Below are 54,680 nucleotides of genomic sequence, written 5' to 3'. Positions count from 1 at the left end.
GCGGATTCCCACAGGCAACACCGCCAGCTATGCGCCAGGCACGCGAATCCGCAATTTCACCTACCAGGGCTCGGACACGGTCCTGCACTTTGGCAATGATCTGGAGATCGCCGATGACCTGTGGCTGACCACGGGGCTGGCGGCCATCTACACCCGGCGCGAAAGCGCGGTGACCTACCCCGAGGGCGGCGGCAAGACCAGCCTCGGCGATTGGGACTACGCGCCGCGCCTGGGCCTGCGCTACCAACTGACACCGAATGTGCAGCTGTTTGGCAACCTCAGCCGCTCGGTGGAAGCTCCGCACCCCTGGTCGTTGATCTACAGCTCGAACCTGCGCTTCCCGGCTGGCAGCGGCGTCGCCACGGGCGCCCAGCGCGATCCGATCAAGCTGCGCAACCAGACCGCCACCACCCTGGAACTCGGCGGCCGTGGCGACAGTGGCCTGGGGCAGTGGAGCCTGGCCTGGTACTACGCCCAGGTGCGCCACGAACTGCTCTCGGTATTGCCGGACCCCAGCGCCACCACGCCCTACGAACTCAACGCCAGCCCCACGGTGCACCAGGGCGTGGAGGCCAGCCTGCAGAGTGAGCTGTGGTCGCAGCCGGGCGTCGGCCGCTTGAGCCTGCGCCAGGCCTACACCTTCAGCGACTTCCACTACCGCGACGATTCGCGCTTTGGCGACAACCGCCTGCCGGGCCTGCCGATGCACTATTACCAGGGCGAGTTGCGTTATGACTGGCCCCTGGGTTTCTTCGCCGCCGTCAACACCCAACTGGTGTCCAAGGTGGCGGTGGATTACGCCAACAGTTACTACGCCGATCCTTACGCGCTGTTCGGCGCCACCCTGGGCTACAACGCGCCAAAGAACGATTGGCAGACCTGGGTCGATGTGCGCAACCTGACTGACAAACGCTACGCCGCCACCGTGACTCCGGGCTACGACGACAAGGGGCTGGACGCGGCGCGCTCGACGCCGGGAGAGGGTTTGGGGGTGTACCTGGGCGTGTCCTGGAGCCTGCGCTGAGAGTTGGGCGCCCAGAGCAAAAAAGTGCCCGCAGCAGCGGGCACTCTGTTCCTGCCTGGCAGCGTCAGCCCAGGCAGACGCGGCTTACCACTGACCCGAGAAGACGCAGGTCAGGGCTTCGATGGCGCTGAATTTCCACAACGAATCGCCGCAGTCGCTGGCGAAGGCGTGGGCGTTGGAGGCCGTGAGCGCCAGGGCGATGGCCGAGGCGTAGACGATTTTCTTGAGTGACATGGGAAAGCTCCTTGTTATGAATCCGCACGTTCTTGTGAGCGCCATCCTGAAGGGGGTGGTGGTGCGGACTATAAGCTCGCCCTGGGCCAGGGACCATTAGCCCGAGTGTGCTAATGGCCCATTCCCATTATTGCGTCTGGCGCTGACTCAGTTACGAAAATACAGCTCGTCCAGCTGCCGCCGGCGGATCACCAGGTACTCCTCCCAGACCTTGGGAAAGTCCTCGTCCCGGGTGAAGGGAAAGGTCAGGTAGACGGTGCGACCGATGACACTGATGTACTCCCGCACTCGCTTGTACGCCGGTTGCTCCAGCAGCGAAATGTATTCGTCATAGGCGTAGTGGTAGTGGGAAATCGTCACCCGGTGGGGCGCGATCATGCCGCGGGAAAAGTCGATCACCCAACCGTGACTCATACCGTTGCCCAGGTACCCGTAGACCCCGTCCTCGGACAGGCTGATGTGATTTCGTGCCTGCTCGCCATCCTCGTCGTTGACCAGCACGATCTGGGTTTCGAAATAGCGGATGGCCTGTTGCTCGGGGCCGCGTAGGTGCAGGTTCCAGCTGATGGCGCCCATGCGGAATTCACCTTGTTCGGCAAATTCGGCAATCCAGCCGTTGGCGAGGGTAATGCGGTGTGTGGTCATGGTCAGTGGTCCGGCTCGGGCGGTGCATGGGGGAAGGGCGCTAGTGGCGTGGCGCGGGGATTGTAACCACCAGGCTGGGTGCATGGCTTTATATCAGGGGAGAAAATGGAGCGCTGCAAACAATGCTTCTATAGTGTTTTTGCAGCATAAAAAAAGCTGAAAACAAACCCCCAACGGTTGCCGATAGCAAAGAGTCTCTCCTTTAGCAGGATGCGCCCATGTTCAATACTCGTTTGAAAATGCAGTTGCAGTCTCTTCAGTCGGAGCTTTCAGTGGCTCGACAGTTGCTCAACGGGATTGAGACTTGCCTTGTGCGTGCGGTCCTTGACGCCCACTACAACGTTATAGATGCCAATGAAGGCTTTCTGAACATGTTGGGGTGTGGCGCCAACCAAGTGCTGAACAAACCGCTCGACAATTTCATTCCGCAGTATGTGCGGCAGATGGATTGTTATCGTCGTTTGCTCGACAGCGTGAACAACCACGACGCGGTTATCGATACTTACCGTTTTCAGCGTCCCGATGGCGGACTGTCGTGGTTTCGTGGCCTCTGGCAGCCGATTGTCAATCAACAGGGGCAATTGGAAAGTATCCATGCCTTTGGTTCGAACATCACCGAGACCGTTGACACTTCGGCGGAGAATTCGGCGTTCATTCAAGCGCTGCTGCGCTCCACCGCGGTGATCGAGTTCGATCTTCAAGGCCATATCCTGCAAGCAAACGAGCAGTTTCTGCGCTCAATGGGCTATGAACTTGGGCAAATCAAAGGCAAGCACCACAGCATGTTCTGTGACCCAGCCGATGCCGCGTCCAGTCATTACAAGGAGTTCTGGGCGACCCTCAATCGCGGTGAATTCGTGGCTGACCGTTTCAAGCGCGTCGATGCCCATGGTCGAGTCGTTTGGCTGGAAGCGACCTACAACCCGGTGCACAACGCACAGGGCGTCCTTTACAAGGTGGTCAAGTTCGCCACGGTCATTACCGAGCAAGTGGCTCGCGAGCAGCAGGTGAACGAGGCGGCGACCATCGCGTTCGAGATCTCCCAACAAACCGACATCAGCGCTCGCCGAGGCGCCGATGTGGTGCAGAACACCGTGCAAACGATGCGCATGATCTCGGATGAAATGCAGGCGGCATCCGCCGGGATTGAAGCCTTGGGCAAGCAATCACTGCTGATCAGCTCGATTGTCCAGACCATTGGCGGCATTGCCCAACAGACCAACTTGCTTGCGCTCAACGCAGCAATCGAGGCGGCGCGGGCCGGTGAGCAGGGTCGGGGGTTTGCCGTGGTCGCCGATGAAGTGAGGCAGTTGGCGGGGCGCACCAGTGCCGCTACCGAAGAAATCGTCAGCGTTGTACAGCAGAACCAGAGTCTGGCGGATGCAGCCGTAAGCGGCATGGCCAACAGTCGCGGGCAGGCTGAAGAAGGCCTGGCACTTGCCAACGAGGCCGGCTCGGTGATTCTCGAAATCCAGGAGGGTGCGCGCCAGGTTGTGGGGGCCGTGGGGCGTTTCGCCAATCAGCTGAAATAGCCTGCGCAGCATAACGTTGCGCGCCCCTGGCGGTGCATCGCTGTGGTGCGTTGTCAGGCTGGTAAAGGCCCGGGGCGCCTCATGGGCGCCCCGGGCCTTTGCGCTTAGCGAGCGGGTGACAAGGCCGGCGTGCGTGGTGGAATCAGGCGCTTGCTGCCGGTGGATTCGAAGGCCGACGCCAGGCGCAGCAGGCTCGAGTCGTCATAGGCGCGGCCGGCGAAGGTCAGGCCGACCGGCATGCCGATGTCTGCCATCACGCCCATCGGCACGGTCACCGTGGGCACGCCCAGGTGGCGGATCGCAAGGTTGCCGTTGGCCACCCACACGCCATTGCTCCAGGCGATGTCCGCCGACTCGGGATTGATGTCGGCATCGGCCGGGCCAACGTCGGCCACGGTGGGGAACAGCACGGCGTCCAGCCCCAGGCGATCCATCCACTCTTCCAGATCGATGCGCCGGGTCTGCTCCAGGCCGCGCAGGCCGTCGGCCAGGGAGGCGATCTGGTCCCAGGTCTTGAGCCCGCGCTTGGCCATGGTCACGTACTGGTCCATGCCGGCGGCCAGGTCGTCTTCGCGGTTGGGCAGGGTGCCGGGGTCGTGGGGGAAGATCTGCGGCCCGTCGACATCCGCCAGGCGGTTGAGCTTGGGGTCGTCGTTGGCCCGCAGGAAGTCGTCGAAGGCCCAGCCCGACAGTTCCCACAATTCGTCATGCAGGAACTCCTTGCTGACCAGGCCGCGGTTGTACACGGTCGGTGCCCCGGGGCGGTCGCCTTCGCAGTTGGACACCAGCGGGAAATCCACTTCCAGGACTTCGGCGCCGGCGGCTTCCAGGGCGCGACGCGCCTGTTCCCAGAGGCTGATCACCGAGGGCCGGGTGTGGATGCGCTGGCCGGTGGGGCCGCCGATGCCGGGCTTGTCGCTGGTGCCGGCTTCCGGGTCGGCATTGATGTACATGCGCGGCACGCCAAAGCGTTTGCCCTTGAGCGCCGCGGCATCGGCCGCCAGTTGCGGGTAGGACGCAGGGCGCACCGAGCTCACGCTGGGAATCGGCACCCAGGGCTGCAGGCGCCACAGGTCGCCGCGGGTGTCCGGGTCTTCGGCCACCACCACATCCAGCACTTGCAGCAGGTCGGCCATGGTCCGGGCGAAGGGCACCACCACGTCCATGGTCGGGGTCAGCGGCCAGTTGCCGCGCACCGAAATCACCCCACGCGATGGTGTGTAGGCGCACAGACCATTGTTGGAGGCCGGGCCACGACCGCTGGACCAGGTTTCCTCGGCCAGGCCGAAGGCGGCGAAGCTGGCGGCGGTGGCCGTGCCGGCGCCATTGGAGGAGCCCGAGGCAAAGGGCGCGGTCAGGTAAGCGGCGTTGTAGGGGCTTTCCGCGCGGCCATACACCCCGCGCTGCATGCCGCCGTTGGCCATGGGCGGCATGTTGGTCTTGCCCAGGCAGATGGCTCCGGCAGCCCGCAGGCGCTCAATGGTGAAGGCATCGCGGTAGGCCACCAGCTCGGCGAAGGCCGGGCTGCCCGATGCAGCCGTCAGGCCCTTGACCAGATAGCTGTCCTTGGCGGTGTAGGGAATGCCGTCCAGTGGGCCTAGGGTCTGGCCCTTGGCGCGACGCTCATCGGACGCTTCGGCTTCCTTCAGGGCTTCAGGGTTGCGCACCACCACGGCGTTGAGGGCGGTGGCGGTATCGGGGCCATCGTAGGCGTCGATCCGCGCCAGATAGGCCTGGACCAGTTCCACGGCGGTGGTCCGGCCCGATTCCAGGGCGGCGCGCAGGTCGGCAATGGACACTTCGGTGACTTCGATCATGGGGCTACCGCCGTTGGCTGGTGGGTGAGGAGGTCAAGAGGGCGCAACGGAGCGCGGGTGTTCGGGTAATGGCTGTGCATGGTGATTCTCGTGGTACGGCTGGGCACGACAAGGGGTGCAAGGGAAAACTGTGGGCCTTTTTAGCATCTAGTGCGGGGCAGAGGAACCGTTGAACTCGCCCAGGTAGTCCAGCGTCGGCGTGCTTTGCGGCGGGCGCTGATTGGGCCCGGAGGCAACCGATCGCTGGTCGCCATCAATCGACTCGCTGCCGACGATGATGAAGTGGCTGTAATGCGCCTTGATCCGCGAGCGCAGCCGCTGTTGCTCGGCATCACTGCGGATCAGCGATTCCAGGTATTGCGGGCAGTCGTCTTTGCCGATCAGCTCGACGAAATCGGCGTCCATGTAGTAGCCCAATTCCTGCCTGAGGCGCCAGCTGGGATTGCGCGCTTCCCAGGCGCTGAATTCGGCGTCGCTGGCATCCGCCGCAGGTTCGGGCTCCCACTGTTCGAAGGCGAACCGTTCAGCCTCGGCCTGGCTGGGGAAGTGGGCGGCGAACAGGTGAAAGGCGAAGTAGGCCTCGGCGGCTTCGAGCAGGGCCAGGTTGGCGGACTCGGCCTGTTCCTGGGGCTGGGCCGGATCGACCGTTGCATCCTCTTCATGGGGCGCCTGGAGTGTGTCAGTGGCCGACGGTGCTGGCTTTTCGAGAGGGTCGAACAAGGTGCTGAAGACGCTCATGGACGGTCCTTGCGATCAGTGATGCGGGCGGTTGGGGGGCAACCCTGGCCTGAGGTGGCGCATTGTGCCGGGTTGGGGCGGGTCTGAACACCACGGGCCGTGCGCCACTGGACGCCTGGTCATTTTATCGATTGCCAATCGGAGCAACCCGGGTAGACTGCGCGGCTCTAACACCTGACGCCTTTATAGCCAAACAGTGCAGGCGTTTCGACGATGTTCGACGGATGATTATCCATGTGACTAGGGCGCACGGACGTGAATGATCCATAGCCGGCAGGCAGTTGGCGCAACATCGAAATCCACTGTCTGCTTGCTCATCCGGACTTTTTTACATGCCTACCCGGCCCAAGCCCAAGCTTAATCTTCGTGTGCTGATTCTGGTCTTCGTACTGTTTGCAGCATTAGCCACCCTGGCCAACAGCTTCTGGGTCATGTTCAAGATCCAGAAGCAGGAACTCATCGAAAACGCCCTGCAAGTCAACCAGGCCTATGCCGCGCGGATCGCCTCCGGTGTGGAGCAGGTGCTCAGTTCCGATCAGGAACGCTTGAAGTATGCCGCCGCTGTCCTGGGCGGGGACTTTGACGACTCGCAACGACTGGTCGGCGAAGCCCGGCGCTTGCTGGGGCAGGACAACAGCTTCAACTCGGTACTGATCACGAATGCGACCGGCACCATCATCGCCTCAATGCCCGAGCACCTGAATCTCAATGGCCAGTCCCTGCAAGACCAGACACCGCTCAGGCTGCGTCAACCGATCATCAGCAAGGCCTTCAAGTCCATTGCCGGCAATCTGCTGGTTTTTGTATCCCAGCCGGTGTTTGACGGTAAAGGGCGGTACTTGGGGCTGGTCGGCGGCAGCATCCGACTTGAACAGAAGAACGCCCTTCAAGACTTGATGGACCGGCAGGTACGTGAAGATGGCGCCCATGTCTATCTGGTGGACAGTAATCGGCGGGTTCTCTATCACCCCTATCCCGAGCAAATCGGCCAGATCGTTGCCGAGGACCCGATCGTCGATGCGGCCTTGAGCCAGGGCGGGGGTTCATTGCAGGCGCTGGATGCCCAGGGCGTGGAAATGCTCGCGGGTTTCACCCATGTGCCCAGCAGCGGTTGGGGGGTGATCGCCCAGCAGCCCCTCGGCAACATCCAGGCCACGCTGCAGGTAACCATGTCCAAAGTCGCCAAGGGCATACTGCCGCTGGCGTTGTTCGGCCTGGTGCTGATCTGGTGGTTGGGGACCAGGATTTCGGCGCCGCTGTCGCGGCTGGCCGAGAGTGCCAAGCGCCTGGACAGCCCTGAGAGCTATGAGCGCATCAGCGCGATCCCGGCGCAGTATTCTGAAAGTTGGCAGATTCGTCGGGCGCTGCTGCTGGGCACCAGCCTGCTCCAGGAAAAGATCGGCCGGCTTAACCAGCAGGCGCAAAGTGATGCGCTGACCGGGCTGGCCAACCGGCGGGCGATGCAGGACACCCTGGCGCACTGGCAACAGGCCAATCAGCCGTTCGCCATTGTTTCCATGGACATCGATCACTTCAAACGGGTGAACGACACCTTCGGCCATGGCGTGGGGGATGAAACCCTGAGAGCGATTGCCGACCTGATGAAGCAAAACTCGCGCACTGACGACCTGCCGTGCCGGGTGGGCGGCGAGGAGTTTGTCCTGCTCTTGCCGAACAGTTCGCTACGGGCTGCAACCGATGTCGCAGAGCGCCTGCGAGCCTCGATCGCCGCGGCGCAGATCGATACCGTCGGGCACATTACGGTTTCGTTGGGCGTCAGCGTGTGGCAGCCGGGAAGTGGTTCGATCACCGCTGCGTTGGAAAAGGCCGACCAGTTGTTGTATCAGGCCAAGCAGAAGGGACGTAATTGCGTGGTAGCCGAACAGCGCTCGCTAGCCGTCAGTTGAACACGGCGGCTGCCGTCGGCTTGCTTGCACAGCGGCCAGTACCGGAAAATCCACCCGGTCCGATACCCAGCAGAGGCAAGCCGCATGCATTACCCGAAACAACTCAGCCCGGAGTTTTCCGGGGCGTTGCGCACCTTCAGTTTCTGGGTCGCCAACGGCACCCTCGGCTACCCGCTGCTGGAAGGCGTCGACTATCGCAGTTGCCTGAGCGAAGAGCCGAGCATGCTGGAGATGGCCTACGCGATTTTTGCCAATGTGCTGGAGCTGGACGAAGAGGGCGTACCGGTGAATGCCAAGTACGCCGAGTACCGGGCGGCGCAATACATTCGCCAGTATTGCGATCCGGGCTACACCGTCGTGCCGGCATTCGAGGAATGGGAGCAGGAGCTGTACGGCCCGCCCAAGCGAGAAGACCGCAAGCCCTGGCCGCCGGGGATGCGCAATGGCTAACGCGTCGCTGTCGGAGCGAGCAAACGCGCTCCTCAGGTATCTGCTGGTGTGATCAGCCAGGGGGCGTCTGGCTAGTTGTGGGAGCGAGCTTGCTCGCGATGGCCGTCAACGAAAACGCCGCGTTCACTGGGTGAACGCGGCGTTTTTGAGTGCTTCGCGAGCAAGCTCGCTCCTACGGGTACAGGCAGAGGCGGGCGCTGTGTCAGCGGTTGGCTGCGCTCCACTTGGCCCGTGCCGCGTGCAGCTTCTTGTAGCTGTCGATCAGCCGCAGGTGACGGTCCAGGCCTTCGAGCTGCAGGTTGGTCGGGGTCAGGCCGTAGAAGCGCACGCTGCCTTGCACCGAGCCGATCACCGCGTCCATCCGTTCGTTGCCGAACATGCGGCGCAGATTGGCTTCGTAGTCGCCCAGCTCCAGTTCGTCGTCCAGCTCCACTTCCAGCACCGCGTTCAAGGCCTGATAGAACAGCCCTCGCTCGACGGTGTTGTCGTTGTATTGCAGGAACATCTCCACCAGTTCCTTGGCCGGGTCGAACTGCCCCAGGGCCACGTGGAGCAGCAGCTTGAGTTCGAGGATGGTCAACTGGCCCCAGGCGGTGTTGTCGTCGAACTCGATGCCGATCAGGGTGGTGATGTCGGTGTAGTCGTCCAGCTCGCTTTCTTCCAGGCGCTCCAGCAGTGAGCGCAAACCGTCTTCGTCCAGGCTGTGCAGGTTGAGGATGTCTTCACGGAAGAACAGCGCCTTGTTGGTGTTGTCCCAGATCAGGTCGTCCACCGGGTAGATTTCCGAATAGTCCGGCACCAGGATGCGGCAGGCGGTGGCCCCCAGGTGCTGGTACACCGCCATGTAGACTTCCTTGCCCAAGCCTTCGAGGATGCCGAACAGGGTCGCGGCTTCCTCGGCGCTGGCTTTTTCCCTTTCACTGAAGCCGCTCTGGCTGGTGAAGTCCCACTCGACGAATTCGAAGTCCGCCTTGGCACTGAAGAAACGCCACGACACCACGCCGCTGGAATCGATGAAGTGCTCGACGAAGTTGTTCGGCTCCATCAGCGCCTGGCTTTCAAAGGTCGGTTGCGGCAGGTCGTTCAAGCCTTCGAAGCTGCGGCCCTGGAGCAGTTCGGTGAGGCTGCGCTCCAGCGCCACCTCGAAGCTCGGGTGAGCACCGAACGAAGCAAACACGCCGCCGGTGCGCGGGTTCATCAGGGTCACGCACATCACCGGGAACTCACCGCCCATGGACGCGTCCTTGACCAGCACCGGGAAGCCTTGCTCTTCCAGGCCCTGGATGCCCGCCAGAATGCTCGGGTACTTGGCCAGCACTTCCTGGGGCACGTCCGGCAGGGCCAGCTCGCCTTCGAGGATCTGGCGCTTGACCGCCCGCTCGAAGATCTCCGACAGGCACTGCACCTGGGCTTCGGCCAGGGTGTTGCCGGCGCTCATGCCGTTGCTCAGGTACAGGTTCTCGATCAGGTTGGAGGGGAAGTACACCACCTCACCGTCGGACTGGCGCACATAGGGCAGGCAGCAGATGCCGCGCTCGATGTTGCCCGAGTTGGTGTCGTACAGGTGGGAGCCGCGCAGCTCGCCATCGGGGTTGTAGATGGCCAGGCAGTGTTCGTCGAGGATCTCCTTGGGCAACTCGTCCTTGCGCCCCGGCTGGAACCAGCGCTCGTCCGGGTAATGCACGAACTCGGCGTTGGCGATTTCCTCGCCCCAGAACTGGTCGTTGTAGAAGAAGTTGCAGTTCAGGCGCTCGATGAACTCGCCCAGGGCCGACGCCAGGGCGCTTTCCTTGGTCGCGCCCTTGCCGTTGGTGAAGCACATCGGCGACTGCGCATCGCGGATATGCAGCGACCAGACGTTGGGCACGATATTGCGCCACGAAGCGATTTCGATCTTCATCCCCAGACCCGCGAGAATCCCGGACATGTTGGCGATGGTCTGCTCCAGGGGCAGGTCCTTGCCGGCAATGTAGGTGCCTGCGCTGGCGCCCGATTGCGGCATCAACAGCGCCTGGGCATCGGCGTCGAGGTTTTCCACTTCTTCGATGATGAACTCGGGGCCGGTCTGCACCACCTTCTTCACGGTGCAACGGTCGATGGAACGCAGGATGCCCTGGCGGTCCTTGTCGGAGATGTCCGCCGGCAGTTCGACCTGGATCTTGAAGATCTGGTTGTAGCGGTTTTCCGGATCGACAATGTTGTTCTGCGACAGGCGGATATTGTCGGTGGGGATGTTGCGGGTCTGGCAGTACAGCTTGACGAAGTACGCCGCGCACAGCGCCGAAGAAGCCAGGAAATAGTCGAACGGACCCGGCGCCGAACCATCGCCTTTGTAGCGGATCGGTTGGTCGGCCACCACCGTGAAGTCGTCGAACTTGGCTTCAAGTCGAAGGTTGTCGAGAAAGTTGACCTTGATTTCCATGGGGGGGCACCGGCATCACAAAGCAAAAAATGGCGGGCATTATCCGGGATTTTGCGCGCCAGTGGGGCGGTTTTTGGGCCGGCGCGTACCCACGGGCGCCAAGCGGTGGCCTTGATCCGATGAACAGGGCGTTTGGCGGATGTTAATCTGCGCCTCCCGGACAAACGGTGGGCCAGTGGATGCAGAGGATGTTGAGTGAAGCCGAGCTTTACAAGGTGCTGGAAGCGATCGAAAGCGACGCCTGCCATGACCTGAATCGTCTGTATGACGGGATGCAGATAGACCGGTGTGCTCTTTTCAATCAAGTCGCCATGGCGGTGGCCCGGCTCTTTATCGAGGGGCGGCGCGACTTTCATTACGGTGATGCGGTCATGAATACCTTGTTCAGTGACATGGTTGATCTGTCCTTGAACGCTGACATGCCCGAGCCGGCCTTTTCCATCTACCTCGCGTTTGATGCCGGAGAGTATCGTCACCCGGGGGATGGGCAGGATGAGTTGCCTTGGGAAAAGTGGACGCGGCCGGCGCTTGAACGGATTCTGCACGAAGCCGATGAGGGGGCGTCGGCCGAGGTTTAGCCGGCCTGGGTTGTCGCCAGAAAAGCCGACGGACCTACGGCTCCAGCATCAAGCGGCGCCAAAGGATCTGTGGCGGCGCAACAGCATCCGCCGGCACTTGCGGTGCAGGTTTGTCCGGCGCCTGCGCTGGCGTTGCCTCGTCGGGCTCAGGGGCTGTCGTCGATTCAGTCGGGTCATCGGTAGGCGCTGTGGTCATTTGATCTTGATCACCACCTTGCCCTTGGCTCGTCCCTGCTCGACGTACTGCAAGGCCTCTGCCGTCGATTCGAAACTGAAGCTGCGGTCAACCACGGGCTTGATGATGCCGGCCTCGATCAGCGCGGTGATCTGTTGCAGCTGGGCGCCATCGGCCCGCATGAACACAAAGGCGTAGCGGACATCCCGCTGGCGCGCCTTGCGCCGGATACCGAAGCTCAAGAGGCGCATGACCTGCTGCAACGGCCAGGCCAGCCCTTGCTCCTGGGCGAACTGCAACGTGGGTGGCCCGGAGATGGAAATCAGCTGGCCACCGGGCTTGAGCACCTGGAGTGATTTCTTCAGCACGTCGTCGCCGAGGCTGTTGAGCACCACGTCGTAGCCGTGCAGGACGTCTTCGAAGTGCTGCTGCGTGTAGTCGATCACCTGATCGGCCCCCAGCGCTTTGACCCATTGGACATTCCCCGTGCTGGTGGTGGTCGCGACAAAGGCGCCAAGGTGCTTGGCAAGTTGGATGGCCAGGGTGCCGACGCCGCCTGAGCCTGCATGGATCAGCACTTTCTGGCCTTTTTTCAGTTGCGCGGTTTCCACCAGCACTTGCCAGGCAGTCAGGGCCACCAGGGGAATGGACGCGGCTTGCGCCATGTCGATGTTGGCCGGCTTGAGAGCGACCGCGTCCTGATGCACAGCGATCCATTGGGCAAAGGTGCCGATCCGCGTTTGCGGCGGGCGAGCATAAACGGCATCGCCGGGTTTGAAACGCCGCACTTGCGGGCCGACTTCGACCACGACCCCTGCCAGGTCATTGCCCAATATCAGCGGCAATTTATAAGGCAGGATCAGCTTGAATTCGCCCTGGCGGATTTTCGAATCCAGCAGGTTGACGCTGCTGGCATGAACCTCGATCAATACATCGTGGGGCCCCACCTCGGGCGTGGGGACTTCGCTCAGGCGTCCGCTGTTCTTGCCGTAGCGATCAATTGAAAATGCCTTCATGGGGGTGCGGCTCTGTTGGGTTGGCGTCAGTAGGGGGTGTTCTGTTGCGGTTGCGGCCAGGTGCTGTCAGTCATCAAGGAACGTCAATACCCGGGTCACGAAGTCCGTGTGGTGCTGGAAAATGCTGCCGTGGCCGGCGTCCTCATACAGCACAAGCTGCGCATGGGGGATGCGCTCAGCCAGGGCGCGCGAGTTGACGCTGGGCACCATGAGGTCGCTGTCGCCGTTGACCACCAGCGTCGGCGTTTTCAGGTGTTGCAGATCGTGCGGCGTCTGTTTGCCCCATGCCGTGATGGCCTGCAACTGCCGCAGGAAAGCCCCCGGCGTCGGGCCCTTGTCGCGATTTTTTCGGCGTGCTTTGAGCCGTTGCAGATACGCCGAGGCGGCTCGGCGACCATTGTCCGTCGACGTGAAGAACAGGTAGACCTTGGGATCGCGCAAGGTCAGCAAGCCTTTGAGCATCAAGGGCCAGGTCACCGAGCCGACCTTGTCGATACCGCTGCCGCCGGCCGGTCCGGTGCCGGTGAGAATCAAGCGGCGCACCAATTCGGGGGCCTTGAGGGCGATGTCCTGAGCAACGAAGCCGCCGAGTGAAAAGCCCAGTACATCGACGCTCTTGAACCCCAGGGCCTGGATCAACTCAATGGCGTCTTGCGCCATTTCGCCGATCGTCAGGGGGGCGACGCCACCCGAGCCGCCGATGCCGCGATAGTCGGTGGTGATGACTCGTCGGGTCTGTGCCAGCCCATCGATGATGGCCGGGTCGAAGTTGTCCAGCACCGCGCCCCAATGATTGAACAGCACCAGGGGCACGCCGCCCGCGGGACCGGTATCGCGATAGGCGAAGGGAATGCCCCTGACCGTGATCGACTGGTTCGCCGCGTTGATGAACGACGTCTGCAAAGCCGGGGGGAGAGTTGTCTGTGTTGGGTTCATTGCTACTCCGAACAGCGGACCGGATTCGTCGCAGTACCTGCCGCGAATCCGCCGCGAAAGCTCGCTACCTGAAGATCACTGTTGGGACTGGTAACGCTGGGCAACCTCGGACTGGCGGACCTGCCCGAGCAGGGCCTGACGCGCGTTCTGCAGATCATCCCAGCGCTCAGCCTGTTGCAGCGGCGGTATGGTCACCGCTTCGCGCCGATCAAAGCCGACCAGTGCGGCGTCCACCAGATCGCCCACTTCCATGATTTCGTCCAGGGTGTTGATGTCGATGCCGGAGCGGTCCCAGATTTCCGTGCGGGTGGCCGCCGGTAGCACGGCTTGCACGTACACGCCCAGGGGCGACAGCTCCAGGCTCAGGCCCTGGGACAGGAACAACACGAAGGCCTTGGTGGCGCCATAGACCGACATGCCGAATTCCGGTGCCAGGCTCACCACCGAACCGATGTTGATGATCGCGCCGGCGCCTGCTTCGGCCAGACGCGGGGCGATGGCCCTGGACAGGCGCACCAGCGCCGTGGTGTTGAGGGCCACCAGTTGCGCCATGTGATCAGCGTTTTGCTCGGTGAAGCGGCCGGACAGCGCGGCGCCGGCGTTGTTGACCAGGATGCCGATCCGGGCGTCGTCGCGCAGGCGGGCTTCCACCGCCGTCAGATCGCCGGGCTGGGTCAGGTCCGCGACCATGACATCAATGGCGACCTGGTGTTCGTCTCGTAGCTTGGCGGCCAGTGCGTCCAGGCGCGCCTGATCGCGGGCGACCAGCACCAGGTCGTGGCCGCGTTGTGCAAAGCGCTCGGCGTAGGTGGCGCCAATGCCGCTGGAGGCGCCGGTGATGAGAACGGTAGGGCGAGTGTTCATGGGGGGATCTCTCTTTCAGGAAAGGGACAGACAGTTGGTGTGAGCGGGTAGGGCTCAGTTGGCGCGGGTGCCCGACTCGGCCAAGGTCGGGTAGTCGATATAGCCCGTCGCGCCGCCGCCATAGAGCGTGGCGGGATTGAAGGCGGACAGCGGCGCACCGCTTTGCAGGCGCTCCACCAGATCCGGGTTAGCAATGAACGGGCGACCGAAGGCGATCAGATCGGCCTGGTCTTCGGCGAGCCGCGAGGTCGCCAGCTCCAGGTCATAGCCGTTGTTGGCGATGTAGGTGTTTTTGAAGCGCTGGCGCAGGGCGGCGAAATCCAATGGCGCCACGTCACGCGGGCCACCGGTCGCGCCTTCGACCATGTGCAGGTAAACCACGCCGAGGGCGTCGAGTTGATCGACGAGGTAATCGAATTGCGCCTGCGCATTGCTGCTGGAGACACCGTTGGCCGGCGACACCGGCGACAAGCGCACCCCGGTGCGATCCGCGCCGATTTCATTGATCACGGCTGCGGTGACTTCGAGCAACAGGCGCGCACGGTTTTCAATCGAGCCGCCGTAAGCATCGCTGCGCACGTTGGCGCTGTCCTTGAGGAACTGATCCAGCAAGTAGCCGTTCGCGCCGTGAATTTCCACGCCGTCAAACCCGGCGGCAATGGCGTTTGCCGCGGCCTGGCGGAAGTCGGTGACTATCCCCGGCAGTTCGCTGATGTCCAGTGCGCGCGGCGCGCTGGCGTCTTCAAAGTGGTTATTGACGAACACCTGGGTGGCCGCGCGCAACGCGGAAGGAGCCACGGGGGCGGCGCCGTTTTCTTGCAGGTCAACGTGGGACACGCGGCCGACATGCCACAGTTGCGCAAAGATCTTTGCGCCCTTGGCGTGCACGGCGTCGGTCACGGTGCGCCAGCCCTCAATCTGCGCCTGGGTGTAGATCCCGGGGGTGTCCTGATAGCCCTGGCCCTGTTGGGAAATCTGCGTGGCTTCGCTGATCAGCAAGCCGGCGCTAGCGCGTTGGCTGTAATAGGTGGCGGCGAATTCGCTGGGAACAGAGCCTGCGCCGGCGCGGTTGCGGGTCAGTGGCGCGAGGACGATGCGGTTCGACAGCGCGAGGGCGCCGAGGGTGTAAGGGGTGAACAGGTTCTGATCGGTCATCTGGTGTCTCTTGCGTGCCCGTGGGTGGAGGTCGGTGGTGCGTGCAATTAGGATGATGATCGAAATCTAAGCTGTCAACGGTTTTGATTATGGTCGACATCTATGTATGATCGGCCCCATGATTTTCCGATGCATAGGAGGTATTGCAGGTGAGAGTGAGCAAGGCCCAGGCGCAGGCCAATCGAGAGCACATCGTTGAAACGGCTTCTGAGTTGTTCCGTGAGCGCGGCTTCGACGGTGTAGGTGTGTCGGACCTCATGGCAGCGGCCGGTTTCACCCACGGAGGTTTCTACAAGCATTTCGGTTCGAAGGCCGATCTCATGGCCGAGGCCTCGGCCTGCAGCCTTGCCAAGTCGCTGGCTGGCCTGCAAGCGCTCGATGTGCCTGGCTTCATCGACGTCTATGTGACCCGAGAACACCGCGACGAACGTGGCGGCGGTTGCACCATGGCCGCATTGGGTGGCGACGCGGCGCGTCAATCGGATGATGTGAAAGCGAGGTTTGCCGAAGGGATCGAGCACACCCTGAAAACCCTGGGGGACAAATACCCGACCCGGCCGGATGCCGCACCGGGTGAGGGCAGGCAGAAAATGATCGACCTGCTGTCGCGTGCGGTCGGTGCGATTATTTTGTCCCGTGCCTGCCCGGATGATTCAGCGCTGGCGGATGAGATTCTTGAGGTGTGCCGCGCTGAGATGTTTGCTTCGTTGCCGGTTGATAAAGACCATCCGGCGTGAAGGGCGACGATTCAAGCCGATAGTGGTGTGGCGCACCAGCACCCGCAGCAGCCCCGGCGGTGGACTCACCCGCGCGAACGGTTAACGGCTGAACCATTGAGGCTGCTGTGCTCTGCTTGCTCTTAGAGCTTCATGCCCACCGCCAGTCGGTTAAAGGCATTCATCAAGGACACGGCCAACGTCAGATCGGAAATTTCGACGTCACTGAAGTGCGCTTTCAGGGGATCGTACAGCGCGTCGGGTGCGCCCTTGTCGTGAACGTAGGTGAGGGTCTCGGTCCAGGCCAGGGCGGCGCGCTCGCGGTCGTTGAACAGTTCGCTGACGCGCCAGCCGGCGAGGCAATCCAGCTTTTCCTGGGCGACTCCACATTCACGCAGGGTCTGCGAGTGCTTGCCCAGGCAGAACGAGCAGCCGTTGATCTGCGACACGCGCAAAAACACCAGTTCCACCAGGGGCAAGCCCAGGGGGCTGGCGACCAGGGCGGTGTTGGTGGCGAGCAGGCCTTGATAGGCAGCCGGCGACAAAGTGGCAAAGGGCAGTCTGAGTTGGCTCATGGTGAAACTCCGATAGGGAAAAAAGTGATCAGGCACATACGAGAGGGTTGAACAGGGGCTGCAAGGACAGTGCGCTGCGGGCCTCGTCGAGGGTTGCACGGACGGCCTCTTCACCGAACACCAAGCCCTGCAGATAGGTGAACTGCAGGTCGAACAGGCCGAGGGTGTTCAAAACCTGGCGCAGGTAAGGCGTCAGAAAGTCCGGTTGGCGTGCCCGTTCGCCCTGGTGAAAACCGCCGGAACTGACCAGGACATGCACCGGGCGGTCCTTCAATAGCCCGACCTTGCCCTCCGGGCCGGAGCTGAAGGTCCGGTGAATGCGCAGCACATAGTCGATCCACAGCTTGAGCGCGGCCGGCAGGGTGAAGTTGTGCATGGGCGTGGCAATCAGCAGCACATCGCAGCGTTCCAGCTCACGAATCAGCTCTTCGGATACCTCGAACAGTGGTGCGTCGAAGGGCGTGACTGTGGTCAGGGCGTGGGCGTAGTCCATGCCCAGCGGCGGCAACGGATTGGCCCCCAGATCGCGCTCGACCCGTTCCAGGTGCGGATAGCGTTGGCGCAGGGCGCTCACCAGTTCCAGTGCCAGCTGGTGGCCATGGGAAACCTGGCCACGGGGACTGGCGTTGATCAGCAGCAGGTTGTTCATGCCGGCTCCCCACCCTGAAGTCGCTGGGTGAAGTGCATGCCACGGGCCAGCAACCCCTGACGGAAATAGAAGCGTTGGGCCAGGGGCATATGCAGGCCGGTATCCAGGACCAAGTGCTCGCATTGACGCTGCACGGCCTCATCCCGCACCGCGCTCAACAGCCGCGCTCCCAAGCCGCTGCGCTGAAGCTCCGGGCTCACGACCAGGTCATCGACGTAGATGAAACGCCCGTAGAGCAGGTTTTCCAGCTCGCGGTAACCCGCCAGGCCGACGATGCGCTCAGCGTCCCACGCGGCGAGCAAGCGGTAGCCCTGCTCGGTTTGCCGGGCCACTTGGGCGACATAGGCCGCCGGGCTGGTGAGGTGCGGGCGCAAGACACGCATCAAGTCGAAACTGGCCGCCAGGGCCGCTTCGCTGTCGAGGTGTTGAAGGGGGTAGGGCATGGTCGTCATCCGCTGCAAAAAGATGACCCACTGTAGAAGGTCAATGGCTTAAGCTACAGGGCCAAAAAATGCATAAATGACTAGGCCATGATCCTTCCTTTCGAATTGGACCGCAGCCAGACGGCGCCGATCTATCGCCAGCTTTACCAGCGGTTTCGCGAGTCGATTGCCGATGGCCGCCTGCGTCCGGGGGACCGAGTGCCGGCGGTGCGCGCCCTGGCGGCGGAGCTGAACCTGGCGCGGGGCACCGTGGAAGCGGCCTACCAGCTGCTCATAGGCGAGGGCTACCTGACTGCTCGCGGGGCCGCCGGGACCATTGTCACCCCGCAACTGGCGCCGGTTTGCGCGCCCGTGCAGCGCGTCCCAGTGGCTGCAACGACCTACCAGGCCACCCACGCCGGCACCTCGCCCCTGGCACTGCAAATGGGCCTGCCAGCGCTGGACGCTTTTCCGCGCAAACTCTGGACGCGACTGGCGGGCCGGCAACTGCGACAGACGGGCTTGGAAGGTCTCGTCTACCCGGACGCGCAGGGCTATGCACCGTTGCGCGCAGCCATCGCGTCCTACCTGGGGATTTCCCGGGGGATCACCTGTCATCCGCAGCAGATTTTCGTCTGCGCCGGCTACCGCGCCTGCCTCGACCTGATCAGCCACACGCTGATGGGCCCGGGCGCCACCTGCTGGCTGGAAGAGCCCGGCTACTTCATGGCCAGGAACGCGCTGCTGGAAGCCGGCGCACAGTTGGTGCCGGTGCCCGTGGACGATCAGGGCCTGGACGTCGCCCAAGGCATCGCCCGCGCCCCAGAGGCCGGCTTTGCCGTGGTCACCCCGACCCATCAGAGCCCGCTGGGGATGTCGCTGTCCCTGCCGCGGCGCCTGGCCCTGTTGGACTGGGCCAACCGCCAAGGCAGCTGGATCATCGAGGACGACTACGACAGCGAATACCGCTACCAAGGCAAACCCTTGCCCGCCCTCAAGAGCCTCGACCAGCAGGGCCGCGTGCTCTACACCGGCACCTTCAGCAAAGTCCTGTTTCCAGGGCTGCGCCTGGCCTACCTGGTGGTGCCCGCCGAACAGACCCCAGCGTTCGCCCGCCAGGCGGATCGTCTGCACAATCACTGCCCGCATCTACTTCAAGCGACCGTCACCGCCTTCCTCAACGAGGGTCACTTCGCACGGCATCTAAATAAAATGCGCGGCCTCTACGCGCGACGCCGTCAATGGCTGATCGATGCGTTGCATCAACAGTTTGCCGAGGGTTTACAGATAAACCCTCAAGCAGGCGGCATGCACTTGGTCGCCGGTCTTGGGCAAGGGAATGATGTCGAGCTCGCCCAGCGCGCCCGGGCGGTGGGCATCGCGGTTGAGCCGCTGTCACAGTGGTACCTGGAAGCCCAGTCCAGGCAGGGTCTGGGGATGGGCTTCACCAACGTTGCCAGTGCCGAACAGGCATCGACGCTGGCGCTGCGCTTGGCGCAAGTCATCCAGTGAAGAAGGGAGCTGATTGTTACTGGCGCGAAATGGCCCGCAGCAAGGTTTGAGTCGCAACAGTCCCGCCGGGACCACTTCGCGATGCAGCACTTTTTTCTGAGCTTGAAAATGGAACGCATGTGGCGGTGTGGTTATACCAACCCTGCCGAAGCAAGCAGCGACATCGCTGAAGGAGGTGTCTGTTTGCCGCGGCGTTGCTGCGTATCGCAAGGTTGGATGTTCTGGTATAGAAACACTCCACTCAAGCCAAGGACGACGACTGTGCAGATACGCAAGATGACTCACGAAGACCTGCCGAGCGCCGCTGCCCTTTGCCTGGAAGCGTTCATGCTGGCGGTTGCGCCTTCGCTGTCAGCGCAGGGCGTGGAAACCTTCGCCAAGGTAGCGGCAAAGGAGGCGTTTGCCGAACGAATGGCGAGTGACAACCTGATGCTGGTTTGTGTCGCAGAGGGAACCCTGGTCGGACTGATCGAGCTCAAGGAAGGACGCCATGTGGCGATGCTGTTCGTTGCGCCGCTGTGGCAGCGTCGCGGCGTTGGCAAACGCTTGGTGAACGCAGCTCTGGAGCAGGCCAGAGCCGATGTGGTAACCGTCAGAGCGTCTCTGTCCTCAGTGGCAGCTTACGAAGGTTACGGTTTCGCCTTGGCTGGGGAGGAGGGCGAGTTTGCCGGGCTGATTTATCAGCCGATGGAGAAGCGGCTGCAGTCCTTCAATACTGGCAAAAACCGACTAGAACCAGCCTCTGAGTTTTAAGCGCTTGCTTAAGCAATCTCGTGTTTCTGATCGGCAACAACGGAGAATCTATGCCAGCAGAAGTAAGTCAAAAGAATGGACTGACGCTGACCATCCTGTCGTGTCCAAGCGGCCGGCCACGCTGTGTTCTGGTTCGGCTCACCGGCACTGCGCTGCACGCAGAAATAGCCTCGGAAAAGACCTCAGCCGGAGATGTGCAGCAACCGATGGACGAGTTCTTCAGGTCGCTAGCGCAACTTGAAGAGGGCACTGCTCAAGATTGGCTTTCTGAAGGCCAGGATCTGGCCTTTTCTGCCAGCAGAGATCCATTGTTTCCAGGGTTGGTTTTTTTACGCATCTACTTAGGCTCAACTTCAGATGACGACTGTGATTGGCAGATCAATGGGTCGTTGTTACTCACCCCGACCCAAGTCGCTCTGTTTGCCGAAAAGTTGAAGCAGATTTAACCGATCGGCTTTTCTATTCGATTCATAACCGGCCTCAGCCACCATCCATCGTCTGCTCTGGCAATGCCCTTTCTCCAAGCGTCATTCCACGTAGCGCAGCCAAAGGTGTGTCCGCTCGCGGATCGCCTGGACGACCGCTGAAATCACCGCTTGCCGGTTCTCATCAGGGGTGTTGTAGAGCGCACAAAAATCCTTCGCCACGGCGTTGGCGACGTGCAGGTCGGCAGGCGCTGCACGCAGGAAACCGAGGTAAGACGCGCCAACCCCCATCAATTCATAACCGTGGGCCTGGGCAAAATGGCGCGCTAGCGCATAGTTTTGCGCGGGGCCCAGGTCGCAACTGAAATAGCCGTTGGGAAACGCAGCCAGTGCCTGGCAGGCATGCTCGACCGGAACCAGGAGCGCCGAGAGAGGCTGGTCGAGCAGTGAAACCGGATTGTCCTGATAGTCCATCCATTCCTGCAGGGCGGGCTGGTCAAGGGTCAGGCCGTGGGCGCAAGCATCTTCGAACGAGCTGCCGGCCACCAGCTCGGTGAAGTTGCGCAAGCAGATTGCGAACTCGGCTTTGGTGGTGGAATAGCCCAGGTATTCGCCCTGTTCGAAGCATTCGGCAGGTAACTGGGCAATGTCCTGTTCCGAGGCCTCGTCCAGTCCCAGGTTGTTACGGGCATGCCCGCAGGTGTAGCGAGCCTGGGGCAGATCATCCAGCGAGAAGAGGGGCCTGAAGCCTGGGTGGTTGCCGGCGATCTGGCGGTAGGCGTCGATCAGCTCATCCAGGCTGGAAATGGCGCTCAGGCTGTACTCATCGCAGGTGCCGGCAGCGGGGTTGCCAGGCATTGCGTTGCCGCGAAATTGCATATCCATCGAAGTGCTCCCTGCTTAGGGTTGATGTTCAGGTCAATGATTCAGCTTTTCTGCGCGCCAGCGCACCACCTGCCAGCACCGCCGGCATGATGGCCAGGCAGCAGCTGATATGCACCCAGCTTATTTGGCTCAAGGAGAAGATCCCCACGGGAACGCCCCACACCAACAAAATGATGACCCCGACCCAGATGGCGGGACGCAAGGAGCGGGTCGCGTGGGTCCGGGTGCTGACAAATCCCCCCAGCCCTGCCATGAGGGCCCAGCTCAGCACCGTCAGCCATTGAACGCTATGCAGGCTGACCAGTTGATTGTGCTGTTGTTTCCAACCCGGTTCGCCAAGGGCAACGAACGCAGGCGGGAGAAACTGTGAAATCACCAGCCCGAAAACAGGCAGCACCAGGGCGCAGGAGAGCAGGCCGAAGAGAATGGCTTTAAACATGGGGTGTTCGACATCCGTGTTGAGAGGGGCTTGGAGGGTGTTGCTGATGGGATGCGGGGTTCGTGAGGCATCCAGGCTATGCAGTGGTTTGCTTACGGTTTCCCGGCAGGGATCGTCATCGAGATCGATAGCGTCAAGAGAGAACATCCTGTTTTGGCATGAAGAATCGAGCGAAGAGTTCGGATTGCGACTTGATGTTCAGCTTGGCGTAAATGTTGCGACGGTGAACCTTTATCGTCTCTGCCGAGAGGGAAAGTTTGCCAGCGATCTCCTTGTTGGAAAAGCCACTGAGCAACAGCCTGAGTACATCGCTCTCGCGGGTGGTTATTTGCGTGCCTAGCTGGCTAATGGTTTCGGGCCATTGCGGCGGGGCGCTGAGGTTTTTCTCGACATCCGTTTCAAAGCACATGCGCTGATGCATCAACGCAGTGACCCACGGCTTGATCAGATCCAGCATCGTGATCTGTTCTTGATTGAAGTGCACGCCGCTGCCAATGGAGATGCACAGGGTTCTGTCGGCATCGAGCTGGATGTTGTATTGCACTTCATCGACAGAAATGTATTGCGCAAAGTACTTGTGGTAGTACTCGGTTTCCCGAAAGTACTCCGGCGCAATATCCAGCAGGTGAAAGAATCCGCTCTGCGGGTTTTCTCGATTGGCGATATAAAAGGGGTCCAGCAGATATAGCCCCTTTACATACAGGTGAATGAACGCATCCACCTCTTCCACATCGGCTACTTCGGGAAGACTGACCACCTGTACTTGTTGATTGCTGAAGATCAGCACGACCCAGTTATCGATCTGCACATATTCATTGAGTGTGCGAATAAGCGAACTCCAGAAGTCTGGACGGTTCAGCTGCATGATCAGTTTTCCAATCGAGCGGTGCCAAGCCAGGCTATGCAGGTCGAGTGGCATTTTCTACCCCTTTAGGGTTAGGGAGTCGTAGGTAAAAGGTAAGTAATCGTAGGTATTTACTATTGCCCAAGGCTCGGTATATTCGCCTTCAAGGTTTACGACAGCCATGAGGGCACGTCGTCTAGACAGGGATGTTGCATGAGAAAATCACCTTTGCGAACCGTTTTTTCGGTCGCGTTGCTCTGCGCCGGAATCAGTACATCCGCAGGTGCAGTAGAGCCAGGGATGTACCTGTACAACTGGTTCGGGCTGCTGGCTCCGGAAACGCCAAAAGAGTTCGAACAGGCCACGGGCACCCGAATTCACATGGATGCCTTCGACAGCGCCGAGATCATGCAGAGCAAGGTCATGGCCGGACGCACCGGCTATGACGTGGTGGTGGCGACCTCCAATGTGTTGCCCAGCCTGATCGAGGCGGGGGTGCTGCAGCCGCTGGACCCTGCCCAGCTGAGTAACCTGTCCCACGTCGACCCGGCCATCCTGGCCCAACTTGCGGTCAACGACCCAGGCAATCGCTACGCTGTGCCTTATTTGTGGGGCACCACCGGCATTGGCTATGACGTGGATAAAGTCAAAGCGGCATTGGGTGATCATGCGCCAGTCGATAGTTGGGACTTGATCTTCAAGGAAGAGAACATCAGCAAGCTCAAGTCTTGCGGTGTGGCCATGCTTGATTCGCCCAGCGAGATCATTTCGATTGCCTTGAATTACCTTGGGCTCCCCAGCAATAGCAAGAACCCGGATGATTACCAGAAGGCTCAGGAACTGCTGTTGAAGATCCGGCCTTATATCGTTTATTTCGATTCCTCCAGAATTGACACTGACTTGGCGGGCGGCAACATTTGTGTCGTGGTGGGCTGGGCTAATGGCGCCCTGGCGGCGCAGGCTGCCAACGAAAGTGCCAATACCGGACGCACGATCAACTACAGCCTACCTCGCGAAGGCGCGTTGGTCTGGTCGGAAAACCTGGTGCTGCTCAAAGACGCCCCTCACCCAAAAGAAGGCCTGGCGTTTATCAATTACATGATGCGTCCGGAAGTGATTGCCAAAACGTCAAATCACACGCTGTATCCTAATGCCAATAAGGATGCCACCGAGTTTGTCCAGCAGAAGTTGCGCGATAACCCATGGATATATCCAGACAAGGCAACCGTCGCAACACTGGTTCCGCTTGAACCGCTGCCATTGAAGTTGGAGCGCATCCGGACGCGGGTCTGGACCAAGGTGAAGAGCAGTATCTGATCGGGTTTGACTCTTCCTCTCCTGCGCCATGCACGTTTTATAGCGAGTGCGGGCTCATTATTTAAAACATTCGTTGAAATGTATTCGTCATGCGGGAAATTAACTTTCCTGCATGGCGGTATGCGCCTGTGTCCATTCAATACCTGATCCAAGAGGAGCACAGTGGATGTTCAGCCCAGCCAATCAAACGCACTTCTGTTTGACCATCGACGGTTTTGCGCATGACGTTCAAGTGCTCGCATTCACCGGGGAAGAGGCGATCAGCAAGCCTTACTTTTTCAAGGTGGAGTGTGTGAGTGAACGACCCGACCTGGAACTGCAAAGCCTCGTCGACAGGGAGGCCTTCCTGGCTTTCGATGGCCACGGCAATGGCATTCACGGGCGCATCTATCACATCGCCCAATGTGCGGACACCCAGTGCTACAACCTGGCCCTGGTTCCGCACCTGTCCTACTTGCGCCACCGCACCAACCAGAGGATCTATCAGCAGTTTTCGGTGCCGGCCATCGTTGCCCTGATTCTCGAAGAACACGGGATTCTGGGCGATGCCTACCGCTTTGAGTTGGACTCGACCTACCCCGAGCGTGATTGCTGTACCCAGTTTGGTGAAACGGATTTGCACTTCATCCAGCGCTTGTGTGAGGAGGAGGGGATTCACTTTCACTTCCAGCACAGTGCTCAAGGTCATGTGCTGGTGTTTGGCGATCATCAGGCGGTTTTTCCCAGGATCGAGCAAGCCACGGCTGTCGCCCCCGAGGGCGACAGGCGGGCCAACGAGCGACTGATCAAGCCCGCCAGGCAGCTCACCCCGCAGGCCGGTGAGCACCGCCGCGCGGCCTACCGTCCGCTTGAAAGCCAAGGTCAGCAAACCGGGTTAGCCAGTGGTCATGTTCTGGAAATTCCCGGCCCGCCGGGCCAAGAGCGCAATGAGCCATGGCTACTGACTCGGGTCATCCATGAAGGCAGACAGCCACAGGTATTGAATGAGTACGCCAGTGGCGACCCGGCTGACGATGACCGGCATCCGGGTTACTGCAATCGCTTCATGCTTGTGCCGGGGGATGCGCTCTATCGTCCGCCTTTGGCTCACGAGAAACCGCAGGTGCCCAGCCAGACTGCGCTGGTTATCGCCATGGAAGATGAAGCGCTGCGCACTGATGGGCGCTGCGCGAGGCTCAAGGTCAAGTTTCCCTGGGATCGGGAAGGTCGGTTTGACGACAAAAGCAGCTGTTGGCTAGGAGGCGCTGCCAATTGGCAGTGCGAATTGACGCCACTGCGAACGGGGGTGGAAGTCAGGGTCACCTTTCTTGAAAGCGACCCCGATCAACCGTTGATCAGCGGTTGCCTGTGCTGTCAGTGATTCGATGCTGAGCATGCCTTGCTCGCTCATACGCAGCGCAACTGGCGGGTTTTTGCGGCGGGTTGACGGACCTGTGGTCAACGAAGACCAGCTGGCCGCCAGCGTTTACCGCGCCGTCGCTGTTTTCAGTTGCCACGGTTTGAAACTCAGCCACAGCAACACCCCAGGTACCTGCAACGCAATCATCACGCCCAGCGACCACTGATAAGCCTCCACCGGATGCCCTTGTCCACTGGCCGGCCACAGGTTCAGGATCTCTCCCATCAGCCATTGCAAGGCGAACGCCAGCACGAACACCACCAGGTTGAACGACGAGCTGACCCGCCCGGCCAGTTCAGGCGATACCGACTGGGCTACGATCGCGTAGTTCATGGTGGTGGAGGTGCCGAAGAAGCTGAACCCCATGGCAATCAGTAGCGGCGACACCGGCAGTCCGCTGATCATCAGCGATTGAAACACGATGAAAATCGCAACCCCGGCGCCGCACACCATGATCGGCTGCACACCAAAGCGGCGCAGGTAGTCGGTGATCGAACCGAAAGCCAGCGAACCTGCCACCATCGCCACGGTGCCCCAGAGCAAGGTATTGGCCATGCTCGACTCGCTGAGCTGGGCGACATCGCGTAGCCACGGTCCCATCCACAGCGACAGCACCGACATGTAGATCGCATGGGCAAACACCGAGTACAACGCCAGTCGCCAGAATACCCACGAGGAGTAAAGCGTCCCCACGGCCTTGGACATTTCGGCCAGAGTGGTGTGCTTGGGTTTGTAGGTGCGCGGCACGCTCAGGTGAATGACCGCGCTGACGAACAGAGTCAACAGCGCCAGAATCAAGAACGCTTCACGCCATGAGATCCACTTGAGCAGTTCATGCAGCGGCGTGGTGGACGCCATGGCGCCCAGGCCACCTACCGACAACAGGCACGCCGTACTCAGCGGCAGACGCTCGACCGGCAGCCAGATGGTGCACGCCTTGATCGCACTCATCAGCGAACCGGCAACCCCCAGGCCGATCAGGCCGCGACCGATGATCAGACCCAGCTCAGTATGGGCGAAGCTGAAAATCAGCGAGCCCAATACCGCGAACAACAGCATGGGGGCCTGCACGCTGCGCGGACCGTAGCGGTCGAGCATGACGCCGAGCGGAATCTGCGCCGCGGCGAAGGTCAGAAAGTACACGCCGGTCAGCAGGCCCATGCTGCTGGCGGGCAGATGCAGTTCCTGCTCCAGGTCCACATAGATCAAAGCGTTGACCGTGCGAAACAGGTACGAGACGAAATGGCCGAGGCCAAAGGGAATGAATATGGTCAAAAACAGGTACACAAACGTGTGCTTTATTTCCTGGTCGGCCTTGGCGCAAGAGGCTGTATTTTCTTTACTCATGTCGCAAGAGCCTCGCATGTGGAAAAGGTTGTGCGTATTTCACAGCAGAAACGCCCCCGTGCCTCTTCAAGCCAAAGTTCATCGGGGCACGGTCGCATTTCCGAGAACTTGACGTGGCCAGCGTTCTTCAGCGCATTGCTGATGCCGTCGAAGGACAAAGGGTTGTCGAAGTCGAGGAACAGCGGTTTGGGTTCGGTATCGATCTTGACGAAGGCATAGCGGGGCAAACCGTGAGCGCCAGCCCAGGCACGCCATTGCAGGGCGTGTTCAAGCTCGTCGATCGAGCCCTTCGGTTCCGGCAGGCGATCGCGGGCAAATAGCCAGGAAGCGCGCTTGTAGAGGGTCCGGCCCAACCAGATACGGCGGTGATCGTGTTTGGCCACGGCGCTGCCGGCCAGGGCGAAGCCCAGCCGATGCAAGGGTGTGGAATACACGCACAGCAAGTCTTCGCTGAACTGACCCAGGGCGTCGACCACTTGCAGGCGACCGTTCACCCGCAGCACTTTTGCCCTGCCGGCGGCAAACTGCTGGTGCGCTGCGACACAACCGCCGCCAGACGGCAGCACCAATTGCAGGTAGGAGGGCTGCAATGGCCAGTCGATGTGGGAGCGCTGATAGCTCTCGGGCGAGTCAGCCAGTACCAGGCGCGGGCGTTGGAAAATCGCCTCCACCTGTTGGTTTATCTGCGTATTGAAGGGGCCGAACGGGGCGGCAACGGGCTGGCTCAGCGTATGAACTGCCGGGTGCACTTCACCGACGATGATTTGGTAGTCGCCGCGATTGAAGGCCTCGACCGACGCGCTGGAGAGCAGGATATCCGGAGAGTGAAAGTCGCTGCCGAACACCTCGAAGCCTTCGACATCCAGACGAGTGTTCAGCAGGCTGATCAGGCGCTCGACGTCCGCAGCACACAGACGCACTTCGGCATGCTCCGGGAAGTCCTGCAGCAGTTGCGCCCAAGCGGTTTCCAGGCACTGATCGAGGTCGCCGATGATGCGCGCTTCAAGTGCAGGCAACAGAGGAGCAAGGGTGTTGAGCAGGTCGAGAAAATCAACCGGTTTGCCGGGGTTGGCCACCTGGCGCTGCTCCCAGACCTCAATGAAGGCCTGATTGAGCTGGTGCGCGATGGCTTTGATCAGCCACTGATTGATGCGCATCAGCGGCGCCAGTTCTTGGTTGACTTGGTCGAGCATGGCTTGCCCAAGGCTGATGTTCATGTTTCTCGAACAATCTTCGTACAGCGGGTAACGGCCGACATACATGGCGCCGGTTTCTCGGCTGAGGTCGACCCCGGCCTCGCCAAGCAGTTGGTTCAAGCGCTCCAGGCATTCGGTCCGACGCATCAGGTCGCCGTGGGCATAGTCACGGCGCAAGCCCTCCAGTGCTTCAAGGCGCGATTGCCAGAGCTGGTTGAACGGGTCGAATACCCCCGCGTTGGCCAAACAGCGTTGCAGCTGCACGATGGGGTGACGCTCGCGGGGCGACATTTGCCAGCCCCGGCGCACGATACGTTTGCTCACCAGGTGCTCCAGCAGATCGCGCAATGTGCCAGCCGCATCTTGCGGACAGTTGTTCAATATCCCCGCACAAGTGGCGGCTCGACCCGGATGCTCGCTGATGTACTGCAGTACCTGGGCGGTTTGCGGGTTGAGGCGCTGGCTTTTGCCAATCGGCATGAACAGGGTCTGTTCGTGCAGGTAGCAACCGGTATTGAGCTGCAAGGGCATAAGGTCGGTGTCTGGGCATTGCTGGTTGATCTGTTCGACCAACCGCTGTACCACCCAATTCTCGAAGAAGGTGTGGCGATCCTTGATCCACGCCGTGTCATCCTGGGTCAGATGCACATTGGCCGTCTGCCGGGTATCGAACCGGCCCCAGGCCAAAGGTCCGAAAAAACTGGAGGTATCGTTCTTGGCGCAGAAACGTTGCGCGTAACTCCAGCCCAAGCGCAGCTTTTGCTTTTTGCGGGTGTCGTTCCTGCTGTGCCGATCCCTGATCAACTCACGGATGCGTGTCAACGCCGACGGGTTGGAGATGAACAAGGCCTCGGCCACCGCTTCGTCATCCAGGAAGTCGATCAGCCCTTGGCGGGCGCTCTCCAGATAGGCGTCATATTCCCGGGCGGCTTCTTCAGGCGCTGAGGTTCGCGCCAGCAAAGCGTTCCAGTGTTGCAAAGCCTCACCGAGAGGTTCGCGCAGTACTTCTGGCAGATCGGTGGGTTGCAGGGCCTGGTTCTCGTTGAGTTTGCGGATGAATTTGCGGCAGGCCTGGGGCGAATGCGCGTTGGCCTTTTCAAGTAGCGTCGCCTTCAGCGTCTGCAAGGAGCGGAAGTCTTGCTCGAAGACGCGGCACGCCGGCAGGTCGGCGAATCGGCCCAGATCCGTCAAGTGATGAATGGGGAAGCCGGTCGAGCGCAGCCAGAAGTACTGTGAGCTTTCCATGGTCTAGGCCGGCATCCTGATGGCGTTGAGTCGATGCAGCTTATCGAGCAGTGCCAAGTCTTCGCCGCTGGGTTGTGCGGCGCTGGAACCCAGTATCTGCATCAAGCTTGCGAGTGACTGTGGTTGCTCCAGGCAGTGATAGAGGTACGCAGCGCGCGGGCTGATCAGGGTGAATTTGTGGCGCGCCTCAGGGGTGGGCAAATACACCAAGATGTGCTCGCTGGCTTCCTCCGGTCTGCTACGCCCGAGCAGGCTTTTATCACGCAACCAGTGCGACAGCGCATAGCGGCTCTGGTAAATGCGTGCACCATCGGTGCGTTGATAAGTACCCGGCACTGCGGCACTGGTTTCCACCAGCCCGATGTAGAGGCGCACAGATTCGCGCTCAAGGCCCATCAGGTCGCGAATCTGCGGGTAGTCGGCGAGTTCCTGGCGCTCGAGCAGAAAGCCCAATGCCGCATCGCAATAGCCATACACTCTTGGCCCGTAGTCGAACCATTCTTGTTGGCGCAGGAATGCCTTGGACAGTGCCGGCAGGTCCAGGTCGATGTTGAGCAGCGCGCGCAGCGTCAACGGCGCGCCGGTTTCCAGCGCATTGATAAAGGAATTGACCAAGCGGAACTGATAGTTCTCGACGAACCATTTCACTCTTTCAAACTGACTGCCATAGGCCTGCAGAATCACCCGCTCGTTATCAGGAAAGTGCTCCAGCCATTGAGTCGCGCCTTGAGCTTCGAACAACTGCTGCTGCAGTGTTTCATCGCGTAGCAGGCGTCGCCACAGCTTCCAGACCTGCTCAGCATCCATGCGTCAGCTCCTGTGCCGCTTTTGTGTAGTGATTCCAGATGTTCTGTGCGCGCCGCACATCGGTGACGATCATGTGTTCGTCGTTGGCGTCCATCACGCGTGTCAGTGCGTGGTGAGCCTGCCCCTGGTATTCGAGGATGATCGCCGAGGGTTGGCAACGGGACATGAGTTCCTGGTACAGATCCCAAACAGGTTCGGGCACACACGAGTCATGCCAGTCGTGGTAGAGCCCCTCATGCCAGCTGCCACCTGCCAGATGCACAGAGATCACCTTGTCCAACGGCAAGGTGTCGAGGTAGTCGCGCAAGTCGAAGTTTTTCAGGTTCAGGTGGTTGGTGTAGATGTTGTGCAAGTCCAGGTGCAAGAAGGTGCCGGACTGCTGCACGAGACGGGCCAGGAACTCGGCTTCGCGCATTTCTGCACCCGGGCATTGCAAGTAATAGGCGGCGTTTTCATGGGCCAGTGGCATCCCATAATGTGCCTGCAAAGCCTTCGCGCGTTCGGCGCAGCGCAGAACCTCTGCATTGGAAAACTGCAGCGGGCTGCTCCAGATATCCAGCCAGGAGTTGTCGCCATAAAAACAATGGTTGGCGACCCATGGGCTGTTCAGCATCTTGGCCAGGGGCACATGGCGTTGCACAGCGGCGGTTTCTTCAAGCGGGCTGAAACCAAAGTCGCAACCGTAGTTGGAATGCGCCAGCAAGGTGAATTTCTCAGCCAGCCGATTGATCATCGCCTGGGCCGCGGGCTTGATGATCTGCGGGCCATCCATAGGGGCCATGATGTTGTCGAGCAGTATTTCCAGCACATCGACTTCGATGTCCTCAAATGGAAACCAGTCGAGGATCTCGGGGTTGTACTGGATACCCACACCAATCGGTTCGGGCTTAACGAAGTGAGCCATGTGGTTGCCCAGTCTGAGGAAGGGGAGGCTCCCTCGACGTCAAGCCGAGGAAGCCCGGAGCGATCAGGCGAAAACTTTGCTTTCGATGATTTCGATATCGTCGAGGTCGAACTCCTCGAACGGTGCATCGGTAAGGGCTTGCGGCGCGACGTCGGCCGGGGCGGTTGTGGTGGTGGGTTCATCCATGGTGGCAATAGCCGGAGTCACTGTAGGTTGAGTCATGACACTGTCCTTATGGGTGGTTGAAAAGGCGAATCAGGGTGGCTGCGATGAAGCTCCAGGCGATGACCCAGCCCAGGCAGGTCAACAGGAATGTGCTCCAGTAGAGCCTGCGCAATGCAGGGGAAAGGCTTTCCTGCGGCGCGCTGCGCCAATGGCGCTTTACATAGTTGAAAGCACGCTGGCGCAGGCGCGGTTGCCCCAGCACTTCGGTAATCGCCAGGTAGGTGTCGCCATTGAAGATGGGCAGCAGGGTGGGGATGAGGGAAATGCACGAAGCCACGATCATCACCACGAAAAGGGCGGGTAAAACCCCTTGGGTGTCACGGAACATCGCCCACAGGGCAATGCCCACTCCCGCATACAGAAGGCTGAGCAAGGGGCCTGCCAGAATGGTGATCACCCGTTGGTTCAGCGGTAGCTGCGACCATTGCGTCTGCACCGGACGTACCCAACCGGTGGCGAGCAACAAGTAGATGCCGATCCCGAAATCGTTGACCTTGACCCCATAGTGACGACAGGCCATCGCGTGCCCCAGTTCGTGAAGGGCGATGGAGGTCAGGATCACCGGGAAGTGCCAGAGCAGCCAGCGGTAACTGTGGATATAGGTGGCGCTGACATCGGCCATGAAGCTGTCCAAGTGCGCGCCCAGGTACACGAAGCTCAACAGGGACAAGGCCAGCAGCGGCAAAATGAATGCCGCGCGGCAGCACCAGGGCGCCAACCGGTAAAGATGATCAAGCAATGGCTGCGGGTTGGTTTTAACCAGGTTAATCAGCAAATGCTCTTTCAGCGGGCCATAGGTTATGCCCGTGGCGGGATCGCGCAGGTCCTTTTTATGATCCGTTTGCTCGTTGCTCAGCAGTTTCAGGTTGAGCAGTTTGCGCTCGAACTGCGCAAGCTTCTCGGGGCTGACCTTGATTCGATGCTGCGCCAGGGCGGCGTCGACAATCGCTTGCAGGTTTCGCTGGCCATCGAACAGCAAGGCAAGTGAGTACTCGGCCTGGCCCAGTTCAAAACCGATATCACTACGGGGGTCGTAGAGGTTGTAGCGCCGGGTGACCGCGTCTGCTGGCGGTGGTGTCACGACCAGATCATCCCTGAAACAGGAATGGACGCGGGCACTCGACTTTTCGAGGGCATAGGCCGAGGCACTCATGTGCGGGGTCGCATCGAGTGCAGGCTTGGCATGTAGGACTCCTGCAGTGCCTTGCGGCCCTGAGCCTTGATGCTTTCGAGGTGCTCGGTGGCAGGCTGGGCACAGGCTCGCCCCAGTACGAACACCGCCCCCGGTCGGGTCGGCCCGCACACGGGCTCATGGGTGGTCTGGATCGGCTGCCAACCATGCCGGTACATCAGGTGCTCGATACTGCTGGCACTCAAGTAGCGGCGATGGTTATGGGTTAGAAACCCTTGTTTGATGCCATAACCCAACGCGCGACCTTCAATCAGCAGCAATCCGTCCTCGGCACTGGCCTGCCGGCAAAGCTGCATGACCTGGTTGACGTCATGAACATGCTCCAGCGAACCATTGATGATGATCAGGTTGTAATCACCCGTGGGGCTCATGTGTTCGGCGCCCACCAGGTCGATGTCCAGGCCGATATTCTTGCCGTATTCGACGTAGGCCCGGTCGGGGTCATTGCCTCTGACTGTCCAGCCGCGCTTGGCAAAAGGAATCATCAGGCCGCCGGCGGAGCAACCGACGTCAAGCATTTTGCCTTTGGCGGGAAGCACATCTTGCAGGTACTGATACAGGTGTTCGCCGCGGCGTACCTGGTCCAGAAAGAAGGCGCGCTCCGGCTCCGTATTGCCGAACAAACTCAGGCGGTAGAACTTGTCGTAGTAAGCGCTGTAGAAGGCTTCGTCGAAGCGGTATTGCTGGAAAATATGCCCACAATCCTGGCAGCCGAGCACTGGCAATGCCACCGCCTGGTCACCGGGGCCCTGGACACTTTCCAGCAAAACCCGATGATCTTTGGAATTGCAAAGTTCACAATCCATTTTCTGCGCACGAAAGGTTTCAGGCATTTGCAATAGTTGCAAATACTGTTGTTCTATAGTTGTACTCACAATGAAGCCCCATTCACTTAATGCAGAAGAAGCCTTCAAAGCAAATATATTTGAAAATACTGGTTATATCCTTGAAGCCAGCGCGGGATAACATGTCGATATTGCCGGCCGTGGAAAAAGGCTCAAGTACACCTTTCAAACTTCTGGTCTTCGCCAGGATTTCCTCGGCGTTATAACCTTGGTCGCGCTTATAATCTACATACAGGCTGCTGAGGATGTCTTGAAAGCGTGCGTCTGGGCCGCGTACTTTTTCAAACATGATAAAAGCACCGCCCCAGTTCAAGGTCTCGTAGATACGATCGAACAAGGCTTGGCGAATGCGCGGGTGCACGAACTGAATAGTGTAATAAGCAACTATCAGATCACTTTTTTCATAGGGAAAGGTCAGGATATCGTCGGTAACGAAGCTGACGTTGTGCTGCGGCGACGCGCTCAAGAGCTCATTCGCCTTGCGCGTCATGGCCTCTTCCACATCAATGCCCACCCACTTCACCGAGGCGCAGTGACGCTGTGCAAGTTGTCGCGTGAGGGTGCCGGTGGAACTACCCAGTTCGTAGCAGGTGCTATCACTCTTTACAAAAAAGTCGCTGAGCGACAGCACGATGTTATGCCCGTCCTTATATTTAGGTACGGACTTCGAAACATGGGAGTCAAAGTGTTGCGGGGTACTGCCTCCGAAACTCCATGAGGCATTACTCGACTCTACGCCGTCACCGACGGTTTCGTAGAGAGTGGCAGGCGAGGTAATTAGGGAAGACATGTATGTCACATCCTTGTCCGATACCAATAGGGGTGTACTAGTACAACGAGATTCCTTTCTCTTGGACGGGAGAGTATCCAGTCTTAGTTAACGTGTCATCATTTTTTTTTGCGAACAATAAAGGTGCGAGCGCACCAAAAAGGTGCGGGAAAACGCTGTTGAGAATAGTCCGCAGTACACACCGATTGTTGATGTTCTCGGTACTTGAGGTTGCACTGTTTGAGGCGATGGATCTTCCATCGCCTTGAAGGCGCATCAAGCCGCGAGGCAGAGGGCTCGGACCGCGCTCGATAGTGATTCGTTGTTTGACATCATCGGCCTGATTCCCGGTATCGATCTTGAGGCCAGGGATTTTTCATGACTGTTTGGCAGCGTAGGTCTCGCCCGTCAGCAGCATGACGCCTTCTTTTGAGCTGACGCGGGTGATGCTGTTGATCACGACATTAAGGCCGCTTGAATGCGGGAATAGCGAAAACAACAACTCGAAATACAGGTAGTCCTGCACCAGGCGCGCCGCCAGATCGGGATGGCCTTGCAAGAGCGCCCTGAAGCTTGGGTAACCCAGCTGTGCAAGCTCCGGAATGTCGACAAAACCCTGGTCGATATCGTCGGTTTTGCATTCGGCGGCAAAGGTGTCGGCGCAGTCAAGAAAGCATTGCGGCAGATCGCGGTGGTGGATGCGCAGTTCATAGGGCGTTGCTGGGATCGTCAGTGCCTCGCCGAAGCCCAGGCTGCGATAGCCGATGGTTTTTGGGTCGATGAGTTGGTCGGCTGAGGTGAATTTCATGATGTGCTTTCGGGTTGCTCGGGTGATGAAGGGGGTGGCTATCTTCGAGCCTTCTCGCTTGGGGTTTGGCGGTTGCGACGTAGTAAAGGATATAGCCTGAATACACTAGGGAGCCTGCTGCCACTTCGTTGTCGAAGCAGTGCTTTAGTTCATTCTCATCCGCAAAACCGTATTCCAGGAGCCTATTCTCGGCAAAGCCGGCCAGCCTCGATAGGGTTACTCCGTCGATTTCTCCCTGCTCGCCAAAGTCAAAGCTCACCGTTGCTGTGGGTAAGTGAACGGCGCAGCCAAAACCGTGCTTGAAGTAACGAATACCGCCAGCTAGTTCTCCTTGATCCGGGATATCGGTTCCCACCCAATCGGCGTTGCTGGCGGGGAGGGGAATGGCGGATTGTTGCATCAGTTCGACAGCCGTGCGGATGCTGGCCTGGTAGTCGGAAACAAGATGGGCGAGGTGCGGGTTCATGGGCATTCACGTCGAGGTTGAAGGGGCAGGGAGCCTGGTTTTCCCCTGAGGCGCTTGATCAGTTCCTGCATCGCGTTGTAGTACCCGGTGCGCAGCCAATTTTGACATACCTTGAGAGTCGACCTTGGGGGGGCCTGGCCTCTATCTATGGGTTGCATCGTTCAATGATGAGTTTTTTGGTTCATTGGTGAGCTCGGAGCACATTGCCACTATCTGAGCTATAAACATCTAAATGAAGCGTGTTTTAGAGGGATCTACCAATGAGTAGTACTACGTCGACAAGCCCGAGCTTCCACATTTTTCCATATAAAATCGAACTTTTTGGCTGTTCTTCTCTAACCACCATGCTTTCCCCAGCAGCCACAGTAGATCAAGTATTAATCGGCAATATGCTTCCTGATTACATAGTGGCGACTCAGGAATATTACTTCACGGGCGATATGTGCTCGACTTGGTTTATATCTAGGTCACTATTGCAGCTATGTGGCCAAGCGTAAGATGTACCTTCCGAAGAAAGGAGTCATTCATGAAAAGCGTCGCACTGATAACGATTCATGGCATGGGGAAAATCAAACCGGGATATTTTCGAGATCTTGAAGAGGGGGTCATCGAAAAGCTCGGGAGTAAGAAGTGGGATAAAGTATCCTTCAAGAACATACAGTATGCCCCTGTTTTACAAGGTCCTCAGGATGAGCTATGGAATGCCATGTTGAAGGAGAAAACCAATGAGCTTGATGCGCTGAAAATACGACAATTCTTTCTGTTTGGTTTTGGGGATGCCGGGTCTTTGGAATACAGTGCGCAAAAGGACCCGAGCAAATATCTAGCTGTCCAAAAAGAAATCCAAAATGTTTTGTTGTCTGCATTCAAAGAGTGCGGTAGTGATCCGAATACGCCAATAGTTTTGATTGCTCAGTCTTTGGGTTGCCAAGTCATATCGAATTATCTGTGGGATGCCCAAAATGGAAGGTATATATTTTCATCACCCGATACCGGTCCGAAGGCGAATTTTCTTAAGCTGAAGTCGCTCAATAATCTAATTACAACGGGGTGCAATATCCCCATCTTCGTCTCAGGTCTGGACGCAAGGGTTTGCTTTGATCCGCCAAGCCCCAATTTTACCTGGGATAACTACTATGATCAGGATGACGTACTAGGCTGGCCATTACGCCAACTTGGAAAGAATTACAATATCGTTCATGACCATTCGATAAATGCCGGCGGCATACTTTCGTCATGGAACGTCGCGAGTCATGGTGAGTATTGGTCTGATAAAGATGTAATTTCCGCAGTGTCGACAAGACTGATGGAACACCTATAGATGGATTTAAAATGCCCCGGCGCCTAGGTTTGTCAATCCGATTCACGCCGGGGCAACGGTGTACCTGAAAAGCTCTGATGAAAATCAGACTATATGAGGAACAGGTTATGCTTTCAACGCCTCAGCGACCTGAAATAGATAACAATACGATAAAGTTGCAAGTGGGCATAATAGCCATGGTGCTTGCGAATGTAACGGACTTTCTTTCGGGAGGGGACATAACTTCTATAAGTGCTTCGTATCATGAGAGTGAATGGGGGCGCAATTTGTTTGTTGGGTTGCTTTTTGCGATATCTGCTTTTATGCTCGCGTACAATGGCTTTTCGCGAAAAGAGATGTTGCTTAGTAAAGTGGCGGCCGTTGCCGCATTTGGTGTTGCAATATTTCCATGCGGGTGTAATGGATATATAGAAACCATACCTCATGTGCACTATGTTTCTGCTGCTGTGATGTTTTCCATATTGGCTTATTTTTGTTACTTGTTTCGTGGGCGTGCTGAGTCCAAGGGGCATGTTGAGGCAAGGCGGCGATCGGTGATTTATACCTTCTGTGGCGTTGCAATAGTTTTTTCAATGCTGGTGATGGTTGTTGATCATGTTTTTAATGATGCGTTATCTGGCTTTATTCCGAGACTTACTTTTTATTGTGAGCGGGTTGGCTTGATCGCATTCGGCATATCCTGGTTGACCGCCAGTAAGTTGCTCCCGGTCATTTCTGCGGATGACGAGAGGATTCATCCATTTAAATAGACTTCTCAGTTGGAAAGTCACGTGTTGGAATCATTAACTAAGCGGAAAGATACGGATGTTTGATGAGCTGACGTTTACCTGTGAAGTACCTGAGAAAAAAGATGCTTATGTCGGTGCTGGGGCCTGCCTGCCCACTGATCTGGCTTGGCCCTGTTCGCCTGATGGCGTGCCGCTGACACACCTCATGGCCTTTCCTGGAAGTTGGTTTTCAGAGGCCTTGATTGATGGGGAGTATTGGGTTTCGGTTTTTATGCCGTATCAGCCGGGTGAAGTGGCTCACTATCGAAAGCTGCGCGCCATTGACGGTCGTTCGCAAGCAATTGTCATGGGCTACGTTCGAGCCGGTTCCGAGCGGAATGAGGCGGCTCAGCCGATTTCAGATCGCGGGACGGTGCGGCTAGGGGTGAACGCCGACGTGGACGATGATGAAAACCTGGCTTCGAAGTTGGATGGCGTGGACGCTTGGCTACAGTCGCCTGTTTCAGCGGGGGCAGGGCGTAGAAGGGTTTCCATTTATGGGGGCGATCTGGATAGAGCGCTGCCTGAGCATAAAGGCGTGCTTTCGGATGGCATGGGGTATCTGTTTCTGGATGAGGACTTTTCAGAGAGGACAGGCGCGGGGATTGGTCGGTTCTTTTTGCAGTTGGGGTAGGGCGATACGGCGCTATTGAACTGATGCTCAGAAAGGCAGCATGGAAACGCCCTGTCACTTGGTAGGGGCTTTGCCTAAGTGTCTGCGGTTCTTGGAAGCTACCCGTTTGGACTCGCCGGTGTCGGTACCTTTCTCAGGGAGCAAGTTCCAGGAAGTTTTGCGACCGCTGTTCTCGTCAAAGACATAGGACGGATGTGCTAGATAGCCCTTTGCTACATGTTCAGGGTGCGAAGCTATTGCCTTCAAAAATAACGGCAAAGGAGCGCCCCCATGATCGCTTTTACAAGGCAGCTCTTGCCTGCCGCATTACTGTGTAGTGCCCTCGCTGCCCAGGCGAGCGAAGTGCTGAAGGGCGACTACTGGGTCGTTCACTACCAGGGTGCCTTGGGCAAGAATCAGGTGTTCATCGCCGACGGCGACCCCACTCACATCATCAATCGTCCAGGTGGCGCGAAATCATTGGGTGTCTATCAACTTTACGAAGAGCCCGGCAAACCCAACTTCACCTCTTACGATGTCGAAATCGATTGTGCGAAGAACCGCGTGCGCATCATGGATGCGGCGGATTTCCACAGCGTGTTCAATGAATTTCGCAATGCGAAGTATTCCAGCCAGTGGCAGAGCAAACCTGACGCCTGGCTGGCACAAAGCCGTGACTTTGTCTGTAAGCCGACTGAACGCCAGGCTAAGAAGATGGAGCACTTGGGTGTGATGTCCGCGTCGCAAATGAGCAAGGCAGGGCCGCAGTTCTTCGAGATATTGAATCGCGAGGCGGCCAAGGCGGCCATCATGCAGAAGATAGATGAAGGGTTCGCGCAGATGTCTGCCAAGTAACGCGGCCTTCAGGGAGAAGACCTTATGAACCGATTGTTTATGTTGGCCCTGCTCGCCACCTTGCTCAGTGGCTGCGCATCATTGTCGGCCAGCAGTGCCTGGAAAGATCGCCCGGTGGGCGAACTGATCGACTTCTTCGGCGTGCCAAGGCAGATCATGGTGGCGCCGGAGGAAGATATGGTCGTGCTCAGATATGTACGTGACAGTAGCTATGTTTCACGTGAAGCAGCGGGTACTTACACGGGGCCGCAGAACGGGCAACTTGTGCACGCAGAATACTGGGAAGACGTGCAGCACTCAGGCAGTTGCGAAATCAATGTGTTCGTCAACAGAGCACGACTGGTGGAAAAGGTGCGAACGAAAGGGCGTTGTGTAGCGGTCGAGATGGGGCCGGCAGGGTAGGAATGGGCCACTGGCGAGGGCAGATGCCACGAACAGGCACATCAAGACAGTGGTCGTCGACCTGCGCTACAGGCGCGTGCATGGCCCACTTTGGGGGGCGAAGAGATCGGCAACCTGTACCAGGTCTCATCCGAGAACTCGTAACGCTTTGCAATTGCAGAATTCCTTCTTGTAGAGGAGTAGGGGCTTTACAAAAACTGAGCTAACGAGGGGCCATGATTGGAGTTCCGGGTTTTCGTACAGAGTCCCCCAAAGCGGCACTTCACGAAGGGTAGGAACCGGCCAGAAGCGGCCCTTGGCAGTAGTCAAAAATCGACGTTAAGGGGACGGTCTCGCATATGTTGGGAGACCATCTTAAGGCTTGATGGTCTCCGGCAAACTGGGGCCGATTTAAGATGAGATCTGGACTATTCACTAGCTAATCTGGAGTGGCTAGTGGAAGAGGCTGCCATGGTGGAACCTCACCAGGAGAAAGATACGCGGGTGGAGATGTCGAAATCTTTAATTTCCCATCACCAAGAATTTTAAGATCTCGCAGCTTCAACTCATCAATCGCGCGGCGCGCTAGAAAGCCTTTTTTAGGGTCTAGATAAGCAATTTCACCTAACACGCCCGCTTTCATATTCAGCAATTCTACCTCACTAAAGTCGTGCATGCTCGCACGCCCCTCTAAAGCAGCATTGATATTTCTTAGCTTTTTATACCGAGAATTCGGGACACTAACTTCATTATCAAACAGAACTACACCGGTTACGTGTTTCGGACGACCAGCCTTGAACAACCTAGTTTTTCCCGCAGTAACCTCATGGCCGTAGCAGTGAACTATCCTTTCAACATCCCACAAAAATGACCCGCTTATATTGTTACCTGAAAATGTCAAATCATCTATGTAGCAGGTAAAAATAAAGCCATTATTACGAGCTAACACATCAAGTTCATCAAACAACCTTTTATTTGCATAAAAGGACATCAGCGGACTCAAAGGGCTGCCGGTAGGTAGAGAATCGTTGCAGGTGACGAGCTCAGAATAAATACTCGCAATATCACCAGTGCACCGTAGATCCGTCTCAAAGAAATTGAATACCTTTGACTTATTAGTCGCTACAAAAAAATTTCTGATATCTAGCGTAGCAACGCAAGGCCCGCCCACATGCATTGCAGCATTCTTGCGATAGGACGTGCCTGCCAAAGCTGCCTGCATGTAATCAGGAACAACAACCCGTTTAAGAAGCCTTAGCATACGGTTATGGATATGCAGAAGTTCCCCCTTGGGCTTTTGCACAGAACGAGGTCTTCGGGGCTTTTTGTGTGAGAACGGATCAGGCTTAGGATCTTTCTTAAATTTACTATATGAGCCAATACTCTCCATAATCAGGTGCAATGGTTTCAACAGGATCGCAGCAAGCCTTGTTCTTGATGATGTATTGAACATCGCACATTGGTTTAGCGCATAGGACTTATAGTTTTTTATGTGACTTTCTACTGGCTTTTGCTTCATTTTTGTTGCCCACCCATTCCATTATATTAATGACCTTGCGAGCAACACTAGATCTAAAATTATCCAAGGGCTTGGTAGTATCTAGATTTTCAGAAAAAAACAAAATAGACGAAAGAGGAACATCAAACCGTTCGCTGTACTTATTCAAGAGCTCCAGTGACGGTTGCTTTTTGCCTGACTCAATTTCCGAGAGATGTGAGTTTGAAACACTGAGCTCCTCGGCCAACTCGGTTTGTGATAGATCGTGGTACGACCTAATCAAGCGAAGCGCTTGGTTTAGCATTGGAAGTCCTCAAACCATACAGTGACAACAGCGGGGGTTAGGACGCTCAGAAAAGCTCACGATAAGCATCTACAATCTTTGGCCAGATCTTATCAATGATCAAAAAAGCCTGAACAATGATTTTCACTAAACCAAAAAAACAACGAAATAAGACACGCTTACGCTTACTTTTCCACACATCCGAACGCTGCTTGGCGGGTTTTTCAATCTTCATTTTTTGGAGCTCCAGTGGCACCTGAGTGTTATACCCAGGCTCTCGCACGCAACTGGACTGAAGAAGGATCAAGCAGTGTCTGTCCCCCCATCTGAATCACCTGATTCCGTCTCGCACGGAATCAGTATCCCGGCATATCGCGCTCCCGGCATCACGGACGGGCGGGCGAACTGCGTGGGGAAGGATTAGAGGCAAGCCTCCACTAGGCCGAAGCCCTCACAACAAGCGAGAATCTCCTTACCGCAGATGAAAAGTACAACCATCTGCGGACAAAATCAAAAATTAATTTCGCTTAAAGCGAAATTAATTCCTAGATTTTTACGCCTCATATTCAAGATCCCTACAGCCAAGCCGCCCAAGCACCGGGGAAATGATGCACGCATCACGACAGGTTGCTTCTGGCCGTTTTCTGCCTGTCACCAAGGCCAGCAGTCAACGCATGTCGGAGTCTTCTTCAACCAACCCAGCAGCGAGATTAGGTCTCGCCGGTGAGTTTCGACGCTTTATCCCTGATCTTTTCGAGAGTCTCGTTGACGTGCTTCGGGTATTCACCGCTGAAATACTCAAAGGTGAGCGGGTTGGCAGTGTAGAAGTGGCAGCAGAATTCGACCCAGTCTTTCGTTTTCAGCGGGCCATTTATCTTGAAGAGCTTGCGTGATCTGGCCTTGATGTGCGCAGGGTTCTTCATCGTCATGTTGAAATCGGAATCGCGCCTCCGGAAATATTCGTCTTCCGTGAAAAGCTGTATCGCGCCGTCGAAGTGTCTGAAACAGTTGGCCGCGAGATCGAACTCGGCGTGCAGGTAGCGAGCGGGGAAGTAGTGCTGCCCTTCAACCTCGATCCGAATGTCCTCCGTCTTCATTTCCAGGGCCTGAAACGACTTGATGCCATTTAACTCGCTCCATTTGATGTCGAGACAGTACGCGCTGGCAAATAAGAAAGAAATGTGTCGAGGTTCGAGATCCAGGGGCGGGCGCAGCTTGGCAATTCCGGTTTTGATGTTTCGTATTTCCTCGTCGAAGGGAGCACCGTACCAAGTGTCGGCCTCGAAATAGCCTAGCCCGCCGACGTCGATCCGGACCCGGTCTTCGTCGAGGGCAATGTATTTTTCTATGCCGGAACTGTCGAACCGCCAGAACAGGTTTATAAACCTCGGGGCCCAGTTGTTGACCGGATGCATTCCCCTTCGGTAACCGGTGTGTGCCATCAAAATAAAATCGGGACCGGTAAAGCATCCTTCGAAATGGGGGCTGGGAGAAAATCGGCTTGCGATTTCGTTGAACGGCAACAGTCCATCGCGCTCAACCTTAATTGGTCCTAATAGCGTTCTTGCAATGCCTTGCGCCTTAGCAACGATGCCGATGGTCTGGATGTACTCGAAGTTCTCCGTACCGAGGATCACTCCTTTGGACGCGGCTAGATCCATGAACTTCGCAATCAGGTCAGATGCATCGGTCAGCCGTTCGCGGGACAGTTTTTCGATGTCCGCTAAATAGCGAGCCATCATCTCGTCGTACTCTTGGTCAGCCATCACTATTCCCAAGCAGATGGAAGGGGTCACTCAATATACATTCGCAATCTCTAGACCGGGCTACTGTCGCCTTAAGAGAGCTTGAAAGCGCGGCGCGCTGGGTATGGGATAACTGCCACCGGCTGAAAAGATCCCTAGTCGAACGTCCACTCTTGGCCGATTGCAGCCACTTTTAAAAGACTTTTCCCCCCTAAAAAGTCCAAGACCCCATTTGAAACGCTCCGCGCTACCAAGCAGCGCGGAGCGTCCAGGCGTCAGGCTTGAAGCCGCCAGCCCATCACTCCCAATAGGTCGCAACTGTCACGCAGCAGAATCGCCGCTGCGTTGGAGATATGTTGCAGATCGGTGTCGTCAGCATTCTTCAGTTCTGCGCGGGAGAGGCTTTCCAGCAGTTGAGTGACCGCCAGTAAACGTGCGGCGCCGTTGGCGTGCAGCACGTCCAAGGGGGCGGTCTTGTCGATAAAGAGGCAGGGAATCAGGCAGTCGATGCCGGTGATGGGAATAAATCGTTGGTTCATGAGGATCACTCCGCTGTTGGTTAAGGGAGCTGCTCAGATCGTCGCCAAACGAAAGGGTGGCAGCTGTACGCAGGTTGGCGAACCGGATTAACCAACAGAAAACCGGCAGACCCTGAAGGTCTCCCGCGCACAGCCACCATAGAAAGGCAGCCGTGACCATAAATGTTCGACGGCTAGCGCTGCAAGCGTGACTGCCTGTTGGTTGATTTCCAGGTCGCCAAACCCGGTCGCCATTGGGGCGAGTGGGGACTATGGGCGTTGGGTCTTGGGGGGACAAGTCAGACGCGTCTGCAAGTTTTGTAGGATTGCGGAGGGGGACTTGGCGGCCTGAGAGCCGGCCAGTTTTTCTGGGGGGTTGGGGTACATATCCGTTGCTGCGGGTGCGGCCGCTGGCGGTTTCGCTCTTACAGCGAGTCACTTTTACCAAGCGCCGTAAAAGTAACCAAAAGGGCTTGCCCCTCCATGGGCCCCTCGCTGGGGCTCGGGGTTCCCTCCCTCCGGCATTGCTCCGGGGGCCGCCGCCAACCGGCCATCCATGGCCGGGTGGCGGCTAGCTCGGCATCCTTGCCGAGCTGCCCCCTACGCAACGCCTACGTTCGGCCGGCTGGGAAGGGGCTTGAAGATCAAGATCAAAAGCCAAAACCAAAGCCACGGCAAACGGCGCGCCCGTCCGGGCGGCGCATTTCTCAGCCTTCTCCAGCACAACAATTCCTTCCCGTAGGAGCCGGCTTGCCGGCGAAGAGGGCGGTCTGGTCGTGCGCGGAATAAAGACAGGTCTGCGTTGTCCGGCCGGCTGTCTTCGCCGGCAAGCCGGCTCCTACAACGTTTGCACGTTCCTCTTGTGAATGAAGCTTTTATGACAAAAGTTCGGTAGCACATGGCCACGCACGTCTTGGGTATGTAACGCGCTTGAGGGGGCCGCCAGGCCACTTTTTTAAGCCGAGGCGGGACGCCGGGAGTGAGGCTATGGGGACTATGGAACGCTACTCGAAAGTGGGCATGCAGGAGCTGGATCAACGGCTGTCGAAGATCGTCGAGGCGGCGCGCAAGAAGCCGGTGTCGGTCTATCGCTACGGGGCGCCGTGGGTCTGGATCGTGTCCCAGGATGATTGGCAGGGCGCCTTGAAGGAGGTGGCCAGCTATATCCCGCCGGGGCATTCGCTGGTGCTGCTGCGTCCGCAGATCGATGAGTTGCTGGATCAGCACCGCGATCTGCTCCAGGGCCTCAATGCCGAGCCCGGCATGCTGATCGCGCCGCGTACGGTGATGCACATTCTGTTGCTGCAGTTGCTGTATTCGGTGCCCAGTGAGCAGCAGCTATATGAACAGCTCAGTTACAACCTGTTGTTCCGTTGGTTCGTCGGTCTGGATCTGAACCAGAAGGTCTGGAGCTTCAGTGTCCTGAGTCGCGACATCGCCACGCTGTTGAACAACCCGCGGGCGGTGCAGTTGATCCAGAAAATCATCGGTGAAGTGTTTTGCGGCGCTCTGCTGCAAATGCCCGAGTTCTCGCTGAATTTTGCGCTGTTGCACACCTGGCTGGCGCGCCACGAAAACACCTCGATCAGCAGCAATTGAAGCGGCCAAACGCTGTGCAGACGGCGACGGCAATGCGCGTACGCGCGCCAATTTTCAGTTTTTTAGGGGGCGGTGTGGAGCATCTGGGCAAATCAGGGCGACCCGGCAGTGGCGGGCGCTGGTGGCCGTTGTGCGGCTGGTTGACGTTGCTGGCGCTGGCGCCAGCGGTGCAGGCCGAGGAGGGCGAGCCGGTTGCGGTCGAAGCCACGGCGGCGCGCTTGGTGGACGTCAATGAATACTTCGTGCGCGGCAATACGGTGCTCGATGCCCGGGCCATCGAGGAGGCGGTGTACCCGTTCCTCGGCCCGCAAAAAGCCCTGGCCGATATCGAAGGCGCCCGCGATGCGCTGCAGAAGGTCTATCAGGAGCGCGGCTACCAGTCGGTGTTCGTCGAGCTGCCGGAGCAGAAGGTCGAGGACGGCATCGTCTACCTGCAGGTCAGTGAAACCAAGGTCGGTCGGGTGCGGGTGGTGGGGGCCAAGCATTACTCGCCAGTGGAGATCCGCGATCAGGTGCCGGCGCTCCAAGAAGGCCAGGTGCCGGACTTTGCCACGGTGCAAAGCCAGCTGGCCGGGCTCAATCGCGGCGCCGGGCGCCAGGTCATGCCGTTGGTGCGTGAAGGCCAGCGCCCGGGGACCATGGACGTGGACCTGCAAGTGGAAGACCAGAACCCCTGGCACGCCAGCGTCGGCCTGAACAACGACTACAGCGCCGACACCGAGAAGCTGCGCAGCGTGGTCAACGTCGGCTACGACAACCTCTGGCAGCTGGGCCACAGCATTTCCTTGACCTATTTCACCGCGCCCCAGGACACCGACAACGCCAAGGTCTGGTCTGGCTCCTACAGCGCGCCTTTGAGCGAGCGCTGGGCCTTGCAGTTCTCCGGTTACCAGTCCGACAGCAACATCGCCACCATCGGTGGCAGCAACGTGCTGGGAAAGGGCCATTCCTACGGGGTGTCGGCGATCTACACCTTGCCCGCGGCCGGCAACTGGGCCAACTCGCTGTCGGTGGGCGTGGACTTCAAGGACTTCGAGGAAGAGATGCGCTTTGGCCGCAGCAGCGACCAGATTCCGTTGAAGTACGCCCCGGTGACCTTTGGCTACAACGGCTACCGCTACAGCGAGAAATCCCAGCTCGGCCTGGGCCTGAACCTGATCGTCGGCCCCCGGCGCTTCTTCGGCTACGGCAGCGACGCCGAGGAGTTCCACTACAAGCGCGATGAGGCCAGTGCCAGTTTCTCGGTGCTCAAGGGCGACCTGAATTTCACCTACACCTTCGCCAACGACTGGCAGTCGGCGTCCAAGACCGCCTTCCAGCTGGCTTCGGGGCCCCTGGTGTCCAACGAGCAGTATTCCGCTGGCGGCGCCACTTCGGTGCGCGGCTATCTGGCCGCCGAGCGCACCGGGGATGAGGGCTACCTGTTCTCCCAGGAGCTGCGCACGCCGTCCCTGGCCAAGTTCCTCGGCAGCTACGTGCAGGAGTGGCGTTTCTATGCCTTTGCCGAAGGCGCGCACCTGTCCCTGCACGACCCGCTGCCCGAGCAGGAGGACGAATACAGCCTGGCCAGCGTTGGCCTGGGCACCCGCGCCAGTTTGAGCAAGTGGCTGTCCGGCAGCCTCGACTGGGGCTACCCGCTCAAGGACGGCCCCAACACCCAGAAATACGACCCGCGCCTGCACTTCAGCGTGCAAGCGACGTTCTGACTTTACGGAGACCCTTCACATGCAACGCTTATTCCTGAGCCTGTTGATCTGCCTGGGCTTCGTGCTCCCGGCCACGGCCCATGCCTGGTGGCAGGACGACTGGCATTACCGCAAGCAGATCAGCGTGGACACCACCCCGCAAGGCGCCGCCATCAACGAGGCCCTGGGCCGCACCGCGCTGCTGGTGCGCCTGCACACCGGCAACTTCACCTTCGACGGGGTCAAGGAAGACGGCGCCGACCTGCGCTTTGTCGCCGCCGATGACAAGACTCTGCTTAATCACCAGATTGAAAGCTTCGACCCGCTGATGGGCATGGCGCTGATCTGGGTCGATGTGCCCAAGGTCGAAGGCGGCCAGCGCCAGGACATCTGGATGTACTACGGCAACCAGAAGGCCCCGAGCACCGCCAATGGCCAGCTGACCTTCGACCCCAGCTACACCGCGATCTACCACTTCGACGGCAGCAACGGCACTCCGGCCAAAGACACCACGGCCTACGGCAACACCGCGCAGAACGCCACCGGCGCGGCGATTGACGGGGTCATCGGCCGGGCCTTGCAGTTCAGCGGCCAGCCGCTGTTACTGCCGGCCAGCCCGTCGCTGCAGCACAACGCTGGCGGCGCCTTCACCTTCAGCGCCTGGGTGCGCCTGGATCAGGCCAGCGGCGAACAATTGCTACTGGCCCGCCGCGAAGGCGCCGGCAGCTTGCTGGTCGGCATCAACCAGGGCCTGCCCTTCGTCGAAGTGGACGGCCAGCGCGCCGCCTCCACCCAGCCGCTGAACCCGGGGCAATGGCAGCACCTGGCCCTGAGCGGCGAGGGCAGCCGACTCGCGCTGTACGTCAACGGCCGCGAGACCGCGAGCCTGGCCCAGGCCATTCCCACCTTCAATTCGCCGTTGGCCATCGGTGCCGACCTGCCGCCGGCTGCCGGGGCCGAGGCCAGCCACTTCCTGCCATTCACCGGGGCCCTGGACGAGCTGCGCCTGTCCAAGGTGGCGCGTCCGGCGGCACTGATCCTGGCCGATGCCAGCGCCCAGGGCGCGGAGTCGAAGCTGGTGGCTTATGGCGTCGATGAAGAACAGTCGGGCTTCGGTTTCGGCAGCCTGGGCTTCCTGCTCAAGGCGGTGCCGGTGGATGCCTGGGTGATCATCCTGGTGCTGGTGGGGATGATGATCCAGTCCTGGGTGATCATGCTGCGCAAGAACCGCATGGTCGGCCGGGTCAGCGCCGCCAATGCGCTGTTTCGCGAGCAGTTCGCCAAGGTCGGTACGCGCCTGGAGATGTTCGCCGACGATCAGGTCCTGGCCAGTCGCCTGGAGCACTCCTCGCTGTGGCGCCTGTACCTGGTGGCGGTGAAAGAGATCCGCACCCGCCGCGAGCAGGGCGCCGATACCTCCTCGGTGTCGGCGGCCACCATCGAGGCCATCCGCTGCTCCATGGACGGAGTGCGTACCCGGGAAAACCAGCAGCTGAGTTCCAAGCTCTCGACCCTGTCCAACGCCATTGCCGGCGGCCCCTACATCGGCCTGTTGGGCACGGTGCTGGGGATCATGGTGGTGTTCCTCGGCACCGCCATGGCCGGTGACGTCAACATCAACGCCATCGCCCCGGGCATGGCCGCGGCCTTGCTGGCCACCGCCATGGGCCTGTTCGTCGCGATTCCGGCGCTGTTTGGCTACAACCGCCTGATCACCCGCAACAAGGAAGTCGGCGCCGACATGCGGGTATTCGTCGACGAGTTCATCACCCGGCTGGCGGAGCTGCATGGCGAGAGCCAGCACAGCGAGAACGCCCACTGGCGGGTCAGTCACAGCAACGCGTCGGTTCCGGCCTGAGGAGAACTGCCATGGCTTCCGTGAACGCCTCCCATGACGACGAAGACGATGCCGCCGTCGACAGCATCAACATCACGCCCCTGGTGGACGTGCTGATGGTGGTGCTGGTGATGTTCATCCTCACCGCCACCGCCCAGGTCTCGGGCATCCAGATCCACCTGCCCAAGGCCAGCGCCTCGGTGTCGCTGTCCGAGGCCAAGACCAAGGCCATTTCGGTGAACGACGGCGGTCAGGTGTTCCTCGATGCCTACCCGGTGACCCTGGGCGAGCTGGAAGAGCGCCTGCGCATCGAGAAGGCGCAGAACCCGGACTTCCCGATCATCGTCCGTGGCGATGCCACGGTGCAGTACCAGAAGGTCATCGAAGTCCTCGACCTGCTGCGCCGCCTGGAGTTGTCCCAGGTCGGCCTGGTCACCGGCAAACCGAGCCAGGGCTGAGCCATGACTGCACAACAACCCATCGAACTGCCTCCGGTGCAGAACAAACCGCGAGCCGTGCAGCTGCTGAAGTGGGGCGCCGGATTGCTGCTGGGGGCCGTGGCCGCCTGGTTTTTGTGGCAGTGGGCCAATGACATGGCCGGGGTGCGCCGGGAGGCGCCCAAAGTGCCAACCATCATCCCGCTGCCGCCGCCTCCGGAAACACCGCCACCGCCGCCGGAAAAACCCAAGGAGCCGGAGCCGGTGGAAGAAAAGATCCCGGAACCCGAACCCACGCCCACCCCCGAGGAGGTCAAGCCGGAGGAAGAAGCACCGCCATCGCCGGCGGACGATCTGGCCAACCCGATGCAGATCGACGGCGATGCCCAGTCCGGCAACGACGGCTTCAACGTCGGTGCCGGCAAGGGCGGCGGCATGGCCGGCGCCGGTGGCGGCGGGCTGGGCACCGGCACCTACAAGCAGTACCTGGCGGCGACCTTCCAGCGCGCGCTGCGCGAGGACCCGGAGCTGCGCAAGAAGGCCTATGCGCTGCAGGTGGACCTGTGGCTCGGCGCCGACGGGCAAGTGACCCGCGCCGAACTGGCCGGCTCCAGCGGCAACCCCGAGACCGACCAGCAGGTGCTGGCGGCACTGCGGGCCACGCCGCGCCTGAAAGAGCGCATGCCGGCCTCCCTGACCTTGCCGGTGCGCCTGTCCCTCAAGGGCCGGCGTCCGGAATGAGCGAACCCCTATTTGCAGTTTCTACAGGAGTTGTGTGCAGATGATTTCCACCGTGAATCGATTGACCCTGGCGCTCGGCATGGTCGCCCTGACCCTGGCCGGACAGGCCGCGGCTGCCGCCGCGCCTTCGGAGAACGCCACGATCAACCTGATCCGTCTGTTGGTGCAGCAGGGGGTATTGAAGCAGGAGCAGGCCGACGGGCTGATTGCCCAGGCCGAGAAAGAGGCCCAGCAGGCCCGCGCCGCCACCGCTGTGGCCGCTACCGGCCCCGCTGCGGCGCCCGGTGATGTGCGGGTGCAATACGTACCGGCCATCGTCCGCGAGCAGATCCGCGATCAGGTCAAGGCCGAGGTCATGGCCACCGCCAAGCAGGAAAACTGGGCCCAGCCCAACACCTTTCCGGACTGGGTCTCGCGCATCAGCTTTGACGGTGACATCCGCCTGCGCCAGGAATCGCGGTTCTTTGCCGACAACAACAGCAACGAGCTTGTCGACTACGCCAAGCTCAACGACAACGGCCCCTACGACGTCAACAAGGACACCAACAGCAAGCTGCCGCCGCTGCTCAACAGCCGCGAGGACCGCGACAACCTGTTCCGCCTGCGGGCGCGCCTGGGGATGAAGGCGGTGATCTCGCCGGAATGGACCGCCGGCATCCGCATCGGCACCGGCTCGGACAACAACCCGGTGTCCACCACCCAGACCCTGGGCGGCGGCTTCGGCAAGAAGGATATCTGGCTCGACCAGGGCTACCTGACCTGGAAGGCCAGCCAGGACCTGACCCTGACCGGCGGGCGGATCGCCAACCCGTTCTATGCAACCGACATGCTGTATTCCAACGACCTGAACTTCGACGGTGTGGCGGCGATCTTCAACCACAAGCTGGGCAGCGACTGGGGCCTGTTCGGCACCCTGGGCGCCTTCCCGGTGGAGTACACCAACGACACCGCCACCAGCAACGGCTTCGACAAGAACGAGAGCGACACCAAGTGGCTGTTCGGCGGGCAGATCGGCGCCAACTGGAAGATCAACCGCAGCAACAGCCTCAAAGGCGCCTTGGCCTACTACCGCTTCGACGACATCGAAGGCCAGCGCTCCAGTCCCTGCGCGCCCTGGGCCGGGGCCCCGGGCTGCGACACCGACGGATCGCGCGTGGCCTTCATGCAAAAGGGCAACAGCGTGTTCCTGCTGCGTGACATCACCCCCAACCCGGCCACCCCGGGCCTGACCCCGCAGCCGCAGTTCGTCGGCCTGGCCTCCAAGTTCGACGTGCTCGACCTGAACCTGGCCTGGGACACCGAGCTGCCGGACGACCTGCGTCTGCGCAGCCAGACCAACTTCATCCGCAACCTGGCCTACGACAAGGGCGAGATGCTCAAGCGCAGCGAGGGCGAGATCGTCAACAACATCAACCGCAACGGTCAGTTCGAAAGTGGCGGCAACGCGCTGCTGGTGCAGTTCACCCTGGGCAACGCCCTGGAGATGAAGAAGTCCGGCGATTGGAACCTGTTGGCTGGCTACAAGTACATCCAGCCCGATGCCTTGCCCGACGGTTTCAACGATTCCTCGTTCCACCTGGGCGGCACCAACGCCAAGGGCTATTTCGTCGGCGGCAATTACGGCATCGACAAGAACATCTACGCCACGGCCCGCTACATGAGCGCCTCGGAAGTCTACGGGCCGCGTTATGAAGTCGACGTCATGCAGCTTGAACTCAACACGCGCTTCTAAGCATCAGGAGGAAGGTTATGAACAGCCGAGCGAGGGCAGGGGCGGTCAGCCTGTTAGTGGCCTGGGGCGTGCTGGCCAGCGCCAGCGCTAGCGCCGAAGGCATGGAGGAGCGCCTGCGCACCCAGTTGCGCAGCACCACCCAGCAGTTGCAGGCCCTGCAAAGCGAGCAGGCCCAGGCCGCGGCGGCGCGGATCGCCGCCGAGAACGCGGCCAAGCAAGCTCAGGCCGAGGTCAAGCAACTGAGCGCCGAGCTGGCCAAGACCCGCGGCGTGGCCGAGCAACTGGCCAGCCAGCAGCAGAACCTGCAAAGCCAGGCCCAAGCCCAGGCGGCGGCCAGCAGCGAGCAGTTGGGCAAGTTCAAGAAAGCCTATGAGGACCTGCTGGTGCTGGCCCGGGGCAAGGAGGCGCAGCGGGCGAAATTGCAGGCGCAATTGAGCGAACGTGACACACAAGTGCAGCAATGCGCGGTCAAGAATCAACAGATGTACGGCGTCGCCAAACAGATCCTGGCGGCCTACGAAAAAATCGACGTGGCTGAGTTGGTGAAAATCCGCCAGCCCTTCGCCGGCAGCGCCCGGGTCAAGTTCGAGGAACTGGCCCAGGGCTTTGGCGACGAGCTTTACCAGACCCAGTTCGACGCCCCCCGGGCGGCGAGCGCCCACTGATCACCAGGGAAGAGATGACCATGACTTTGATTACCAGCGTCACCACCGACAGCCTCACCGACCTGCTGCAAGGCGCCGGCTACCGGGTCAACCAGACCGAACAGAACGGCATCGTGCAACTGCTCAGCGCCAGCCAGGGCATCGGCTACGCCGTGCGTTTCGGCAACCCGGGCAGCGAAGCCGGGCACTATGTGGACTTCACCTACAGCTGCGCCTTGCGGGTGCAGGGCGAGCTGCCGGCGGGGCTGGCGCAATTGTGGAACGCTTCGCGGCGCTTTGCCCGGCTGTCGCTGCAGGGCGAGTTCTTGGTGATGGAGATGGATGTGGTGGTGGCGGGGGTCGGCGAGACTCACCTGCGCAGCCAGCTGGAGTTGTGGGATCGGTTGCTGCAGGAGTTCATCGTCTACCTGCGTGAATACAGCCAGCAGGCGGCGCGCTTGCAGGAGCAGGTCGAGCAGCCTCAGACGTCGGCGGAGCAACCCCGTGAAGAGGCGGTGAGCCTGTGAAAAAGCCGACCCTGGTGGTCGGTGCCGGGGCACTGACCCTGCTTGGCCTGGCGCTGGGGCTGGCCCTGCGCCCGGGCAACGACCCTGTGGCGGCGCAGCAGCCGGCACCGGCCGTGTTGCAGCAATCGGCGAGCACGCCGGCGGTGGCGCGTCTGGGCAATCAGCAGGTGGCGGCCGAGGAACTCAAGGCGCTGTTCGCCAGCCTGCCCGAGGAGTCCCGGGCGCAATTGCGCGGCAACCGCCCGGCCCTGGAAGCCTGGATACGTTCGCGCTTGGCGGAAAAGGCCGTGCTGGAACAGGCCGATGCCCAGGGCTGGCGCCAGCGCCCGGAGGTGGAGCAGCAGACCCGCGCCGCCACCGAGCAGATCGTGTTTCGCGACTATCTGCAGTCGGTCAGCCAGGTCCCGGCGGACTACCCCAGCGCCGCCGAACTGCAGCAGGCCTATGACAGCGGCAAGTCGGCGTGGATGACCCCGCCGTTGTACCGGGTCAGCCAGATCTTCCTGGGCGTCGCCGATCCTCAGGCAGCCGAGCAGGTACGCCGCCAAGCGCAGGAACTGAGCCGCAAGGCCCAGGCCGCGCCGGGTGAGTTTGCCGCCTTGGCGGCGCAGTATTCCCAGGACTCGGGCAGCGCCCAGCGCGGTGGCGACGCGGGATTGCAACCTTTGCAGCAACTGGTGCCGGAAGTGCGCAGCGCCGTGGCCCGGCTCAAGGTCGGTGGCGTCTCCGAGGTGGTGCAGAGCTCGGCGGGTTTCCATGTGCTCAAGCTCACCGAACAGCAACCGGCGCGCACTGCCAGCCTGGACGAGTTGCGTGATCGCCTGACCCAGGCCCTGCGCGCCCAGCGCCAGGAACAGATCGCCAAGGCCTATTTGGAAGGCATGCTCAACACCGCGACCCTGAGCATCGATGGCGCGGTGCTCAATCAGGTACTGGAGGACAAGCTGTAGGCGCCGGCTTGCCAGCGAAGGCGATCTCACGGTCCCCGCCGCCCGCCAAGGAAGCAACACTCAACAAGACAGGGAGTCACCAATGTCATTTCTCGAACCCGCTCCACACCAGGGTGTCGCACCCTACGTTGCGCCCCAGGAACCCCGGGAAGCCTGGCTGGCCCTGGCCGCCGGGGTCGATCCTGAGGTCGCCCAGTATTTCCTGGTCAGTGCCCGCTGCGGTTGCTTCATGCAGGCAGCCCGCAGCCTGAACATCAAGGCCACGCTGTTGCGCAAGCAACTGGCCTTGCTGGAAGAGCACCTGCGCCGTTCACTGTTCTGTTATCAGGGGAGTGCCTTGAGCCTGAGTCGCGAGGGCCTGCAACTGCAGGCACAACTGATTGCCCTGGCCCACCAGCGGCGGCTGCCGGTGATCGAGCAGCCGTTGATTCGGGTTGCCGTGGCGCAAACCATTCTCCACGACATTCTCGGTCGCGACCTGATCGCCTTGCTGCGGCGCAATGCCAGCGCACGCCTGGAGATCATCTCCATCGACAGCGACCTGTCCCTGCAAGCCCTGAGCGCCGATCTGGTGCTGTGGCTGGCGGCCGAAGACTCACCGCTGCCGGGGCCCAGTTTCGCCACCCGCGAGCCGCTGCCCCTGGCGCGCATCGACTACCTGCCACATATCGCCAAGCGCTACTCGCGGGTGGCGGCCCGTCCCGACAGCCTCGACGACCTGGCCGACTACATGCTGGTGCAGTGGCAGCACGACTGTCAGGTGGAGCCGTTCCGGCCCTGGAACAGCCTGGTGGAACAACGCCTGGCAGGGGTGGTGCACGTCCATGTCTATGAACTGATGCTGGAGATGATCCGCTGCAGCGCCTGCATCGGCTTGCTGCCTCAGTACATCAGCCATTTCGACCGCGGCCTGACTGCCTTGCCGGGGTTGTTCAGCGAGCCCATGCAGCGCCGGGCCTGGCTGGCGGTGAATGCCCAGGTGCAGCATGAGGAACAGGTGCAGCAACTGGTGGAGCTGATCCTCAACACCTTCAGCGAGCGTGAGGATTGGTTTGTTTGAGGCGCGCGGCCTCGTGGGAGTGGCCCGGTCCGAACGCCTGGCGCTGTCCGGACCGGGCACTCAGGCTCATGCTTTGGTTTCAGGGGGCATGAGATCCTCCCAGTCGTCTGGCATGTCGGCGGTGCTGGTGTTCTTGTCGGGGAAGTGGGCGATGTTCCACTGGGTGTCGGTGCTGAACTCGTCGCCGAGCAGGTCTTTGGCGATAGCGTTGGCTTTGATGGCCTCCTGCCGGTTTGCCGGCACGTCACCCTCAA

General features: G+C 59.7%; 57 protein-coding genes and 1 pseudogene (2 of these 58 running past the window's edge). 27 read left to right on the top strand and 31 right to left on the bottom strand.

Annotated features, from left to right (window positions below; all coding sequences use genetic code 11):
* Positions 1-1,024, top strand: the 3' portion of a protein-coding gene (locus PFZ56_RS22125) for a TonB-dependent receptor family protein (RefSeq protein ID WP_394304451.1). 1,103 nt of this gene lie to the left of the window's left edge; the window shows 1,024 of its 2,127 coding nt (coding positions 1,104-2,127); its start codon lies beyond the left edge, outside the window; it ends in the stop codon at positions 1,022-1,024.
* Positions 1,025-1,108: 84 nt separating this feature from the next.
* On the opposite strand, the gene PFZ56_RS22120 is transcribed toward PFZ56_RS22125, so the two are convergent.
* Positions 1,109-1,258 (bottom strand): hypothetical protein, encoded by a 150-nt coding sequence (locus PFZ56_RS22120; RefSeq protein ID WP_015635448.1) that lies wholly within the window; start codon positions 1,256-1,258, stop codon positions 1,109-1,111.
* A gap of 147 nt (positions 1,259-1,405) precedes the next feature.
* A complete protein-coding gene (locus tag PFZ56_RS22115; RefSeq protein ID WP_110596888.1) occupies positions 1,406-1,903 on the bottom strand; it encodes a hypothetical protein in 498 nt (165 codons plus the stop codon).
* Positions 1,904-2,121: 218 nt separating this feature from the next.
* Here PFZ56_RS22115 and PFZ56_RS22110 point away from each other — a divergent pair.
* Positions 2,122-2,850, top strand: a pseudogene (locus PFZ56_RS22110) (PAS domain-containing protein); the annotation flags it as partial.
* Entirely contained in the window at positions 2,830-3,435 is a 606-nt protein-coding gene (locus PFZ56_RS22105; protein WP_394304659.1) for a methyl-accepting chemotaxis protein, read from the top strand. The pseudogene PFZ56_RS22110 and the gene PFZ56_RS22105, both read left to right, overlap by 21 nt.
* A gap of 104 nt (positions 3,436-3,539) precedes the next feature.
* Here PFZ56_RS22105 and PFZ56_RS22100 read toward each other — a convergent pair whose 3' ends face one another.
* Positions 3,540-5,252, bottom strand: coding sequence for an amidase (locus PFZ56_RS22100; RefSeq protein WP_170003913.1), 1,713 nt, complete (start codon positions 5,250-5,252; stop codon positions 3,540-3,542).
* Positions 5,253-5,399: 147 nt separating this feature from the next.
* Positions 5,400-5,990 (bottom strand): hypothetical protein, encoded by a 591-nt coding sequence (locus tag PFZ56_RS22095; protein ID WP_262379792.1) that lies wholly within the window; start codon positions 5,988-5,990, stop codon positions 5,400-5,402.
* Between the two features lie 332 nt (positions 5,991-6,322).
* On the opposite strand from PFZ56_RS22095, the gene PFZ56_RS22090 reads away from it, so the two are divergent.
* Both PFZ56_RS22090 and PFZ56_RS22085 read left to right on the top strand, forming a co-directional pair.
* Entirely contained in the window at positions 6,323-7,897 is a 1,575-nt protein-coding gene (locus tag PFZ56_RS22090; RefSeq protein ID WP_170003915.1) for a sensor domain-containing diguanylate cyclase, read from the top strand.
* Positions 7,898-7,981: 84 nt separating this feature from the next.
* Positions 7,982-8,347, top strand: a complete 366-nt coding sequence (locus tag PFZ56_RS22085) for a hypothetical protein (RefSeq protein ID WP_170003917.1) — start codon at positions 7,982-7,984, stop codon at positions 8,345-8,347.
* 202 nt (positions 8,348-8,549) lie between these two features.
* On the opposite strand, the gene PFZ56_RS22080 is transcribed toward PFZ56_RS22085, so the two are convergent.
* Positions 8,550-10,769, bottom strand: coding sequence for an OsmC domain/YcaO domain-containing protein (locus tag PFZ56_RS22080; protein ID WP_170003919.1), 2,220 nt, complete (start codon positions 10,767-10,769; stop codon positions 8,550-8,552).
* Positions 10,770-10,957: 188 nt separating this feature from the next.
* Between PFZ56_RS22080 and PFZ56_RS22075 the strand changes: the two genes are divergently transcribed.
* Positions 10,958-11,347 (top strand): hypothetical protein, encoded by a 390-nt coding sequence (locus PFZ56_RS22075; protein ID WP_258379777.1) that lies wholly within the window; start codon positions 10,958-10,960, stop codon positions 11,345-11,347.
* A gap of 192 nt (positions 11,348-11,539) precedes the next feature.
* Here the strand turns inward: PFZ56_RS22075 and PFZ56_RS22070 are convergent, their stop codons facing one another.
* From PFZ56_RS22070 to PFZ56_RS22055, 4 genes are all read right to left on the bottom strand, one after another.
* Entirely contained in the window at positions 11,540-12,538 is a 999-nt protein-coding gene (locus tag PFZ56_RS22070; protein WP_110596884.1) for an NADP-dependent oxidoreductase, read from the bottom strand.
* Positions 12,539-12,604: 66 nt separating this feature from the next.
* Entirely contained in the window at positions 12,605-13,474 is an 870-nt protein-coding gene (locus PFZ56_RS22065; protein ID WP_170003921.1) for an alpha/beta fold hydrolase, read from the bottom strand.
* 75 nt (positions 13,475-13,549) lie between these two features.
* On the bottom strand, positions 13,550-14,338 hold the full coding sequence (locus PFZ56_RS22060; RefSeq protein ID WP_110653327.1) for an SDR family oxidoreductase: 789 nt from the start codon (positions 14,336-14,338) through the stop codon (positions 13,550-13,552).
* Between the two features lie 54 nt (positions 14,339-14,392).
* On the bottom strand, positions 14,393-15,493 hold the full coding sequence (locus tag PFZ56_RS22055) for an alkene reductase (RefSeq protein ID WP_170003923.1): 1,101 nt from the start codon (positions 15,491-15,493) through the stop codon (positions 14,393-14,395).
* Positions 15,494-15,642: 149 nt separating this feature from the next.
* On the opposite strand from PFZ56_RS22055, the gene PFZ56_RS22050 reads away from it, so the two are divergent.
* Positions 15,643-16,230, top strand: a complete 588-nt coding sequence (locus PFZ56_RS22050; RefSeq protein ID WP_170003925.1) for a TetR/AcrR family transcriptional regulator — start codon at positions 15,643-15,645, stop codon at positions 16,228-16,230.
* A gap of 122 nt (positions 16,231-16,352) precedes the next feature.
* Here PFZ56_RS22050 and PFZ56_RS22045 read toward each other — a convergent pair whose 3' ends face one another.
* Genes PFZ56_RS22045 through PFZ56_RS22035 form a run of 3 tightly spaced genes read right to left on the bottom strand, consistent with a single transcriptional unit; the run spans position 16,353 to position 17,876 of the window.
* A complete protein-coding gene (locus tag PFZ56_RS22045) occupies positions 16,353-16,784 on the bottom strand; it encodes a carboxymuconolactone decarboxylase family protein (RefSeq protein WP_170003927.1) in 432 nt (143 codons plus the stop codon).
* Positions 16,785-16,812: 28 nt separating this feature from the next.
* Positions 16,813-17,433: an FMN-dependent NADH-azoreductase gene (locus tag PFZ56_RS22040; protein ID WP_170003929.1), complete on the bottom strand. Its 621-nt coding sequence runs from the start codon at positions 17,431-17,433 to the stop codon at positions 16,813-16,815.
* Positions 17,430-17,876, bottom strand: coding sequence for a GNAT family N-acetyltransferase (locus tag PFZ56_RS22035; RefSeq protein WP_170003931.1), 447 nt, complete (start codon positions 17,874-17,876; stop codon positions 17,430-17,432). Before PFZ56_RS22035 ends, PFZ56_RS22040 begins: the two co-directional genes overlap by 4 nt.
* 87 nt (positions 17,877-17,963) lie before the next feature.
* Here PFZ56_RS22035 and PFZ56_RS22030 point away from each other — a divergent pair, with 87 nt between their 5' ends.
* The 3 genes from PFZ56_RS22030 (at position 17,964) to PFZ56_RS22020 (ending at position 20,566) form a co-directional block, all read left to right on the top strand.
* Entirely contained in the window at positions 17,964-19,367 is a 1,404-nt protein-coding gene (locus PFZ56_RS22030; RefSeq protein WP_170003933.1) for a PLP-dependent aminotransferase family protein, read from the top strand.
* Positions 19,368-19,628: 261 nt separating this feature from the next.
* Positions 19,629-20,120 (top strand): GNAT family N-acetyltransferase, encoded by a 492-nt coding sequence (locus PFZ56_RS22025; RefSeq protein ID WP_110596876.1) that lies wholly within the window; start codon positions 19,629-19,631, stop codon positions 20,118-20,120.
* A 50-nt stretch (positions 20,121-20,170) separates the two neighbouring features.
* The gene (locus tag PFZ56_RS22020) at positions 20,171-20,566 is read left to right on the top strand and encodes a hypothetical protein (RefSeq protein ID WP_110596875.1); all 396 of its coding nucleotides are present in this window, start codon (positions 20,171-20,173) and stop codon (positions 20,564-20,566) included.
* 81 nt (positions 20,567-20,647) lie between these two features.
* On the opposite strand, the gene PFZ56_RS22015 is transcribed toward PFZ56_RS22020, so the two are convergent.
* The 3 genes from PFZ56_RS22015 to PFZ56_RS22005 are packed head-to-tail and all read right to left on the bottom strand — an operon-like array spanning position 20,648 to position 22,788.
* Positions 20,648-21,430: a DUF4253 domain-containing protein gene (locus PFZ56_RS22015; protein ID WP_249735894.1), complete on the bottom strand. Its 783-nt coding sequence runs from the start codon at positions 21,428-21,430 to the stop codon at positions 20,648-20,650.
* A gap of 28 nt (positions 21,431-21,458) precedes the next feature.
* Entirely contained in the window at positions 21,459-22,016 is a 558-nt protein-coding gene (locus PFZ56_RS22010; RefSeq protein WP_170003935.1) for a hypothetical protein, read from the bottom strand.
* A complete protein-coding gene (locus tag PFZ56_RS22005; RefSeq protein ID WP_102863385.1) occupies positions 22,003-22,788 on the bottom strand; it encodes a response regulator transcription factor in 786 nt (261 codons plus the stop codon). The genes PFZ56_RS22010 and PFZ56_RS22005 overlap by 14 nt, the downstream gene beginning before the upstream one ends.
* 138 nt (positions 22,789-22,926) lie before the next feature.
* Here PFZ56_RS22005 and PFZ56_RS22000 point away from each other — a divergent pair, with 138 nt between their 5' ends.
* Entirely contained in the window at positions 22,927-24,030 is a 1,104-nt protein-coding gene (locus PFZ56_RS22000) for a polyamine ABC transporter substrate-binding protein (protein WP_170003937.1), read from the top strand.
* Positions 24,031-24,196: 166 nt separating this feature from the next.
* On the top strand, positions 24,197-25,390 hold the full coding sequence (locus tag PFZ56_RS21995) for a contractile injection system protein, VgrG/Pvc8 family (RefSeq protein ID WP_170003939.1): 1,194 nt from the start codon (positions 24,197-24,199) through the stop codon (positions 25,388-25,390).
* A 105-nt stretch (positions 25,391-25,495) separates the two neighbouring features.
* Here the strand turns inward: PFZ56_RS21995 and PFZ56_RS21990 are convergent, their stop codons facing one another.
* The 10 genes from PFZ56_RS21990 to PFZ56_RS21945 form a co-directional block, all read right to left on the bottom strand.
* The gene (locus PFZ56_RS21990) at positions 25,496-26,776 is read right to left on the bottom strand and encodes an MFS transporter (RefSeq protein ID WP_170003941.1); all 1,281 of its coding nucleotides are present in this window, start codon (positions 26,774-26,776) and stop codon (positions 25,496-25,498) included.
* Positions 26,773-29,217: a lantibiotic dehydratase gene (locus tag PFZ56_RS21985; protein ID WP_170003943.1), complete on the bottom strand. Its 2,445-nt coding sequence runs from the start codon at positions 29,215-29,217 to the stop codon at positions 26,773-26,775. Before PFZ56_RS21985 ends, PFZ56_RS21990 begins: the two co-directional genes overlap by 4 nt.
* 3 nt (positions 29,218-29,220) lie before the next feature.
* Positions 29,221-30,024, bottom strand: coding sequence for a hypothetical protein (locus PFZ56_RS21980; RefSeq protein ID WP_110653317.1), 804 nt, complete (start codon positions 30,022-30,024; stop codon positions 29,221-29,223).
* Positions 30,014-30,928, bottom strand: a complete 915-nt coding sequence (locus PFZ56_RS21975) for a DUF692 family multinuclear iron-containing protein (RefSeq protein WP_102879147.1) — start codon at positions 30,926-30,928, stop codon at positions 30,014-30,016. Before PFZ56_RS21975 ends, PFZ56_RS21980 begins: the two co-directional genes overlap by 11 nt.
* A gap of 63 nt (positions 30,929-30,991) precedes the next feature.
* Positions 30,992-31,150 (bottom strand): TglA family RiPP precursor, encoded by a 159-nt coding sequence (locus tag PFZ56_RS21970; RefSeq protein ID WP_170003946.1) that lies wholly within the window; start codon positions 31,148-31,150, stop codon positions 30,992-30,994.
* A 10-nt stretch (positions 31,151-31,160) separates the two neighbouring features.
* On the bottom strand, positions 31,161-32,234 hold the full coding sequence (locus tag PFZ56_RS21965; protein ID WP_170003948.1) for a M50 family metallopeptidase: 1,074 nt from the start codon (positions 32,232-32,234) through the stop codon (positions 31,161-31,163).
* Between the two features lie 68 nt (positions 32,235-32,302).
* A complete protein-coding gene (locus tag PFZ56_RS21960; protein ID WP_262379795.1) occupies positions 32,303-33,112 on the bottom strand; it encodes a bifunctional 2-polyprenyl-6-hydroxyphenol methylase/3-demethylubiquinol 3-O-methyltransferase UbiG in 810 nt (269 codons plus the stop codon).
* 121 nt (positions 33,113-33,233) lie between these two features.
* On the bottom strand, positions 33,234-33,980 hold the full coding sequence (locus tag PFZ56_RS21955; protein WP_102879149.1) for a methyltransferase domain-containing protein: 747 nt from the start codon (positions 33,978-33,980) through the stop codon (positions 33,234-33,236).
* Positions 33,981-34,335: 355 nt separating this feature from the next.
* Positions 34,336-34,767: a hypothetical protein gene (locus PFZ56_RS21950; protein ID WP_170003950.1), complete on the bottom strand. Its 432-nt coding sequence runs from the start codon at positions 34,765-34,767 to the stop codon at positions 34,336-34,338.
* Positions 34,667-35,167 carry a DUF6896 domain-containing protein gene (locus PFZ56_RS21945; protein WP_394304658.1) on the bottom strand — a complete coding sequence of 167 codons (501 nt, stop codon included), beginning with the start codon at positions 35,165-35,167 and terminating at the stop codon, positions 34,667-34,669. Before PFZ56_RS21945 ends, PFZ56_RS21950 begins: the two co-directional genes overlap by 101 nt.
* A gap of 592 nt (positions 35,168-35,759) precedes the next feature.
* Here PFZ56_RS21945 and PFZ56_RS21940 point away from each other — a divergent pair.
* The 5 genes from PFZ56_RS21940 (at position 35,760) to PFZ56_RS21920 (ending at position 39,191) form a co-directional block, all read left to right on the top strand.
* Positions 35,760-36,554: a hypothetical protein gene (locus PFZ56_RS21940; RefSeq protein WP_170003952.1), complete on the top strand. Its 795-nt coding sequence runs from the start codon at positions 35,760-35,762 to the stop codon at positions 36,552-36,554.
* A gap of 77 nt (positions 36,555-36,631) precedes the next feature.
* Positions 36,632-37,303, top strand: coding sequence for a DUF998 domain-containing protein (locus PFZ56_RS21935; protein WP_262379797.1), 672 nt, complete (start codon positions 36,632-36,634; stop codon positions 37,301-37,303).
* 55 nt (positions 37,304-37,358) lie between these two features.
* Positions 37,359-37,955, top strand: a complete 597-nt coding sequence (locus PFZ56_RS21930; protein ID WP_170003954.1) for a hypothetical protein — start codon at positions 37,359-37,361, stop codon at positions 37,953-37,955.
* A 270-nt stretch (positions 37,956-38,225) separates the two neighbouring features.
* The gene (locus tag PFZ56_RS21925; RefSeq protein ID WP_170003956.1) at positions 38,226-38,789 is read left to right on the top strand and encodes a hypothetical protein; all 564 of its coding nucleotides are present in this window, start codon (positions 38,226-38,228) and stop codon (positions 38,787-38,789) included.
* A gap of 24 nt (positions 38,790-38,813) precedes the next feature.
* The gene (locus PFZ56_RS21920) at positions 38,814-39,191 is read left to right on the top strand and encodes a hypothetical protein (protein WP_110653312.1); all 378 of its coding nucleotides are present in this window, start codon (positions 38,814-38,816) and stop codon (positions 39,189-39,191) included.
* A 418-nt stretch (positions 39,192-39,609) separates the two neighbouring features.
* Here the strand turns inward: PFZ56_RS21920 and PFZ56_RS21915 are convergent, their stop codons facing one another.
* The 5 genes from PFZ56_RS21915 to PFZ56_RS21895 form a co-directional block, all read right to left on the bottom strand.
* The gene (locus PFZ56_RS21915; RefSeq protein WP_102879154.1) at positions 39,610-40,689 is read right to left on the bottom strand and encodes a reverse transcriptase family protein; all 1,080 of its coding nucleotides are present in this window, start codon (positions 40,687-40,689) and stop codon (positions 39,610-39,612) included.
* The gene (locus tag PFZ56_RS21910; protein ID WP_102879155.1) at positions 40,649-40,972 is read right to left on the bottom strand and encodes a helix-turn-helix transcriptional regulator; all 324 of its coding nucleotides are present in this window, start codon (positions 40,970-40,972) and stop codon (positions 40,649-40,651) included. Before PFZ56_RS21910 ends, PFZ56_RS21915 begins: the two co-directional genes overlap by 41 nt.
* A 46-nt stretch (positions 40,973-41,018) precedes the next feature.
* A complete protein-coding gene (locus PFZ56_RS21905; protein WP_164919350.1) occupies positions 41,019-41,186 on the bottom strand; it encodes a hypothetical protein in 168 nt (55 codons plus the stop codon).
* A 475-nt stretch (positions 41,187-41,661) separates the two neighbouring features.
* Positions 41,662-42,717, bottom strand: a complete 1,056-nt coding sequence (locus tag PFZ56_RS21900; protein WP_102879156.1) for a hypothetical protein — start codon at positions 42,715-42,717, stop codon at positions 41,662-41,664.
* A 254-nt stretch (positions 42,718-42,971) separates the two neighbouring features.
* Positions 42,972-43,235 (bottom strand): short-chain dehydrogenase, encoded by a 264-nt coding sequence (locus PFZ56_RS21895; protein ID WP_102879157.1) that lies wholly within the window; start codon positions 43,233-43,235, stop codon positions 42,972-42,974.
* Between the two features lie 975 nt (positions 43,236-44,210).
* Between PFZ56_RS21895 and PFZ56_RS21890 the strand changes: the two genes are divergently transcribed.
* From PFZ56_RS21890 to PFZ56_RS21845, 10 genes are all read left to right on the top strand, one after another.
* A complete protein-coding gene (locus PFZ56_RS21890; RefSeq protein WP_019093945.1) occupies positions 44,211-44,813 on the top strand; it encodes a transposase in 603 nt (200 codons plus the stop codon).
* A gap of 32 nt (positions 44,814-44,845) precedes the next feature.
* Positions 44,846-46,519, top strand: a complete 1,674-nt coding sequence (locus PFZ56_RS21885; protein WP_262379971.1) for a ShlB/FhaC/HecB family hemolysin secretion/activation protein — start codon at positions 44,846-44,848, stop codon at positions 46,517-46,519.
* 19 nt (positions 46,520-46,538) lie between these two features.
* A complete protein-coding gene (locus PFZ56_RS21880; RefSeq protein WP_102879158.1) occupies positions 46,539-48,356 on the top strand; it encodes a DUF2341 domain-containing protein in 1,818 nt (605 codons plus the stop codon).
* An 11-nt stretch (positions 48,357-48,367) separates the two neighbouring features.
* Positions 48,368-48,793: a biopolymer transporter ExbD gene (locus PFZ56_RS21875; protein ID WP_011061113.1), complete on the top strand. Its 426-nt coding sequence runs from the start codon at positions 48,368-48,370 to the stop codon at positions 48,791-48,793.
* A gap of 3 nt (positions 48,794-48,796) precedes the next feature.
* Positions 48,797-49,513 (top strand): energy transducer TonB, encoded by a 717-nt coding sequence (locus PFZ56_RS21870; RefSeq protein ID WP_102879159.1) that lies wholly within the window; start codon positions 48,797-48,799, stop codon positions 49,511-49,513.
* A gap of 40 nt (positions 49,514-49,553) precedes the next feature.
* Positions 49,554-51,245 (top strand): putative porin, encoded by a 1,692-nt coding sequence (locus PFZ56_RS21865; protein WP_170005002.1) that lies wholly within the window; start codon positions 49,554-49,556, stop codon positions 51,243-51,245.
* Between the two features lie 17 nt (positions 51,246-51,262).
* On the top strand, positions 51,263-51,910 hold the full coding sequence (locus tag PFZ56_RS21860) for a DNA repair protein (RefSeq protein WP_170005004.1): 648 nt from the start codon (positions 51,263-51,265) through the stop codon (positions 51,908-51,910).
* Between the two features lie 20 nt (positions 51,911-51,930).
* Positions 51,931-52,416 carry a YbjN domain-containing protein gene (locus tag PFZ56_RS21855; RefSeq protein ID WP_102879162.1) on the top strand — a complete coding sequence of 162 codons (486 nt, stop codon included), beginning with the start codon at positions 51,931-51,933 and terminating at the stop codon, positions 52,414-52,416.
* The gene (locus PFZ56_RS21850) at positions 52,413-53,366 is read left to right on the top strand and encodes a peptidylprolyl isomerase (protein ID WP_170005006.1); all 954 of its coding nucleotides are present in this window, start codon (positions 52,413-52,415) and stop codon (positions 53,364-53,366) included. Before PFZ56_RS21855 ends, PFZ56_RS21850 begins: the two co-directional genes overlap by 4 nt.
* Before the next feature lie 82 nt (positions 53,367-53,448).
* Positions 53,449-54,426: a LysR family transcriptional regulator gene (locus tag PFZ56_RS21845; protein WP_102879164.1), complete on the top strand. Its 978-nt coding sequence runs from the start codon at positions 53,449-53,451 to the stop codon at positions 54,424-54,426.
* 66 nt (positions 54,427-54,492) lie between these two features.
* On the opposite strand, the gene PFZ56_RS21840 is transcribed toward PFZ56_RS21845, so the two are convergent.
* Positions 54,493-54,680 carry the end of a hypothetical protein gene (locus PFZ56_RS21840; RefSeq protein WP_170005008.1) on the bottom strand. 208 nt of this gene lie beyond the right edge of the window, so only the last 188 of its 396 coding nucleotides appear in the window; its start codon lies off the right edge, out of view; its stop codon occupies positions 54,493-54,495.

Source organism: Pseudomonas danubii, from assembly GCF_042980055.1.
GTDB classification, from domain to species: Bacteria; Pseudomonadota; Gammaproteobacteria; order Pseudomonadales; family Pseudomonadaceae; genus Aquipseudomonas; species Aquipseudomonas danubii.
The sequence above is the reverse complement of the archived record's forward strand: the minus strand, read 5'-3'. Positions and strand labels throughout refer to the sequence as shown.

Bases quoted from the DNA above. Each gene is read 5' to 3' on its own strand.
- PFZ56_RS22120 (WP_015635448.1), bottom strand. From the start codon at position 1,258: ATGTCACTCAAGAAAATCGTCTACGCCTCGGCCATCGCCCTGGCGCTC.
- PFZ56_RS22115 (WP_110596888.1), bottom strand. From the start codon at position 1,903: ATGACCACACACCGCATTACCCTCGCCAACGGCTGGATTGCCGAATTT.
- PFZ56_RS22100 (WP_170003913.1), bottom strand. From the start codon at position 5,252: ATGATCGAAGTCACCGAAGTGTCCATTGCCGACCTGCGCGCCGCCCTG.
- PFZ56_RS22095 (WP_262379792.1), bottom strand. From the start codon at position 5,990: ATGAGCGTCTTCAGCACCTTGTTCGACCCTCTCGAAAAGCCAGCACCG.
- PFZ56_RS22090 (WP_170003915.1), top strand. From the start codon at position 6,323: ATGCCTACCCGGCCCAAGCCCAAGCTTAATCTTCGTGTGCTGATTCTG.
- PFZ56_RS22085 (WP_170003917.1), top strand. From the start codon at position 7,982: ATGCATTACCCGAAACAACTCAGCCCGGAGTTTTCCGGGGCGTTGCGC.
- PFZ56_RS22080 (WP_170003919.1), bottom strand. From the start codon at position 10,769: ATGGAAATCAAGGTCAACTTTCTCGACAACCTTCGACTTGAAGCCAAG.
- PFZ56_RS22075 (WP_258379777.1), top strand. From the start codon at position 10,958: ATGTTGAGTGAAGCCGAGCTTTACAAGGTGCTGGAAGCGATCGAAAGC.
- PFZ56_RS22070 (WP_110596884.1), bottom strand. From the start codon at position 12,538: ATGAAGGCATTTTCAATTGATCGCTACGGCAAGAACAGCGGACGCCTG.
- PFZ56_RS22065 (WP_170003921.1), bottom strand. From the start codon at position 13,474: ATGAACCCAACACAGACAACTCTCCCCCCGGCTTTGCAGACGTCGTTC.
- PFZ56_RS22060 (WP_110653327.1), bottom strand. From the start codon at position 14,338: ATGAACACTCGCCCTACCGTTCTCATCACCGGCGCCTCCAGCGGCATT.
- PFZ56_RS22055 (WP_170003923.1), bottom strand. From the start codon at position 15,493: ATGACCGATCAGAACCTGTTCACCCCTTACACCCTCGGCGCCCTCGCG.
- PFZ56_RS22045 (WP_170003927.1), bottom strand. From the start codon at position 16,784: ATGAGCCAACTCAGACTGCCCTTTGCCACTTTGTCGCCGGCTGCCTAT.
- PFZ56_RS22040 (WP_170003929.1), bottom strand. From the start codon at position 17,433: ATGAACAACCTGCTGCTGATCAACGCCAGTCCCCGTGGCCAGGTTTCC.
- PFZ56_RS22035 (WP_170003931.1), bottom strand. From the start codon at position 17,876: ATGCCCTACCCCCTTCAACACCTCGACAGCGAAGCGGCCCTGGCGGCC.
- PFZ56_RS22030 (WP_170003933.1), top strand. From the start codon at position 17,964: ATGATCCTTCCTTTCGAATTGGACCGCAGCCAGACGGCGCCGATCTAT.
- PFZ56_RS22020 (WP_110596875.1), top strand. From the start codon at position 20,171: ATGCCAGCAGAAGTAAGTCAAAAGAATGGACTGACGCTGACCATCCTG.
- PFZ56_RS22015 (WP_249735894.1), bottom strand. From the start codon at position 21,430: ATGGATATGCAATTTCGCGGCAACGCAATGCCTGGCAACCCCGCTGCC.
- PFZ56_RS22010 (WP_170003935.1), bottom strand. From the start codon at position 22,016: ATGTTCTCTCTTGACGCTATCGATCTCGATGACGATCCCTGCCGGGAA.
- PFZ56_RS22005 (WP_102863385.1), bottom strand. From the start codon at position 22,788: ATGCCACTCGACCTGCATAGCCTGGCTTGGCACCGCTCGATTGGAAAA.
- PFZ56_RS22000 (WP_170003937.1), top strand. From the start codon at position 22,927: ATGAGAAAATCACCTTTGCGAACCGTTTTTTCGGTCGCGTTGCTCTGC.
- PFZ56_RS21995 (WP_170003939.1), top strand. From the start codon at position 24,197: ATGTTCAGCCCAGCCAATCAAACGCACTTCTGTTTGACCATCGACGGT.
- PFZ56_RS21990 (WP_170003941.1), bottom strand. From the start codon at position 26,776: ATGAGTAAAGAAAATACAGCCTCTTGCGCCAAGGCCGACCAGGAAATA.
- PFZ56_RS21985 (WP_170003943.1), bottom strand. From the start codon at position 29,217: ATGGAAAGCTCACAGTACTTCTGGCTGCGCTCGACCGGCTTCCCCATT.
- PFZ56_RS21980 (WP_110653317.1), bottom strand. From the start codon at position 30,024: ATGGATGCTGAGCAGGTCTGGAAGCTGTGGCGACGCCTGCTACGCGAT.
- PFZ56_RS21975 (WP_102879147.1), bottom strand. From the start codon at position 30,928: ATGGCTCACTTCGTTAAGCCCGAACCGATTGGTGTGGGTATCCAGTAC.
- PFZ56_RS21970 (WP_170003946.1), bottom strand. From the start codon at position 31,150: ATGACTCAACCTACAGTGACTCCGGCTATTGCCACCATGGATGAACCC.
- PFZ56_RS21955 (WP_102879149.1), bottom strand. From the start codon at position 33,980: ATGTCTTCCCTAATTACCTCGCCTGCCACTCTCTACGAAACCGTCGGT.
- PFZ56_RS21950 (WP_170003950.1), bottom strand. From the start codon at position 34,767: ATGAAATTCACCTCAGCCGACCAACTCATCGACCCAAAAACCATCGGC.
- PFZ56_RS21945 (WP_394304658.1), bottom strand. From the start codon at position 35,167: ATGCAACAATCCGCCATTCCCCTCCCCGCCAGCAACGCCGATTGGGTG.
- PFZ56_RS21940 (WP_170003952.1), top strand. From the start codon at position 35,760: ATGAAAAGCGTCGCACTGATAACGATTCATGGCATGGGGAAAATCAAA.
- PFZ56_RS21935 (WP_262379797.1), top strand. From the start codon at position 36,632: ATGAAAATCAGACTATATGAGGAACAGGTTATGCTTTCAACGCCTCAG.
- PFZ56_RS21930 (WP_170003954.1), top strand. From the start codon at position 37,359: ATGTTTGATGAGCTGACGTTTACCTGTGAAGTACCTGAGAAAAAAGAT.
- PFZ56_RS21925 (WP_170003956.1), top strand. From the start codon at position 38,226: ATGATCGCTTTTACAAGGCAGCTCTTGCCTGCCGCATTACTGTGTAGT.
- PFZ56_RS21920 (WP_110653312.1), top strand. From the start codon at position 38,814: ATGAACCGATTGTTTATGTTGGCCCTGCTCGCCACCTTGCTCAGTGGC.
- PFZ56_RS21915 (WP_102879154.1), bottom strand. From the start codon at position 40,689: ATGAAGCAAAAGCCAGTAGAAAGTCACATAAAAAACTATAAGTCCTAT.
- PFZ56_RS21910 (WP_102879155.1), bottom strand. From the start codon at position 40,972: ATGCTAAACCAAGCGCTTCGCTTGATTAGGTCGTACCACGATCTATCA.
- PFZ56_RS21905 (WP_164919350.1), bottom strand. From the start codon at position 41,186: ATGAAGATTGAAAAACCCGCCAAGCAGCGTTCGGATGTGTGGAAAAGT.
- PFZ56_RS21900 (WP_102879156.1), bottom strand. From the start codon at position 42,717: ATGGCTGACCAAGAGTACGACGAGATGATGGCTCGCTATTTAGCGGAC.
- PFZ56_RS21895 (WP_102879157.1), bottom strand. From the start codon at position 43,235: ATGAACCAACGATTTATTCCCATCACCGGCATCGACTGCCTGATTCCC.
- PFZ56_RS21890 (WP_019093945.1), top strand. From the start codon at position 44,211: ATGGAACGCTACTCGAAAGTGGGCATGCAGGAGCTGGATCAACGGCTG.
- PFZ56_RS21885 (WP_262379971.1), top strand. From the start codon at position 44,846: ATGCGCGTACGCGCGCCAATTTTCAGTTTTTTAGGGGGCGGTGTGGAG.
- PFZ56_RS21880 (WP_102879158.1), top strand. From the start codon at position 46,539: ATGCAACGCTTATTCCTGAGCCTGTTGATCTGCCTGGGCTTCGTGCTC.
- PFZ56_RS21875 (WP_011061113.1), top strand. From the start codon at position 48,368: ATGGCTTCCGTGAACGCCTCCCATGACGACGAAGACGATGCCGCCGTC.
- PFZ56_RS21870 (WP_102879159.1), top strand. From the start codon at position 48,797: ATGACTGCACAACAACCCATCGAACTGCCTCCGGTGCAGAACAAACCG.
- PFZ56_RS21865 (WP_170005002.1), top strand. From the start codon at position 49,554: ATGATTTCCACCGTGAATCGATTGACCCTGGCGCTCGGCATGGTCGCC.
- PFZ56_RS21860 (WP_170005004.1), top strand. From the start codon at position 51,263: ATGAACAGCCGAGCGAGGGCAGGGGCGGTCAGCCTGTTAGTGGCCTGG.
- PFZ56_RS21855 (WP_102879162.1), top strand. From the start codon at position 51,931: ATGACTTTGATTACCAGCGTCACCACCGACAGCCTCACCGACCTGCTG.
- PFZ56_RS21845 (WP_102879164.1), top strand. From the start codon at position 53,449: ATGTCATTTCTCGAACCCGCTCCACACCAGGGTGTCGCACCCTACGTT.